Raw genomic sequence first — 57,499 nt, 5'->3', positions numbered from 1 at the left:
CGACCATTGCCGGGCTGCTGTCGGCGGTCGGAGTGGCGGGCATGAGCCGCATGATGGAGGCCAACGTGATCGCCACTTCCGGCCGGGCCGTGGAGGCCGCCGGCGATGTCGATGTGTTGCTGCTCGACAAGACCGGGACCATCACCCTGGGCAACCGCCACGCCTCGGCGTTCTTGCCGGCGCCGGGCATCAAGGAGTCGGAGCTGGCGGATATCGCACAGCTTGCGTCACTGGCCGACGAAACGCCTGAGGGGCGCAGCATCGTGGTCCTGGCCAAACAACGGTTCAACCTGCGCGAACGCGACATCACGGCGCTGCATGCACACTTCGTGCACTTTTCGGCGCAGACCCGCATGAGCGGCGTCAACATGGATGACCGGCAACTGCGCAAGGGGGCCGGTGAGGCGATCCTCAAGCATGTCCACAGCCTGGGCGGACACTTTCCGGAAGCGGTGCAAACCATCGTCGAACAAGTGGCTCAGCGGGGCAGCACGCCGCTGGTGGTCGCCGATGGGGCCAGGGTGCTGGGCGTCATCGAACTCAAGGACATCGTCAAGGGCGGCATCAAGGAACGCTTCGCCGAGCTGCGACGCATGGGGATCAAGACCGTGATGGTGACGGGGGACAACCGGATCACCGCTGCCGCCATCGCCGCCGAGGCCGGTGTCGATGATTTCCTGGCGGAAGCCACACCCGAACAAAAGCTGGAGCTGATCCGCAGCTATCAGGCCGAAGGCCGGCTGGTGGCCATGACCGGTGACGGCACCAACGACGCCCCGGCACTGGCGCAGGCGGATGTCGCCGTGGCGATGAACTCGGGAACTCAAGCGGCCAAGGAAGCCGGCAACATGGTCGACCTCGACAGCAACCCGACCAAGTTGATCGAGGTGGTGGAAACCGGCAAACAGATGCTGATGACCCGGGGTTCGCTGACCACCTTCTCGATTGCCAACGACATCGCCAAGTACTTCGCGATCGTGCCCGCAGCCTTTGTCAGCACCTACCCACAGCTCGCGGCACTGAACATCATGGGCCTGACGAGCCCGAATTCGGCGGTGCTGTCGGCGGTGATTTTCAACGCGCTGATTATCATTTTCCTGATTCCCCTGGCGCTCCGAGGCGTGAAGTACCGCCCGGTCGGTGCGGCCCTGCTGCTGCGCCGCAACCTGTTGATCTATGGGTTGGGTGGGGTAATCGTTCCATTCATTGGCATAAAAGTGATCGACATGGCGCTATCCGCTGTCGGTCTGACTTGAGGGAGTATGGCTATGTTATCTCTGCTGCGTCCGGCGTTGACCCTGCTGATTGCACTGTCACTGCTCACCGGCCTGGCCTATCCGCTGGTCACCACCGGAATCGCCAAGCTGGTCTTTCCCCATCAGGCCGCCGGCAGCCTGATCGAAAGAGACGGCAAAACCGTGGGCTCGCTGTTGATCGGTCAGGGCTTCAGCGATCCGAAGTATTTCTGGAGCCGCCCTTCCGCCACCAGCCCCATGGCCTACAACCCGCTGGCCTCGGGCGGCTCGAACCTCGGCCCGCTGAACCCGGCATTGGCGGATGCGCTCAAGGGCCGCATCGATGCGTTGCACGCTGCCGATCCGGGCAACACCGCCACGGTGCCCGCCGACCTGGTCTACAGTTCCGCCAGTGGCCTTGATCCGCATATCAGCATTGCCGCAGCGCTGTACCAGGCGGGCCGGGTTTCGCGGGTGCGCAATCTGCCCGTCGACAAGGTTCGCGAACTGATCAACCAACACGCCGAAGGCACGCTGCTCGGGTTCCTCGGCGAGCCTCGGGTCAACGTTCTGGAATTGAACCTGGCACTCGACGCCGCACATTGAGCGTTAACACACGGTGAGCTTGATGGCCGAAGAACGTCCTGATCCGGACCAGCTACTGGCACGGATTCGCGAAGAAGAAGCGCAGGCCAAACGCGGTCGGCTGAAGATTTTTTTCGGCGCCAGTGCCGGTGTCGGCAAGACCTACGCGATGCTTGCCGCCGCACAGACCGCGAAGCTGCAAAACATCGATGTGCTGATCGGCGTGATCGAGACCCACGGCCGCGCCGAGACCCTGGCCCTGACAGAGGGCCTTGAACACCTGCCGCTCAAGCAGGTCATCGACAAAAACCGGACGCTGACCGAATTCGACCTGGACGCCGCGCTCGCGCGTAAACCGGGCTTGATCCTGATCGACGAACTGGCTCACTCCAATATCGCAGGCTCCCGCCATCCAAAGCGCTGGCAAGACGTAGAAGAACTGCTCAGCGCCGGTATCGACGTCTGGTCGACGATGAACGTTCAGCACCTCGAAAGCCTGAACGATATTGTCGGCGGCATCACCGGGATTCGCGTCTGGGAGACCGTGCCCGATCATGTCTTCGACACCGCCGATGAAGTGGTCATCGTCGACTTGCCACCCGACGATCTGTTGCAGCGCTTGAAGGAAGGCAAGGTCTACATGGCGCAACAGGCCGAGCGCGCGGTGCAGAACTTCTTCCGCAAAGGCAACCTGATCGCCCTGCGCGAACTGGCGCTGCGCCGCACCGCCGACCGGGTCGACAGCGAGATGTTGCAGTATCGCCAAAGCGGCGCGGTGAAACCGGTGTGGGGCACCCGTGAGTCGTTGCTTGCCTGCGTTGGCCCGAATGATCAGGCCGAAAAAACCGTACGCTCGACGGCGCGCCTGGCCGCTCAGCTCAACGTGCCGTGGCACGCCGTGTATGTCGAAACCCCGGCCTTGCAGCGCCTGCCCGAGGTCAAGCGTCGTCGCGTGCTGGCAACCTTGAAACTGGCTCAGGACATGGGCGCGCAAATCTCGACCCTGGCTGGCCAGGACATTGCCGAAACGCTGGTCAAGTACGCACGGCAGCACAACCTTTCGAAGGTCGTGCTGGGCCGTGATGAACGTCCGCGCCAACGACTCTGGCGGCGGGTGCTTGCGGATCGGATTGGGGTGCTGGGCGCCGATCTTGACGTGATTCAAATCTCGCTGCCGGAGAGTCGCCGCCCACAAGCCGAGACGACCACCACCGCCAGCGACAGCCCGATCACCTGGCGCCCCTATCTCTGGAGCGTCGCGATCTGTGCGGTGACGACCCTGCTGGCCATGCCGCTGTTCCAGGTGCTGGAACAGGCCAACATCGTCATGCTGTTCCTGCTGGCGGTCGTCGCCGTAGCGGTACGCTTTGGGCGTGGCCCGGCCATCCTGGCGGCCTTTGTCTCAGTCGGCGCCTTCGACTTCTTCTTTGTGGCGCCGCGTTTTTCATTCGCCATCGCCGATATCCAGTATCTGGTGACCTTTAGCGTCATGCTCGTGGTCGCTCTGGTGATCGGGCAAATGACCGCCAGCCTGACCTATCAGGCACGGGTGGCGCAACGGCGCGAAGACCGCATGCGCGGGCTGTACGACATGTCACGCCTGTTATCCGCCGCGCTGCTGACCGAACAGGTTGCGCAAATCAGCGCGCAGTTCCTGACGGCCGAGTTTGGCGCCCGGTCGGCACTGCTGGTCGCAGACGACAACAATAAACTGCAGGCGCCGATGGTCACGGGAGACGCACCGCAAGTCGACGTTGCGATTGCCCAGTGGTCGTTCGATAAAACCGAACCGGCTGGATGCGGCACCGACACCCTGCCCTCCAGTTCCACGCTCTACCTGCCCTTGTCGGCGCCCATGCGGGTGCGCGGGGTCCTGGCCGTGCAGCCGCGCGACACGACCCGGCTGGCGGTGCCGGAACAGCGCCGCCTGCTCGACACCTGCGCGTCATTGCTGGCCATCTCGCTCGAACGGATTCACTACATCAACGTCGCTCAGGACACGACGGTTCAGATGGAATCCGAGCGGTTGCGCAACTCGCTGCTCTCGGCCATCTCCCATGATTTGCGCACCCCGCTGTCAGTCATGGTCGGGCTCGCCGAAGCGCTCAAGCTGACCAAGCCGCCCCTGACCGGCGAAGCTGCCGAGATCGCCACGGCGGTGGGTGAATCCGCGCTGCGCATGAATACACTGGTCAATAACCTGCTGGACATGGCTCGCCTCGAGTCCGGCAAGGTGGTGCTGAATCGTCAATGGCAGCCCATCGAAGATGTGGTGGGTAGCGCCCTGAGGGCTATCCAGCCGATTCTGGGAGGACGTTCGGTGCAGGTTGCACTCGAGGAGGACTTGCCACTGGTTCGCATCGATGCGGTGCTGATCGAGCGCATCCTCATCAACCTGATCGAAAACGCCATCAAGTACACCCCGCCCGGCACCCCGATCAGCCTGGGGGCCAGCGCCACGCCGGAGAGCATTGAGTTGTGGGTCGCCGATGAGGGGCCGGGATTGCCCCACGGTCACGAAGAGGCGATCTTCAACAAGTTCATGCGCGGCAAAAAGGAAAGTTCGATTCCCGGCGTCGGCCTGGGCCTGGCCATCTGCCGAGCGATTGCCCAAGCGCATGGCGGAACCATGCTCGGTGTTACCCGCCAGCAAGGCGGTGCGCGCTTCACCTTGCGTCTACCCCGTGAAGAGCCACCGAACATCGAAGCGCTTTCGCAGCAAACTGACGAGGACCCATCATGAGCGAACCGGTGCTGCGTGTTCTGCTGGTTGAAGACGAAAAGGACATTCGCCGTTTTGTACGGATGGCCCTGCAAGCCGATGGTCTGGAAGTGCATGAAGCCGAGACCTTCCAGCGCGGCCTGATCGACGCGGGAACGCGCCGGCCGGACCTGATCGTGCTGGATCTTGGCCTTCCCGACGGTGACGGCGTTGACCTCATCCGGGATCTGCGCACCTGGTCAGAGGTGCCGATCATTGTCCTGTCGGCCCGTGGCGCCGAATCCGACAAGATCCTGGCCCTGGACACCGGAGCCGACGATTACCTGGTAAAACCCTTCGGCACCGGAGAACTGCTCGCACGCGTGCGTGCCCTGTTACGCAGGCGCGTGAAAGATGCCGAAAACCGCGCGGTTCTGGCCTTCTCCGACATTCAAATTGATCTGGATCGACGCGTCGTGGAGCGCGCCGGTGCGCCTTTGCACCTGACGCCGCTGGAATACCGCTTGCTGGTTCATCTGTGCTCGCACCCGGACCGGGTCCTGACGCACCTGCAACTGCTCAAAGCCGTATGGGGCCCTTCGCACACCACCGATACACCGTACCTTCGGGTGTTCATGGGCGGCCTGCGCAAGAAAATCGAAGCAGACCCCTCGCAACCACGCCATCTCGTGACCGAAACCGGTGTGGGTTACCGCTTCATTCCTTGAACCCTGAGCGGCACGCGTTGAATTCGGATGCAGGCTTCATGCCCCTAGACCCCGTGACTACCGTTCGTCCAGGCTGAAGCGGGAGCACCCTTTCCTCGTCTACACCTTTAGACAGGAGACCTTTTACGCCCGATTGGATAGCGGGTATTTCATTCGATGGCATACGAAGCGCCATACGGAACGGCAGTACTTCAAGCTTCGGGTTTCATTTCTCAAGGAATAGAAAAATGAGCACTAGCAGCAAAGACTGGCATGCATGGCTGAACACGATGCCACCCAAACCGGATGACTTCCACGTGATAGGCGATGTTGAAGTTGCCAATCCGGGAGTCAAGGTCTACCTGACCATGCGCCCCCCGCAGGGCTTTAATCCGTCAATCCTCATGCTGGACCTGCACTTGGTCCAGCAGCCTGGAATCTGGCCACAACTGTTGTGCAATACACAGGCCAGATACGACCGGGTAATGCCTCCGAACTCGCCCCACTACACCGCGGTTGACATTTACCACGATGGCGAGCGATTGGCGTACATCGACTACATTCCCACCATCACCTGACCGGCTCATAACCGGGCACTAGAGGTCGCAACAAAGGCTGTGCCGGCAACGTTCGAAAAGCGCCACGTACACAAGGTCGGGAGGATCCGGAAAAACGCGGCGCTCTGTTCTTTTGATTACATCGGAGAGATGGTGGCAAGCGCACCGATCACGATGGTCAATGCGAGAAATCCACCCAGAAAAATCGCCATCTTCAGCATTTGGCCTCCAAAATTACCCGTCTGTGGTTGCAGGGTCATTGTGAGGCTCGGACTGGATTCATTACAGAAGCAGATAGCCCGGAAAAATACGGATCAGTTCAACACGCCGACATTCCCGTCACTACCTCCTTGCGAGTACCCCAACAGGGTAATAGGCACCTGCGGCCTGCCTCTCCCCGGCGGTGGCAACGAGGACCATAGCGGTGAGTTATTCCTGGCCGCCACCGAAGCGGTAGAAGAAGCCATCATCAATGCCTTGCTGGCCTCCGAGACCACCGAGGGCAATGGGCATGCGGTGCCGGGGCTGGACGCCGGCACCGATGCGTGCGAGTTACGTTTGAGTCAGCTCACTCACAGGCCGACAGAGCTCAGCCCCTTACGAAGACCCTCATCAGCTTGCTCGCACCACGCCTCAACACCTTGTGGAGCGGTGGTTTGCAAATCCTTGTATTGTCCTTCGCCCACTCTCACCTGGCCCTTTCTGCCATTGGCTTCGCTCTTGTCTCCATCACGCTTATCTATTTCCACTGGAACACCCGATACGTATGCAACCATCTTCTTGGCATTCTCGATGCTGTCAGACTTCAGAAAACCTTTATCGACACAGTAGCTAATGAGCCCCGATGAATTGCGACTGCCGTCGTACATACCCTTCATTGCAACTGGGTCCGGCCCCTCTGCATAGGCATAGCCAAAGGAACCCAACGCACTTGCCATTACAAAGACCACAATAGCTTTTTTCATATTCACTCCTTGAACACGTTTGACATCTCAGATGTATTGCCTATAAACCAGCCTTATTCGAACAACTTCACAATGGCATCCGAATACAGTTGGGGGACGTCTTTCGCCGATTCGAGCACATGCTGACGCACCGTTTGACCTTTCACGCTCGGCTCTTCCGCCACGTATTCTGCTGGGAAAGCGGGCGCATCCTGATTAGCACCAGCAGCCAGCAAGGCCTTGATGCAATCCGGATTGTGACTGATAGCATTTTCCAGCAAGGGTGTGCCAACAGGCCATGGTTGCTGCTGTGGCTGCAGTGCATCAACTGACGTTCCAGCTTTGTGCAACAGGGCGATACGTTGTGCCGCTTGCGGGTCTGGCTGGTCGTTCAGCGCATAGGCGCGCTTGCAGACAAAATGCAAAGGGGTGGAACCGACTTTGCTGACGCCATAAGGATCGGTACCTGCAGCGATCAGCAGTTTGATGACCTCAAGGCTAGAAGCCCCTCCATTCATGAGTGGCGAGAATCCCTGAGGGGTCACCAATTTGGCGTCAGCGCCAAACTGCAACAGTAATTTGACCAGTTCTGGCTGGGTGGATTTCTCGCTGTTGACGGCTGCAATGAGTGGAGTCTTGGTCCCACCTTGAGCAATCACATTCGTATTGGCCCCTGCCTTGAGCAAGCTCTGCAGAATCAGCAAATCATCTCCAGATGCCTGCGGGGTGTCGACATTACCCAGCACCGACAGCAGCACAGTTTCACCGTTTTCGCTGATGGCTTCGTTTACATCCACCGGGAATTCAAGCAGACGATCGACCAGATCGGGCCGTTTGTAATAAGCGGCATGCCACAAAACCTGAATATTGGGTTTCGCCCCCTTTTTGAGCAACGTGTTGACGGTATTCAGATCTTTGCCTTCTTTGGAATAAGCGTATGCCATCACCGCTTCGTCCAGTTTTTGGGTTAGATCTTCCCTCGGTGCGGCTTGCGCTATGGTTGAGCCGCCGAGGAGGACCAGTGTCAGAGCACAAACAGTCCGGCAACGGCTAAAAACAGGTTTGAATGGCAGCATACAAAATCTCAAATAGAAGCAACGGTTATAGGTAAGCTTTTGCGCTCATGTCGTAAAATTTGGGAACGATCAGGGTATTTCTGGCGATGCTTAAGTCATTGGATCTAACTAATCACAGCACTTTTTGGGTTACTGGCGATAAGAGCGGCGCCGCACGCGGTTTTCATACCGTCCAGTGCCACAGCAATTCCACCGACCGTGTAGGTGCTGCTGCCCTCGGCTATGGGGAAGACGCCTTTGCACAGTGGGCAGCTGACTTTGTGACCGACGCCGGCTATGGGTTTGCCGTTGAGGTCGGTCTGGGAGAAGGCTTCCAATACTGCGCCACCGTGAGTCGTGGAGTCGCCGAGGCGGATGATGTCTTTCATGGAATCTACTCCGAGGCACTGCTTCATAGGCTCATCGGAAGCGCGATGTCACCTGTAAGTCTTACGGTGGTTTTTAGTCATATACAAGCTTAGATGTGCTGTCAACGAAAGTGATTTCGCCAGAATCACCAACTATTGATTGGAATTCGTTGAAGAAAAAATCTAGATTGCTTGAAAAAACAATGAATGCGTCACGCCCATGCTCGCCAGATATAACCGGGGTCAGTATATAATGGCAGGTTTCTTGTAAGGCGTCGTATAGGTCCTTATTTATTATCGATAGGCTCTTGTCTTGTAAAAGACTGGCTAGTGTCGAAGCAGTAGGTTTGTCCGCGTGCCCATGTCGTGAAAGTATTTTATATTTCTTGACGTCATTTTCATATTTTATGTGTTCGTTACGCAGCTTCTCAAACCCGCCATTCTTATCTCGAAATAGGAGTCGAGGCATGTGGCCTGTATATTTTTCTTGTGGTGCCTGGATATTTAGCCTGCACAGGTCGACCAAATAGCATTTGGAGACAAGAGAGCTTATCGCAGAACAACCTTGGGGCGTTGTATCAAAACCAACAGCACCTTCTGGGCCGATGGCCATCAATAACGAAAACTGATCGTGCTCTTTTGCAGGCATTTCTCTTATGTAATCGTTGGATCTGTTTTTAAATTCATGAAATTCTGATTTATAACATAAAATTTTATAGTGCTTCATGCTAGCGTCCTGAACGTCCTGCTGGATAGGTAAATACTATTTTTTCTCCCTTTTTGTTCGTAGCATGAACATGCGGGCTCTCATGATGGTCCGGGTGACCATCTCCGATCATCTCAGGATGACCATCTGGGTGGTCAAACACCTCCGACTTCCTATCGTTACCCTCGCGACCGAGAGTAGTGACACCTCGTTTTTTCAGGCAGGCGTAATTCACTCCACGGCTATCATCATTTAGCCGACTAATTGGAATATCTTCTCCGCCCTTACTCACTCTCGGAACCTGAGCATGTTGTTGTGCTTTCTTCATTGCACTCCTACGGCTATTCGTAGCAATGACTGTATTCAAACCGAGCGGATCGATCCACTCTACCGGATTAGGTGCATATCGATAAAGGTTTAGCCCGCCCTCATAACGTATCGGGTCGTGGCTGATAAACCGCCCCACAGCCGGATCATAGTACCGATACCGGTTGTAATGCAGCCCCGTCTCATGGTCGTGATACTGCCCCTGGAACCGGATCGGGTTGGTCAGTCCATGCTGCTGCGCCAACGCCGAACGTTGCTCGCGCACTTCACCCCAAGCTTTGTACTGTGCACTCCAGATAATGTCGCCATTTTGGTCAGTCAGTTCCTGCGGCGTGCCAAGCTGGTCGCATTGATACCAGGCCAGCACATCGAACGGTTGCGCAGTCGGCGTGTGGTTCCACAACGGATCGTCGTCGAGGCTGTAGTCGCCGCTGTAGTCCGGCTGCCCCATCAGGTGAATCGGTTTATGTCTCAGGGCCTGAGCCACCGGGACGAAGGTGCCCGGTTCGAAGATGTAATGCACAGTGCGGCCGGCACTGCCATCGACCTGGGCCGGGCTGCTTTCCCAGGCCAGGTTGTCGCCATCCCAACCATAGAGGGTGAAGCCGCAGCCCAGCTCGCGTTGTCTGCGCGCATGTTCATTGCGATTCCATAGAGAACCGGCTTCCGGACGCTGTTTGTAGTGCGCGCTGGAGTTTTTATGCAGGCGGCGACCGAGTGGGTCATAGGTATAGTCCACCGACAGGCGAGCATCGTCGAAGTGCACCAGACGGTCGAACAGGTCCCATTGCATCTGGCAGTAACTGCCGTTGTGCCAACGTTTGACCTGATTGCCGCGCTCGTCATATTCGTAGTGCGTGCCCGCATACTCGCGCAGCAGGTTGTCGAGCAGTTTGCTGCGCGGCGAGTCCTGATCCAGCGGTCGGCGGATTTCTGCAGTCTTGTCGTCGAGCAGGTTGCCGGCCGGGTCGAAGGCGAAGGTTTCCACGCCGAGGCGGCTGGTGGCGCTGAGCAGGCGGCTGACGGGATCGTAACGGTAGGCCAAGGGACCACGGCGGCTATCGTTGATATCGGTCAGTTGACCAGCGGCATCGTAGGTGTACTCGCGCTTGAGCAGCGTGGACTTGTCGTCGCTACGTCCCAGCAATTGCTCTTGCAGACGTCCGGCCGGGTCCCACTTCTGGGTTTGCAGCAGGCGGTTGCCCTGATGGCGGGCGACTTCGCGGTGCAGATCATCACGCTCATAACCGATCAGCTCATGCTCATCCAGACGCAGGCCGAGCAAGTGACCGCTGCCGTAGGTCAGCCAACTGACGCGATGGCCGTCCGGGCGCACGGTGGCAACGCGTTGATTGAGCACGTCGTACTCGTGTTGCCAGACTGCTACCAGTGGTTTTTCCAGGCCCAGATAATGCTGATGCTCACGCAGCAGGTTGCCGGCCGGGTCATGAAACCATTGCAGACGGCTGTCGGCGTTGGTGGCGAGGATCAGGTTGCCGTTGCCATCGTAGGCGAAGGTTTCGCTTTGCGACTGCTCGCCCAGCGTGGCGCGGCGTTCGGTCAAGCGGCCCATGGGGTCGAAGCTTAAGGCGATGCTGCGTTCAGCGTTGACGGTGTTGGCCAGTCGACCGCTTTCGGGGTCGTACTGATAACGGGTGGTACGGCCATCGAAGCCGGTTTCTTCCAGCAGCCGACCCACCGGGTCGTAGAGAAAGTGTGCGCGTCGCTCGTTTTCGTTTTCCAGCGCGACCAATCGACCGAGGCGGTCCCAGCGGTAGCGCAGGGTTTGTTCGGCGGCATCGACCCGTTCGGCAATAAAGCCAGCCTCGGTGTAGCTCCAGGTGGTGCAGCGATCCAGGCCATCGACGTGGGCCAGCAAACGACCCTCGGCATCGCGTTCGAAACGTTCCTCGGTCTTGTCCGGGTGCTTGATCAGGGTCAGTTGCCCGGCCTTGTATTGGTACTCGGTGCTCTGTCCGGCCGCATCGGTGAAGCAGATCATCTGCCCGCGCTCGTTGTACTCCCAAGCGCTGGCCTTGCCGGAACAGTCGGTGTACTTCACCAACTGGCCGGCGTCGTTGTACTCGAGTTCTTTCGCGTTGCCGTTGGCGTCCTTGATCGCGGTCGGCAGACCGGCCGGGTTGTAGGCGTACTCGGTCTTGTTGCCCAGCGGGTCGATGGCTTCGACCAGATTGCCCGCCCGATCGTAATCCCGCTGCCACTGACCGCCTTCGGCGTCGCTGATCTTGATCAGTTGGTCCTGGTCGTCGTAGGCGTAGTGCATCACGCTGCCGTCGGCGCGGATATGCTCGAGCAGATTGCTGCGATCGTCGTAGCTGAAGCGGTCGGTACTGCCATCGGCATGAACCTGACGCACCACATTCTTGGCATCATCACGGAAGAACCACTCCGAACTCCCGTCGGCATGCCGGATGCGGTAGGTGTAGCCGAGGCTGTCGTAGTAGTGCCAGGTCTCGTTGCCGTGGGCGTCGGTGACGTAGGTCAGACGGATGTTTTCGTCCCACTCCAGGCGGGTGTCGAAACTGCCGTCATCGGCCCATTCACGCACCGCCTTGGCATCGGCGCCGTGGCCTTGCCATTGCAGGTTCATGCCGCGATCGGTGCGGTCGGTGTAGCGGGTGATCAGGTGATGCTGGTACTGATAACGCCAGGCGGCGCCGTTCTCGTCCTGGGCCTGGATTAAGTCACCGGCGCTGTCGTATTGGTAAGCACAGAGCTGACGCTGAGGTGCGCCGTCACGGATTTCCCAGAGTCCGATTAAGCGACCGTGGTCGTCAATCAGCGTGCCCAAGTGCAGGTGAACCTTGGTCACATCGTCCTGATAGGTGATCAGGTCCGACAGCACCGAATGGTCGCCGTGGTGGTGCTCGTAATGCAGCATGATCCCGGCACCATTGCGCAGCACAACGCCGGTCAGCAGGTAGCGCTGACCACGGCGCACATAGGTTTCCTTGCGCTCGAAGCCACGGCACAGCAGCAGTTGATCTTCGCTGGCGCGCACCACCGTGAGGTTTTCAATGGCGTCGTAATGGAACAAGCCAACCTTGGGCAGCGGGTAGTCGTGACTGCGCCCATCGGCGTCATGGAACAGCAGCGCATCATCGACCAGGTCGAATCTCGTCGTGAAGGCAGTGATCCAGCGCGCACCCAGTACGTCCTGATCATAAGCGTCCAGGCGTGAGCAGTAAGTGCGGGTCCACTCAATCGGGAACGCTCCCGGCAAACTGAAGTCGGTATGGCGCACAGATTCCGAGCCCAGAGCGAAGCTGATACTTTTCTCGGTCGCCGCACGGGCACAGTTCTTCATTTCATGGGGGTGGCCTGTCGAAGGCTCCTCGTGTGTATTGACCTCCGTCTTGCCTTCACCCGCCTTGCGTTTGGCCTGGCTGGTCGTGCCAGGTTTGACGTTGCCACCTTGGCCATGAGCATTGCGCAGACGCCAGGTCGCGACAGCGCCGGCCAGTACCATCAGCAATGCGCCGATGGAATTCTGAATCTGAGCGTCGCTCAGACGGTTGAGCTGAGTCCGCAACTCCGGGCCCATGGTTCGCAACGAAGCCGTGTGAGCCAGTGCCTCTTCCTTGGCCTTATCAGACAGCAGGTGTTCGGCGGCGCTGTTGGCGACGCCTTTACCGGCGGCCTTGTAGACATTGGCGACCGCGCCGAAGATGTTGCTGATCGCGGCCTTGGGGTCATGCAGCAACTGATCGCTGGCGGCGCTCGCCAGTTGTTCCGCCTCGTGCAGATTGCCCTTGGCGTCGAGCTTGCCATTGATCACTGTCTCCAGGCCCGTGGCGATCTCGTTGATCACGCTTTCACCGAGCTTGCCGGCGTCGTCGAGGATCTCCTTGAGCTTGGTCTGGGCCTGTTTTACGAAGTCATCGATGGTGCCAACGATATCGGCGTTCAGGTGTCCGACGACGATCTCGATCAGCGAATCGCCCAGCAACATCTTGCCGGCCTGCCTCAATTCCTGGCGCACCAGAAACAACGTCGGGCGCAGACTCATGCGTGCAGCAGCCATGCTCGGCGGCATGGGCAAGACGCCAATCAGGTTGATGCCCAGGCTGACCCAATCGAGCACTTCGCGCTTTTGGCTGGTGGACAAGGTAATGATGTCATTCAAGGCATCGACCAGCGCCATGATGTTGCCGACCACTGGCAGCGCACCGGCGACGTTCTTGATCCGGTCGAGAGTGACCACACCGCCGCTGGTGGACTGCAACCAGGCGTCAAATTGCGCGGCGCTGCGTCCGACATCCCCGACTTTGATGAGGTTCAGTGGAACGACCGCCACTTGAGGTTCACGTTTTTTTACAACAGCAATTTCAGTGGTCATGAAAGCATCTCACCCGCCCGCAGGCCCGGGGCTTTGAGGGAAGTCTTGGGAGCGGTCGCAGGCGGCAGACGCGGCAACTTGCCGCTCTTGCTCGCGGCACCGAGCAGCCGTGACGCCGTCGGCATCGCTGCACTCGCGAGCTGCGGCACTCCGGCCGATCCGGCCTGCAAAGCACCGCGCACCTGTTGCGCGGTCTGCACTGCACCGAGGCCGGTTTGCACCGCGCCCATGCCGCTCTGCGCCAGAGCCGGGGCGCTTTTCAGCAGCTCGGCGCTGCTGCCGGCACTCGGCAGGGCCTGGGCAACCATTGCCTGCACCTGCGACGGAATACTCTCGGCGCCTGGCTGTTCGCGTGGCCACTCGGGTTTGCCGATGTAGCTGCTGTCGCTCCAGGTGTCCGCCGGGTCCTTGCCGAACAGCACGCGCGCCGGCCCCGGTGCAGCACCGGAGACGCTGGCGAAACCCTTGGCATCAAGCTTGCCCTTGAGGCTTTTGCCCAAGGCATCGATCACTTCAAAGTCGCCGCCCTTGATGCCTTGACGCCCGGCGTACTGGTTGAACAGCTCGAGGTTGCCTTTGCCCGGCTTCGGCGGTTCGGGGAACGCACCGGACAGACTCTTCGCTCCGGTGTAGGCAAAGTTGGCTGCATGGGCGGTGTACGGGCCGGTGGTGGCGTGGGTGATGCCGCCGGCGTTGTAAGTGGTGGCGCTGCCGCCGCCCTGGATCACCAGTTCGGTTTTGGCGGTGATCGTGATGCGGTCGGCATTGGCGGTGATGTTGAGCTTGGCCAGCAGGTTGATGCTGTCCTTCAAGGCGCGCACGTCAATATCGCCGGACGCCGCGACCAAGCGCCAGCCCATGCTCTGCACGAACAGCCGCATGCCGCGACTGGCGCTGGCCAGCAGGCGTTTGCCGATCGACAGGCTGGTGTGACCAGTGCTGCTCAATGCCAAGTGTTCGCCGGTGGCGATGTGGCTGGAACGCGGGGTAGTTAGCGCGATGCCGGCCGGACTCGCCAGCACCAAGTGCGGCTCGGTGAATTCCGGAAACTCGTTGGCGCTCATGTTCGCCGGGCCACTACCGAGGATGCCCTGATGCTGGCTGTGCAGCGCCTTGGCCACGTCGTCCTGATCGCCCGGCTCCTGGGCTTGCAGTTCCTTGGCCTGCATCGCAAAGCCGTCCTGCTGATCGGCGGCGGTAGCCAGGCGTTCGGCGGTTTCCGGCAAGTCCTTGTGGTGCTTGGATTCGTTCGGGCGTGGCTCGGTGGTCACCAGCAAACCGGCGGATGGGTCAGATAGCCGAGGTTGATCGCACTGGCGCCGTGGTCACTGCGCAGGGCGATGCTGATCTCGCTGGTGGTGTCGTCGATCCGCAGTTCGTTGGCGCGACTGCCCTTGTATTCCTTGCTCTTGACCGTGGCCAGGGTCTTGAAGTCCGGCAGCTTGTACGGCGGCAGGTTCACTCCGTGGTACAGGCAACCGGTGATCAGCGGCTGATCGGGATCGCCTTCGAGGAAGGTGATCAGCACTTCCATACCGATGCGCGGCAGGTTGATCGAGCCGAAGTTCTGGCTGGCCCAGTTCGAGGCGACGCGAATCCAGCAACTGGTCTTGTCGTCGTGCTGGCCTTCGCGGTCCCAGAAGAACTGCACCTTCACCCGACCGTACTGGTCGCAGAAAATCTCTTCACCTTCGGGGCCGGTGACCACCGCGCTCTGGGTGCCGAGGACTTTCGGTTTCGGATGCTCCAGCGGCGGACGGTACGGCACGTTCCACGGGATCGCGCTGAACTGGTTGCGGTAACCCTGGTGGAAATCATCCTTGAGGTCGGTGACGTCGCTGGTCACCGACTCTTCCAGCACCTGCGGCTGCTTGCCTTCGTGGCGGATTTCGGTGAGCAGCCAGAGGTCGTTCCACGCCGGGTTGGCGTGGTCGGTCAGGGCCAGGAAATGCCCGCTGACCAGCAGCGGCTGATCGCTGCGACCGTCGGCCAGCCGATAGTCGCTGCGATGGCGCTCCAGGTTGCGATTGGCCAGGTGCTTGCCACGCTCGCGGTCGACGAAACGCCCTGGATAATCGTAATCCTCCAGGTCCGGTTGGGCAGCACTCTTGGCGTCGCTTTCGAGTTCGATGCGCGGCTTGGTGAAGTCGTAGTCACGGCGGGTGACGCGGCTGGTGCGGGTCGCCAGACGCAGCCCGAAGCGTTTGATCATCGGCGTGTCGGCGACCAGACCGGTGTCTTGCTGATAGGCCACCGGCGCAAGTTTCGGGAACACAGTCTGGTCGTCGCCGAACACCAACAGATGGCTTTTGGTGCTGTGCTGGAAGTGATAGTGAATCCCTTCTTCTTCGCACAGGCGCTGGACGAATTGCAGGTCGGATTCGTCGTACTGCACACAGTAAATCCGCTCGGGATACACCGCGGCCAGCTGGAACTTGTGATCGCTGGCCAGAATTCCGTGCTCTTCCAGCACCTGAGCGATGATCTGCGGCACGGTCATCTGCTGGAAGATCCGCTGATTCACCCGATGGGCCAGGTAGGCCAGTTGCGGGCGCAACGAAACTCGATAACGGGTCAGGCGTTTACCGGCCTCGCCCTGAGCGATGCTGTAGACCAGCCCGTGAATGCCACTGCCCGAAGGCGACAGCTGCAAGAACGCCAGTTTGTGCAGCAGGCTTTCGAGGTCGAGGAAGGACCGTTCGCTGACCAGCTCCAGTTCAAATTCAAACGGCGTGTTCAGGGCTTCGCGACCCTTGAAGGCCAGGACCTGAAAGTCCGCGCCCTCGAGGGTCAACGTGAAATGGGGCTGGTTGGCCGGTGAGAACATCCCTTGTTCCTCGCACAATACTGCGGCGTCCCTCGACATCCGAGTCGGGTATCAACGAACGCAAAAAATTCTTGAGTGATGCAAACAACATCGACCAGCAGCGCTGGCCGATGTTTTGTAACGGTCGGCCAGACTTAGCCAGCGACCGGGGAACGCCAGTCATCGGAACCCGAAGTACCGGATACTTCGTGGGTCCAGGTGATTTTGCGGTAGGTGAACTCTACGTCTTCCAGGTGAGTGAAGTGCGAGTTCGCCGGGTCTTGGCAGTTGTGCATGTAGTCTTTGATGTCGACGATGATCGCGTCTTCAAGCTTGGTGGTGAAGTAGTGCTCTTGGGTGCCGGCAGCCGAGGTGCGGTACCACTTGATTTCGATAGAAGTCAGACGCTCGCCGGAAGTCAGGGCCGCCAGCAGCAGTGGCGAGGACTTGTCGAAAACCTTGGTGATTTTTACTGGCTTGTGAACGCGCTGGCCGGTGGGTTGGCCGGACTGCGGGTCACGCGGGATGATCACTTCGTGGTTGAAACCCTGAACCATGACCTGGTCTTCGTGACCTTCCTGGTAGGTGTTGCCCACCGAATCAGCGGTGAAGGCACCGGCAGTGATCAGGCCTTGTTTGGTGCCGGTGATGGACATATACGCTGGTGTAGCCATGGATGCTCTCCTTGCTAAAAAGTCAGGACCGGCAGGCACAATTGCCTGTCAGGTGCCGACGGAGATATCAAAAGTCGTGCCAGCCATCATATGGCCATTATTTATCAAGGGCTTGAGCGGAGTTGCCCGTGCTCTTTTCCTGTTTTCATGTAGGAAGAGTCAGCAAAGTGCGCAAGAAGTTGCGCAGTACTGCGCAACTTCTTGCGCACTCGTCTGTAGGCCACAGACCACCTGGCCTGTAGCGATTTTATAGGTGATTTTTCGAGGTCGAGGTGCGCAACTTTTTGCGCACTCTGAATGAGCCACTCCTGACTCCATGACCGACGGCTGTTCTGGTGCCTCAGCAGCTACTGATGATCCTGGCATGTCCTGGGCGGGACCACACGTGATCCACTGCTGAAGCGACCGGCGCCTTAATATTTTTTCATCGTGTCATTGCCCATATTGTCCTTTTTTTCCATGCCATCGTTCTTCATCGCGCCACCTTTATCCATGGCGTCACTCTTCGCCTTGTCGCCCTTGGTCTTGTAGTGGTGCCTGGTCTTCGTGGCATGGCTTTTCATTTCGTCCTTTTTCATCGTGCCCTTGTCCATCTGATCCTTGGACATATCATTCATATTGGTTTCAGCCGCAAACACCGGGGCGGCCACCATCAGGAAAACGGCAGCCATCGCCGTAGCAATCAGCTTCTTCATGTCACTACTCCTGTGCAGTTCGCGTTAACGACAGCGGCAATGCGCCGCATTTCAGAACAGCCGATTGCTCAACTGCCACTGAACCAGTTGTAACCCTGATCCTCCCAATATCCACCGGGGTAATCGTTGGTCACGAAAATCTCCACCACATGTTTCGGGTTCTTGAAGCCCAGCTTTGTCGGCATGCGCAGTCGCAGGGGGTAGCCGTACTCCGGCGGCAGTACCTGATCGTCATAGCTCAGGGTCAGCAGCGTTTGCGCATGCAAGGCCGTCGGCATGTCGATGCTGGTGTAATAGTCGTCAGCGCATTTGAGTCCGACATATTTGGCACGGGTGTCGGCGCCCACACGTTGCAGAAAAGTCGAAAAGGTCACCCCACCCCATTTGCCGATGGCGCTCCAGCCCTCCACGCAAATCAGCCGTGTGACCTGAGTGGTGTGCGGCAACTGGTTCAATTCGGCCAGGGTCCAGCTGTGTTTGTCCTGGACCAGACCACCAACCGTGAGTGAGAACTCATCTTCCTCGATGTCCGGAATGCCGTTGCGGTCGTAATAGGCATTGAACGGAAACGGGCGCGTCATCATCGACTCGGGGTAGGTCGGTGCCAGTCTGCCCGGATCGAACAGCGCCGCCTGGACCTTGTCATTGAAGCGCGAGACCATTTTCAGCATGGACTCCACTGAGTTGCTGTCGTCCAGGCGACAACCTGTCAGCAAGGCAATCCCACCCAGCGTCCAGGCATGCCGAAGAAATTGTCTGCGTGCGGGTAAATCAAGTTCCTGCGCCACCGATTTGATGATGGCGGGGTCATCCATCCGGTCTTTACCAGTCGTTCTGTTCATGGGTTAGCGCCCCCGCAGCATGGCAATCAGGGTGCGTGGCACAAGCGCCACCATCACCAGATGCACCACGGTAAAAGCGACCAGCAACGCCATGCAGACAAAATGCACGATGCGCGCCGAGTCGTAACCGCCCATGAGTTCCCTTAGTAACGGAAACTGCACTGACTTCCAGATCACCAGGCCCGACAGCACGAGCACGATGAGATCGAGCACGGCAAACAGGTAGGCGAGCTTTTGCAGGGTGTTGTAGTGCCGCAAGTCTGCATGGGCGAGCTTGCCTCTGAGAGCCGCGAGGAAATCATGCAGGACTTCGCGGGGCCGTATGGGGAAGAACTTGTAGGCGATGCGCCCGGAAAAAATATTCAGCAGCAGGTAAACGATGCCGTTGATAAACAGTATCCACATCGCCGCAAAGTGCCAAAGCAGTGCACCTGCCAACCAACCACCCAAGGTGATACTGGCGGGAATCTGAAAGGAAAAAATCGGCGAGGCGTTATAGATGCGCCAGCCGCTCATCAGCAGGATGACCACTGCGATGACGTTGATCCAGTGGGTCAACCGAAGCCAGATCGGGTGAATAGTTTGCGAACTACTCATGATGCCTGCCCTGCCGGCAACGCGCCGGTAAAATCCCCCCGACCACCACGACGTGTGTTGGCTCAATCCCCCTCGGTTAACCGGCAACTCAAATGGAGTCGCAAACAACGCCGCCCTGGCGACGCATGTATCAAGCCTAGCATCGGCTTTTAGAAACCGTTTTACATTATTCGCCTGGGCACTTTGCGCAGATGAACACAGCCTGATCCCGCTGGGCCGCTCATCCAGCCGATTTGGCGCGAGCGCCCGCCCGCAGCAGAAAAAAAACCCAATTGCCCGCCCGCCAGGAATCCTGTTTCATGGTCGTCCGGTTCATTATGAAACGAATCCTCCGGCTCGCATCGGCCATGATGTTTGCATTCATGCCCGGTCGCCGGAGAAGATGAAAGCAGCACGATCGCTCTAGCACTGACTATCCTGATGCTACTGAGCCTGTCGGGCTCGATAACATCGTTCTCAGGGAATATCGAATGACCGCAAGACAAGTTATCAATGCTTCGGTGAGCCCAAAGGGCAGCCTGGAGACGCTGTCCCAACGCGAAGTTCAGCAACTGAGCGCCGCAGGATCAGGCAGCATCTACTCTCTCTTCCGCCAGTGCGCCCTGGCCATCCTCAATACCGGCGCTCATGTCGACAACGCCAAGACCATTCTGGAAGCCTATCGGGACTTCGAGATTCGCATTCATCAGCAAGATCGCGGTGTACGCCTGGAGCTGCTCAACGCGCCCGCAGACGCCTTCGTCGATGGCGAAATGATCGCCAGCACCCGCGAGATGCTGTTCAGCGCCCTGCGCGACATCGTTTATACCGAGAACGAGCTGGACAGCCAGCGCATCGACCTGAGCTCGTCTCAAGGCATCAGCGACTACGTTTTCCACCTGCTGCGCAACGCCCGCACCCTGCGTCCCGGCGTGGAGCCGAAGATCGTCGTGTGCTGGGGCGGTCACTCGATCAGCTCTGAGGAATATCAGTACACCAAGAAAGTCGGCCACGAACTCGGCCTGCGCAGTCTGGATGTGTGCACCGGCTGCGGGCCTGGGGTGATGAAAGGCCCGATGAAGGGCGCGACCATTTCCCACGCCAAGCAACGGATCACCCACGGCCGCTACCTGGGGCTGACGGAACCTGGAATCATCGCTGCCGAGGCGCCGAACCCAATCGTCAACGAGTTGGTGATCCTGCCGGACATCGAGAAGCGCCTGGAAGCCTTCGTCCGCGTCGGCCACGGGATCATCATTTTCCCGGGCGGTGCCGGTACTGCTGAAGAATTCCTCTACCTGCTCGGGATCCTGATGCACCCGGACAACCGCGACCTGCCCTTCCCGGTGATCCTGACCGGGCCGAAGAGCGCGGAGCCGTACTTGCAGCAGTTGCACGCGTTCGTTGGCGCCACGTTGGGCGAAGAAGCGCAGAGCCACTACGAGATCATCATCGACGATCCGGCCCAGGTGGCCCGACAAATGAATCAGGGGCTCAAGGCCGTCAAGCAGTTCCGCCGCGAGCGCAACGATGCGTTCCATTTCAACTGGCTGCTGAAGATCGACGAAGGCTTCCAGCGTCCGTTCGATCCAACCCATGAAAACATGGCCGGCTTGCAACTGCGCCGTGACCTGCCACCCCACGAACTGGCGGCGAACCTGCGCCGGGCGTTTTCCGGCATCGTTGCCGGCAACGTCAAGGACAAGGGCATCCGCCTGATCGAGAAACACGGTCCTTACAAAATCCATGGCGACGCGGCGATCATGCAACCCCTGGACAAACTGCTGAAAGCGTTTGTCGCGCAACACCGCATGAAACTGCCCGGTGGCGCAGAGTATGTGCCCTGCTATCAGGTCATCAGCTAACAATACCCTCGCGTCAGAAGGCTCGGAACCATTCGGTTCCGGGCCTTTCTTCTCCCTTCGCGATACGCTTTCGCCCAACACAGCCTGAGTGACTTCCTGTGCAGACCACCCGTTTGACCCTGATCTGTCACGCCCGGACAGCGGCCCAGAAACTGGCGCGCTTTGCCGAGGATGAATCAGTGGAAATGGACTGGCAGAACGCAAAAGGTTCATTGGCCAAGCGTTTCAAACGAGCGCCACGCCTGCTCAGCGCGCCGGAAGCCCGGACCCGAGAGACCGCCGCGCTGTTTGGTGCGGACATGGAAATTGTCCCGGCGCTGCGCGATTGCGATTTGGGTCGTTGGAAGGGGCTGCGGATCAATGACCTGCAACAAAACGAACCCGAGCTGCTGCACGCCTGGCTGAGCGACAACACCCGTGCTGCACATGGCGGTGAATCGGTGGCCCAACTCTGCGAGCGGATCGCTGCGTGGCTGGAGACCCTGGGCAGCCAACCCGGGCACCTCCTTGCCGTCACTCACCCGTTCGTGATTCGTGCTGCACTGATGCACGTGATGCAATGCCCGCTCGCGCTGTTCAACACGATTGACGTCGAGCCTCTGGCCGCCGTCGAATTACGCTACAACGGCCGTTGGCGACTGCGCCTGACGCCAGCCTGAACCCGTGACGTCAAAGGCTCTGCCAGCCGGCAACCTGCTGCGCACTGATGCTGATCCCGCCACACACGATAATCACCACATCATGGGCTCCGGCAATCGCCGGGTGATCCAGATACGCGACGGCCAGCGAGACACCGCACGCTGGCTCAACCAGTTGACGCAGGTCATCGGCATAGCGGACGACGCCCATGATGGCCTCGGCATCCGTCAGCACGACACATTCGTGCTGGAAGCGCTGGATATGCTCAACCGGCCATTGCGCCACTTGCAGCGCCCCGAGTGAGCTGGCAACGCTGTTGATTTCGGAGAGTTTGACCGGATGCCCGGCCTTGACCGCGGCGTCGAATGACGCTGCACCCTCTGTTTCGCAGGCGATGATCCGGCAATCCAGCCGGGCGTGGCGTTCCAGGCCGGTGAGGATCCCGGCCAGCAAACCACCGCCGCCGACCGACGCCACTATCGTGTCGACCTGAGGGCAGTCCTGCAGAATTTCATCGATCATCGTGCTGTGCCCTTCCCACAGCGTCGGATGGTCGAACGCCGGCACGTATTCGGTATCTGGCTCGTTGGCGAGTTCCAGCGCCAATTGATTGGCCTCGTCCCACACCTGACCGTGCACGATCACTTGCGCCCCGGTTTTGGCGATTCGCGCCCGGGTGCTTTCCGCAGTGGTGTGCGGCACGATGATGCTCGCCTCCAGCCCCAACGCCGCGGCGGCTACTGCCGTCGCATAACCGGCATTGCCGCCGGACGGACAGACCACTTTCTTCATGCCCTGCTCGGCCGCGCGGGTACAGAGCAACCCCATGCCGCGCAGCTTGAATGAACCGCTGGGTTGCAGGTTTTCCAGCTTGAGCCAGATGCGCCGGCTTGGCGTCGAGAGCCCCGGATGGAGTATCAAGGGTGTTCTGATATGCAGCATCACGGGCATCCTGATCAAAAAAACGGATAAATGGACAGCCGGTGCAGGAACAGACAAGGACGCATTCGAAGAATGCCCCAGGACCTGGCTAGACCGCTGAGTTTAGACGTCGGCGCCCGACGGGCTCGGCCAACACTATCAAACCTGGTGGCCGGACTGCTCGGCCCTTTTGCCCACGGTGCCGAATTCAACCGGCGCCTTGATGTAAAACAACGAGATGTCTTCGGCCTCGAGTCGCACAAACAACCGGGTGCACTCTTCTTCGGTAATCGCCAGACGAATCTCGGCCGGCTGATCGGCTATCTCGAAAAAGTGCGCGGAATGTAGTTTCCCGGAATGCCCGAAGCCTTCGATACCGGTTGCCAGAGTGGCCCCGTGCAGGCCCATTTCTTTCGCCAGATCAATAAGCCAGTCACCGAGCATTTTTCCGTGATAACGACGGTTCTGCTGAGTAAAGAAAATCACCAGAAAACCTTGCATGACGGATCTCCTCTTCAATGACCTCAATGATTCAACATAAACCTGCCTTGCCGAATAATGAAGTGCCCGGGATTTGTTGCAGAGGCGGGAAAGAAGATCAGCGGTCATACGCCTCATTCAGCAGGCTGCTATGCCTTCTCATGGGAGTTGTCGATCAAGTCAGCCGAGGGAGGCGCTGAAAACAGATGCGTGGCCAGGGTCGCGGCACCCACCTTGTGCGCGCAGAGAAAAACCGGTGCCAACCCCTGACAGGAGGTGGCAGATGCTCTACATCGTCAGTTGGTCAATCACTCCGGAACGTCGTAATAGCGCGATTGAACGTTTTCTCAAAACAGGCGGAGCCCCACCCGCAGGCGTCAAGATGCTGGGACGCTGGCATGCCGTAGGACGCATGACCGGTTTTGGTGTTGCAGAGGCCAGTGATGTCACACTGATACAGAAATGGGTGCTCGAATGGAGCGACCTGCTGGCCATGGAGATTCACCCTGCGTTGACGGATGAACAGGCCGCGCCGCTGCTGGCCGCGGCGCTTGGCAAGTAACAGTCAGTATTCTGGCAAGCGAAGCAAATCCTGTGTGGGAGCGAGCTTGCTCGCGATGACGGCTTTACATTCAGCACCCATGTTTACAGTCACACCGCTATCGCGAGCAAGCTCGCTCCCACATTGGATCTTTGCTGTTTCGAACCGAGGGCGTTTACTTCGCGCCGTAGATGTCGAAGTCGAAGTACTTTTTGTTGATCTTCGCGTACGTGCCGTTGGCGAGGATGGTCGCCAGGGCCTTGTTCAGGTCTTCGCGCAGTTCAACGTCACTCTTGCGCACGCCGATGCCGTCACCGACGCCGAAGAACTCCGGGTTGTCCAGGGTGCCGCCGGCAAACTCGTAGTCCTTGCCCGCCGGTTTATTCAGAAACCCGTAGCTGGCCTGAATCGAGCCCTGCAACGACGCATCGAGACGCCCGACCACGAGGTCGGCGTAGACCTGGTCCTGATTCTGGTAAGAAAGAATCTCTATCCCCTGCTTACCCCAAACGGCTTTCGCAAAGGCTTCCTGAGTCGAGCCCTGCTCCACGCCGATGCGTTTGCCTTTGAGCGACTCGACGGTCGGCTGCAGGTCCGATCCGCGCTTGATGACCAAGCGTGCCGGCGCGTTGGATACCTTGTCGCTAAACGCAATCTGCTCCTGACGCTTGGGGGTGACGGTCATCGATGACGCGATAGCGTCGAACTTGCGCGCCAGCAGCCCTGGAATCATCCCGTCCCAGCTGCTTTCAACCCAGACGCATTTAGCGTGCAACTCTGCACACAGCGCGTCGGCGATGTCGACGCCAAAACCGGTCAGCGTGCCATCCTGGCTTTTGTATTCCAGCGGTGGATACGTCGGGTCAATCCCCAGTCTCAACACTTTGCCGGACCAGTCGGCCGCACCGGCCACGCCGGATGCCGTCAAGAAAACCAGTGAAACCGCCGCGATCATCTTATTCATTGTTATTGTCCTCCAGGGGTTCGCCGAGTCGGGTTACCGACCGTTTTTTACAACCGTGATATTCGAAAACATTGATGTTCAAAAACCGTGCGCCTCAACGCAGAAAACCCTCGGCCAACTTCACCCAATAGCTCGCCCCGATTGGCAGGCAGGCATCATTGAAGTCGTAACCGGGATTGTGCAGCAAACAGCTGCCATCGCCCTGGCCATTACCGATCACCAGATAGCTGCCGGGGCATTTTTCGAGGATGAACGCGAAATCCTCACTGGCGGTGAAGGGCCGCAGGTCTTCGATCAGTTGCCCTTCGCCCAACCACTCCCGTGCGACCTGACGGGCGAACGCGGTTTGCTCCGGATCGTTGATCAGCACCGGGTGGCACCGGTAATAGTCGATTTCGGCCTGCGCGCCGAAACTCGCAGCCTGACCGTTGACCAGATCGGTAATCCTGCGTTCGAGCAACTGGCGGACCTCAGACGTCAACGCTCGTACGCTCAGGATCATTTCGGCGGACGCGGGAATCACATTCGAAACGTTCCCGGCATGAATCGAACCGACCGTGATGATTGCCGTTTCCTGCGGATTGACGTTGCGCGAGACGATGCTTTGCAGCGCGATCACGATCGACGCGCAGACCACCACCGGGTCGACTGCCTTGTGCGGCACCGCGCCATGACCACCGGTGCCGATGATTTTGATCGTGACGGTATCGGCGGAGGCCATGAACGGCCCGCTGTAAAACCCCAACTGCCCGGCGGGATAACCCGGGATGTTGTGCAGGGCGAAAATCGCATCACACGGGAAACGTTCGAACAGCCCGTCCTCAAGCATTTTCTTCGCACCGCCCAGCCCTTCTTCGGCCGGCTGGAACACCAGATTCAGAGTGCCGTTGAAATCCCGCGTTTGCGCCAGGTATTTGGCCGCCGCGAGCAAGGTTGCCGTATGACCGTCGTGGCCGCAGGCATGCATCACGCCGTCGATCCGGCTGGCATAAGGCAACCCGGTGGCTTCCTGAATCGGCAGCGCATCCATATCAGCCCGCAGCCCGAGGGATCGGCCCTCGCCATTTTTCAGGGTCCCGACCACGCCGGTCTTGCCCACGCCGGTGCTGACGTCATACCCCCACTCCATCAAACACTGTGCTACCAGCTCACTGGTGGTGAACTCTTCAAACCCAAGCTCGGGGTGCGCGTGAATACGCTGACGCAGGGCGATCATTTCATCCTGCAGCGCCGCGATTCCCGGCAGGAAATGGCCAGCCTCCATGGGTGTACTCCTCGATAAGATGATTCAGCTGCCGGCGATTCAACCTGGGCGCTGTCGAGTCGATCTTAGGGAACGGGCCGTAGGCTGGGGAGGCTCAGTTTGGTTATGATGACAACCAATAGTTGTCGCCAAGGTGAGCAGATGAAACTGCATCAATTACAAGCCCTGATTGCCAGCGCCGAGACCGGCAGCATCCGCGCCGCTGCGCGCTCGCTGGACATCTCCCAGGCCGCTGTGACCAAAGCCTTGCGCGAGCTGGAAACCGAACAACAGTTACCGCTGTTCGTCAGAACCCCCAGCGGCCTGAACTTCACCGAATTCGGCAAGGTGCTGCTGACGCACGCCCGGCTGGTGCTCAAGCAACTGGAACATGCACAGACCGAGCTTGATCACCTGCGCGGCAAGGCCCAGGGGCGACTTTGCGTCGGGGTCACGCCCTGGGTCGCGTTAACCTTCCTGCCCGAAGTGGTCTTGGCTTTTCGGGCACGCATGCCGGAGATTCATCTGGAGTTGTTCGAAAGCCTGATGGCGGTGGCCCAGCCGCTGCTGCGCGACGGCAGCATGGATTTCGCCATCGGCCAGCTTCACCCAGCACAAGCGACCGCGGAATTTGCCTGCGAAACCCTGCTCGAATACCAAACTTCGGTACTGGTTCGCCAAGGTCATCCGCGCCAGAACGCACGATCGATTCACGAGCTACTGGATCAGGACTGGACCCTGAACTACGCGCCAGACGGCCACGATGCGCTGATGCAGGAGCTGTTCTGGAGGCACAACGCACAGATCGATGAAAAACGCATCGTGCGCGCCCATTCACTGGCGATCCTGCAAATGATGCTGGAGCGGGCCGACATGTGTACCTGGGGCCCGACCATCCTGAGCACCGCCTCGCCCTTCCTCGGCCGATTGGTGTCCCTGAACCTGACCGAGCAGTTCGAACCGAGACAGCTGAGCATCGTCACCCGCCGCAACGGCTCGCTGAGCAATCCGGCGCTTTGCTTCACTGATTGCCTGCTACAGGTTATTCGGCGCCATGCGCGCTCGGCCAAAAAGGAAGACCGCCAGCTGTTTGATACGCTGCGGTTGTTGGTGTGAGGTGACGCAGCGCCGCGTCATTCAACCGCCATACGCTCCAGGCTATTGCTCAAATGCAGCAGCATGGCCGCTCTCGCCGCGTCGGGGTCTTGCCGGCGAATCGCATTGAAGATCGCTTCGTGCTCCAGATTGGCGGATTGACCCAGCTTCATCAGATCAGTGTCACCCCGCTCCTGCGCGTTGATCCGCGTACGCGGTATGACCGAGTTACCGAGGTGATAGATGATGTCGGTGAAGTACGCATTCCCGGTGGCTTCGGCAATCAGCCGATGAAAACGCACGTCGGGCTCAACACTGCTGTCGTTATTGGCCAACGAGTTCTGATAATCGTCCAGCGCCTGACGCATCCGGACGAGTTGATCTTCCGTTCGACGCTTCGCCGCCAGGGCCGCGGCTTGCGTCTCCAGCCCCATGCGAAGTTCGAGAATCCCCCGCACGCTGATGGCGGTGTCGCTGCTCAGGCGAAAACCCTGATGCGCGTCACGCTCCAGGGCAAACGTTCCCACGCCATGCCGGGTTTCAACCAGCCCCGAAGCCTGCAATTTGGAGATGGCCTCGCGAACCACCGTGCGACTGACGCCGTGCTCCCGAACAATCGTCGATTCGGAGGGCAGCTTTTCACCCGGTGCGATTTGCCCAAGCAGGATGCGTTGAGTCAGCTCGGCAACAATGTCGTGTGCCAGGCCAGGCGCACGCTTGCGGCCTGAACCGCTGGATTGGTTTTGCATGTGGTCCGACCCGTTCAAAGGAGGCTCCAGAATACTACTACCGTCAGTCTGCGGGCTGTCCCCGCCTCTTCCAAGTGCTGATTTTTCACCTCAACATGTCAGACAACATAGCTGTTTTAGCCGTTTTATTCGACTACCTCGTTTGCATGACAAACGAGATGCTCATCTTGAAAACTGAAACGCCGAGTCAAAATCGAGCCTTAACCGCCTAAAACACCTCAATAACATCCATTTAAATCTTACAAACCCAGTTTTTATAGCTATTTGGTCGCATGACTCGTATTGCGAGCGAAAAATCTCACTTGTATGATGACTGGCAACTTAAGTCGCAAAACAACACTGCAACACCACACCCGCATAACAATAATCAGTGGGAGTCATGAACCGTGAGCAACTCAAGCACCGCACCTGCCGTCTCGCCGGACAATCCTGTCCTGGCGCGTGCCATTTCGAAAGTGAAGAGCCATGTGCTTCCGCTCTTCGTCATCATGTTCATCGTCAATTACATCGACCGCGTCAACATCGGTTTCGTCCGTACCCACATGGAACACGACCTGGGCATCGGTGCTGCGGCTTACGGGTTCGGTGCAGGCTTGTTCTTCATTGGCTATGCGCTGTTCGAAGTGCCCTCCAACATACTGCTGCAAAAGGTCGGGGCGCGTTTCTGGCTGACCCGGATCATGTTCACCTGGGGCATTACCGCCACGCTGATGGCCTTCATCCAGAACGAAACCCACTTCTACATCTTGCGTTTTCTGCTGGGCGTGGCTGAAGCCGGTTTCTTCCCGGGCGTCATCTACTACTTCACTCGCTGGTTGCCCGGCGTCGAGCGCGGTAAAGCCATCGCGATATTCCTCAGCGGCTCGGCATTCGCCTCGCTGATCTCGGGCCCGTTGTCCGGCATGCTGCTGCAGATCAACGGGCTGGGCATGCATGGCTGGCAGTGGATGTACATCATCGAAGGCATGGCGTCGGTGCTGCTGTGCTTCTTTGTCTGGTTCTGGCTCGACTCCAAACCGCATGACGCCAAGTGGCTGAGCCGTGAAGAGCAGGATGCGCTGGTGGGCGAAATCGATCGCGAACAACGTGAGCGCGACGCTGCCCACACGGTCAAGCCGACCTTGGGCAAGTTGCTCAAGGACCGTCAGATCATGCTGTTTTGCGCGCTGTACTTCTGCATTCAGCTGACGATCTACGCCGCGACCTTCTGGCTGCCCAGCATCATCAAAAAGATGGGCGACCTGAGCGACATTCAGGTGGGTTTCTACAACTCGATTCCTTGGCTGATTTCGATTGTCGCCATGTATGCCTTCGCCGCACTGTCGGGCAAGTTCAAGTTCCAGCAGGCCTGGGTCGCTGCTGCGCTATTGATCGCCGCCGCGGGCATGTTCCTGTCCACCACGGGCGGGCCGATCTTCGCGTTTATCGCCATCTGCTTTGCGGCGATCGGTTTCAAGTCAGCCTCTTCGCTGTTCTGGCCGATCCCCCAGGGTTACCTCGATGCCCGAATCGCTGCCGCGGTCATCGCCTTGATCAACTCCATCGGCAACCTCGGCGGCTTCGTCGCGCCCACCACCTTCGGCTTTCTGGAACAAACCACCGGTTCTATTCAAGGTGGGCTGTATGGCCTGGCGGGCACCTCGATCATTGCCGCCCTGCTGGTGTTTTTCGCCAAGACCAAACCCACGGTAACGGACACAGCCAACACGGACATTCACCAACCCGTGCTCGGTAAATCGCACTGATCGGCGATTGGCTCGAACTGACAAGACAGGAACTGAACATGAACTCTGAACACCTGCACCACACCGTCAAAGCCCCGCTGATCACCAGCCTTCAGGTCATCCCTGTTGCCGGCCATGACAGCATGCTGATGAACCTCAGCGGCGCTCACGGCCCGTTCTTCACCCGCAACATCGTCATTCTCAAGGACAGCGCCGGCAATACCGGCGTCGGTGAAGTCCCCGGTGGCGAGCGCATTCGTGAAACGCTGGAAGACGCCCGCAGCCTGGTGGTCGGGCAACCGATCGGCAACTACCAAGGCATCCTCAACGCCATGCGCAGCGCTTTCGCCGCCCGCGACGCCGCCGGCCGGGGCCTGCAAACCTTTGACTTGCGCATCACCATCCATGCGGTGACCGCCATGGAGGCGGCCCTGCTGGACTTGCTCGGTCAGTTCCTCGAAGTTCCGGTGGCGGCCTTGCTCGGTGAAGGCCAGCAACGCGATGCAGTGAAAATGCTCGGTTATCTGTTTTACATTGGTGACCGTCAGCAGACCGATCTGGCGTACCGCAGCGAACCCGACGCCGATGACTGGTTCCGCTTGCGTCACGAACAGGCGATGACGCCTGAAGCCATCGTGCGCCTGGCCGAGGCCGCCAAGGCCAAATATGGTTTCAACGACTTCAAGCTCAAAGGCGGCGTGCTGCGCGGCGAGGAAGAAATCCAGGCCGTCACCGCCTTGGCCGAGCGTTTCCCGGATGCGCGCATCACCCTTGATCCGAACGGTGCCTGGTCGTTGAAGGAAGCCATTGCACTGTGCCGCGACCAGCATCATGTGCTGGCCTATGCCGAAGACCCGTGTGGCGCTGAAAACGGTTATTCCGGCCGCGAGGTGATGGCCGAATTTCGTCGAGCCACCGGCCTGCCGACGGCGACCAATATGATTGCCACCGACTGGCGCGAACTGGGCCATGCCATCCAGCTGCAATCGGTGGACATTCCATTGGCCGATCCGCACTTCTGGACCATGCAAGGCTCGGTGCGCGTGGCGCAGATGTGCCATGAGTGGGGGCTGACCTGGGGTTCTCACTCCAACAACCACTTCGACATTTCATTGGCGATGTTCACCCAGGTCGCGGCGGCTGCACCCGGCGAGATCACCGCAATCGACACCCACTGGATCTGGCAGGACGGGCAACGCCTGACCCGGGAGCCGCTGCAAATCGTCGACGGTCACATCAAGGTTCCAGCCAGGCCCGGCCTGGGCGTCGACATCGACATGGACGCCGTCGCCAAGGCTCACGAACTCTACAAAGGCATGGGTCTGGGCGCACGCAACGACAGCGTGGCGATGCAGTTCATGATTCCCGGCTGGACGTTCGATAACAAAAAGCCCTGCCTGGTGCGCTGAGTTTCGGCGGCTACGCAACGTGATGCCTTGAAGCAAGCGAGGACAGGTTCATTGCCCTGTCCTCGCCCTCTCGCGAATAGTTCTATCCCCTTCGCTCCCCTGCCTCCCCGCCTATTGGGATCAGAAACAACCCTGTCAAAAAATTTATCCCGCCGAGAACAGGCCGAAAGATTGACCTCTCTAGGATGAGCGCACGCCTGAAGTTCAGGCAGCATTCGAGGCTAAATAACCTATGACGCGCCCATTTTCGACCCCGGCAAACTACAGCATTGTGCTGGTTAACTATAAATCGCTTGAACTGACCAGGACCTGCCTGGAACTGCTGCGCGAGCATGTGCAGGCGGCTGGCGTGCCGGTGTTTGTGGTGGACAACTATTCGAACGATGCGAGCAGCGAATACCTGCGCACGCTCGACTGGATCAACCTGATCGAGCGTAAAAGCAACGCCCCTGAAGCCGGGAGTATGGCTCACGGCCGGGCCCTGGACCTTGCCCTGGAGCAGGTTGAAACCGAGTACCTGTTTTTGTTGCACACCGACACGTTTATTTATGACCCGACTGTATTCAGCCTGATGCTCAGCCAGTGCACTGGCCCGCAGGAAGTGGCGGCGGTCGGCTGCCTGGAACAGCTGAATCGTGGTGTGGCCCGATCGACCTGGCGCCTGATATCACGGTTTTTCAAGCACTACACCCGGCGCAGCTTGCTGGCTTTGGGGTTGAATGCCAGGGCACCGAAACCGTTCAGGGAAGTTCACTTGAAAAGCTTCTGTACTCTGTGGAATGCGCGCCTGATTAAACAGCACGGCCTGCGCTTTCAAATGGATGGACGCAATCCCGGTTACGAACTGCAAGATCGAATGGCTGCGCTGAACTATCAGATCGGCTTCATTTCGCCACGCACGATTTTCCGTTATCTGGACCATATTCAAAGCGGGACGGTTTCAGCGATGGGCGGTTATGCGCGCAGCCATCGACGGGTCAAGATGTACAACCAATTGACCGGACAGCGAGCATTCAAGGCTGATGCATTGCAGACAAATGGCTACGTGGGATCGTTTAAGCAAGCGCGGTCTCCCGCTGTTGTTTGATGCCTGCTTCCAAAAGATCGTCCGAACGCGGCCCGAGCCTTCGGCAGCTCCCACGGATATCACCCACCATCAATGAAGTGACACGCCCCAACCACTCAGGCCGGCCGGTAGGCCGCCGTGCTGTTGCCGTTGATCTTGATCCACCCGCCCCTTCGGGAGGCCGAGTGGAGGTGTTCATCAGGGGGTGGGCGCGCAGCGCCGTACGGCGCAGCCGGACACATCGAGAGGAGGTCGTCGCGCAGCAGACCGTAGGCGATGCCCCCTGATGGACACCGGAGTGAGGGAACGCCGAGCCTAAGCGAGGTGCCGGACGCTTGGGGCGAGACCTTTGGTTACTTTGGGGCGTTTGCCAAAGTGACACGCTGTAAGAGCGGAACCCTAAGCAGCCGTTACCGCAGGAATGGATATGTACACCTGCAAGAGATTGGCCGGCTGTCCGGCCGCCATCGCGAGCAGGCTCGCTCCCACAGTTGGACTGTGTACATCTGTAGGAGCTGCCGCAGGCTGCGATCTTTAGATCCCGCACCTACGGGACCAGAGGCCATTCGGCCAGCGCCCGATAGCGGCCTTTATGCGATTCGAACAGTGCAAAGTGCCCGGCACTCAGATGAAAGTCCGGGGGCGTTGCAGATTCCGGGACAGGCTCTCGAAAGTCGCGCATCAAGGTCAAATGAGGACGATATTCCCGGGGAGCGTCGGTAAACCCAAGCGCCAGCATCGCCTGTTGCAAGGCATACACCAGCTGACGCAATGGCAACGACGTCTGCGTTGGCGCGAGCAACAAAACACCGGCGCGGCGCCATGCATCCAGACGGTCGAGCGATACATTCAACGGCTCGCCTGGCGTTCGGACTTGCGCGGCAGCCGCGCAGATATCCGGAATCTGCGTCACGGCCACAGCCCCCAGAAACATCAGCGTCAGATGAAAGTTTTCTGCTGGCACCGGGCGTCCGCTAGTAAGCCTCAGAGCGCTTCGCCATTGGGCGATCGCTCGACGTTGTGCCGTGGCGCAGGGCAGCGCGAAAAACAATCGCTTGAAGGGCTCGCCCTGCTCACGCGGTCCAGTGTTCATGCCTTGTACCTCCCGACTGGAGGGCGAGTAACGCTCAGGACTTACCGCCCAGCGCAGCCGACAATGCGGCATCCCGCCCATAAATATCCGGGGCATAAAGCAACTGGCCTTGCCGGTCGGCTTGCACGGTCCAGTAACTGAGCAGGATCGGCACCGGCGTTGCAAGCCTGAATTCGTGGGTCAGCCCTGTCGCCAGCAACTCATTGGTCCGCAGACGCTCAGCCGGGCTCAACAAAAGATCGCGCAACTGCATCGCTTGCTCGACCCGCACGCAGCCTGAACTGAACGCCCGCGGCGCCTTTTGGAAAAGTGCCTGGTTGGGGGTGTCGTGCAGGTACACGGAGAACGGATTGGGGAAGCGGATCGCCATTTGCCCCAGCGGATTCTTCGGTCCCGCGTCCTGACGCAGGAGGATGTTGCCGGGGTTATCCCAGTCGATCTCGTCCACCGCCAACGGATGGCCGTCACTGTCCAGCACCTGCAGGTTCTGTTTACCGAGGAACGCCTGATCCCGGCGAATTTCCGGCAGCTTGTCTTCACGCATGATGGTCGGTGGCACTGTCCAGGTCGGGTTCAGGGTCAGGCGCGTGACCGACGACTTCAGCAGCGGGGTCTGCCGCTCGGCACGCCCCACCTGAGTGCGTGTCTTCCATACCGGCATACCGCCCTGATAGACGGTCAACGTCGCCGCGGCCACGTTGACCAGCAAGCTATTGGGCTCCAGATCCTGCGCCAGCCAGCGAAAACGTTCGAGGTTGATGCGCAACTGCTCGCGCCGCACCGCCGGGCTGACGTTCAACTCGCTCAAGGTGCCCTCCCCCAGCACGCCATCCGCTTGCAGCGAATGGCTCAGTTGGAAGTTTTTCACCGCGCTCACCAGCTCCTTGTTGTAGACCGTGCCGACACCCGCGGAAACACTGGCCAGATAGCCCTCGCTGAACAGGCGCTTCGCCAGCTCAGGAACTCGCGCATCCTGTGCGCCGGGTTGCAACAAGGGCCCACTGGCGAGCGCCTGCCAATGGGGCAACGGCTGCCGACGCTGCCGGGCATAGACACGGCGCAAGCTCTGGTATTGCTCAAGGCTTGGACGGGCCAGTTGAAAAGCCGTCGCCATGTCTTGCAGACCCGGCCCGGCAATGGCCAGCACCTCGGCGGGTCGGTCGTGCGGCAACGCCTGCGCATGCCACAGCGGCTCGAAACGCGATTGCAGCAAGCGGCCGTAACGCAGGTCCTGCAAGGCTTGCAGGTAACGCTGACTGATGCCGATGTCGGCACACACTGCATCCCCTTCGGCAGCGCCCGTGGGCAGGCGGTAACGGTTGGGGTTGAGGCCGTCATCGGCCAACTGCTGCAACTGTGCCTGCAAGGCCGGCAAGCGTCCATTGGCAGTCCAGATCGGGACATAGTTCTGCTGCTGATAAAAAGCCTGCAACAGCATTTGCGCTGGCGCGCTCAAGTGCGCGGCCAGGCGCGGGCAATCGACCGGTAATTGAGTCAGCGCCAATTTCAATGGGCTGTCGTGATCAGCCAGCTCGTTCTGGGCAGTCGCGACCAATGGCGCAGCTAGCAGGAAAAGGCTCAAGTAACATGCGTACTTTTTGATCAACTGCTTTACTCCACTCCATGGCCGTCAGGTAGACGGTCAACCTCTGCAGCAGGTGCATCAAGCACTAAGGCCAGCGTATGAACAGGCCTGCCGGGGGAAGCGACAGGAGTTCGGGAGCCAACAATAACAACAGGACTCTCAACCCATGCTGACCTTTGTCCGCCGACGCTGTCTGGCAGCTGTAATGCTGGGCGCGATGTGCAGTCCGGCATTCGCCGCCGACACCCACAATCAAGCGTTGTATAACAGCCTCGCGCACACCGCTCCGGAACTCAATCCCCAAGCGCTACTTAGCGCCCTGAACGCCATGCAATGCGCCGTCAACAGTGGCGCCAGACAAGCCGAGCGCCTGGCCGTGATCGACTATTCGCAACCATCCACGGCTCGTCGTCTTTGGATCTTCGATTTGCGCAAAAAGTCCCTGGTGCTGCGCGATCTGGTCGCTCATGGGCAAAAATCCGGGGAAAATTTCGCCACACAGTTCTCCAATCGCGTCGGCAGCTATCAGTCCAGTCTGGGCCTGTTCCGCACCCAGGAAAGCTATCAGGGCAGCCATGGTTACTCGCTGCGCATGGACGGCCTGGAACCGGGCTTCAATGACCGCGCACGTGATCGCGACATCGTGATCCACGCAGCCGACTACGTGAATCCCTTATGGAGTGAACGCCAGGGCCGCATCGGTCGCAGCCTGGGTTGCCCGGCAGTGCGCCCGCAAGTGGCGCGCCAGGTGATCGATAAACTCAAGGACGGCCAGTTCATGTTTTCCTGGTATCCCGACCAGCGCTGGCTGAAATCCTCGGCCTACCTTAACTGTCGGCCACATCTGGTGACCGACATCCTCACTGCGCACAATGACTGACTCGCGGACTCAGCCTTTGGCCGCCATCGCAGTGACTTCCACGCGCATGCCTTCGACTGCCAGGGCGGCTACGCCAACGGCGGCGCGCACTGGCCAGGGCTTGGCGAAAAAGCGTCGGTAGACCTCGTTGAAGGCGGCGCGGTCGGCCATGTCGGTCAGGTAGATGGTCAAATGTATGACCCGGTCCATCGAACTGCCGGCCCGTTCCAGCGCGACCTTGAGTGCCTGCAACGTGCACTCGCTCTGCTCGGTGATGCCACCCAGTTCCAGGCTGCCGTCAGCGCGAGTGGGGATCTGCGTGGAGACCAGCAGGCCGCCGAAACCTGCAACGTCGGAGGAGATGGAATCCAGGTCCGGGTCGGGGATGAAAGTCAGGTCGTGGTTTGCCATGGGGGATCTCTTGCTTGAGGTGGTAAAGGGGCGGTCATGTAGGCCGCGGCCAGTTTACAGCCCCATCGTCCGGGAGCAATCAATGGACGCAACCCTGTCTTCTTGGCGACAGCTTCGACGGCCAGGCGGGTTATCGGGCACTGTTGCCTAAAGCTTGTAGGTCACATACCGACCGCGCCCGGTTTTTTTGGCTTGATACATAACGCGATCTGCGGCCAGCAGGAGCATATCCGCAGAGCTTTCCCCATTCCCCAGTGCAATACCAATCGAAACACCCACGATGCAGACCGTACCGGAAATGAAAAACGGCGCTCCCAGTGCATCAATGCATTTAGTCGCGACGGTGCTCACGATCTCTTCGGCATCGTCCCCAAGGTCACTCAGCAGAACAACAAACTCGTCACCACCGATGCGCGCCAAGGTATCGGTCTCCCGGACAACCCGGCGAAAGCGCCTCGCCACCTGCCGCAACACCTCGTCACCCGCCTCGTGACCAAGGGTGTCGTTGATATGCTTGAAGCCGTCGAGGTCCATGAACAACAGGCCCACACTCGCCTCTTTGCGTTGTGCCAGTGCCAACACGTGGCGAAGCCGGCCCGAGAGATGATGTCTATTGGGTAGACCCGTCAACGTATCGTGATGAGCAATTTTTTTAAGCTGGGCCTGTTTGTCATCCAGCTTGATCAACAAACGATTGAAGGCCGAGATCAAGTGACCGACTTCATCATTGCGAGTGACTGGCAAGGGAGCCAGTGGCAGTTCATCACGCGTCATGCGGTCAGCCTGCGCGGCGGCATGAAACAGATGACGAAAGACAAAGTACAGGCCAATGGACGAGAACACAGCGAAAATCAAAATAGATATAAACGCCCCCCTGATCAAAAAATGCTGTGTTCGCTCTACAGTTGCAAAAGCCTCGCTGCTCGGCAAACGGGCAACGACGAACCAGCCGGTACTTGGAACCGACGCCATTGCAGAGACCTCCTCGACCCCTTCGGCGTTGCGCGTTACCCCCGCACCGCGAAATCCGGCCATGGCCCGATCATGAAGCGCATTGACGCCGAGAGGCGGCGTTGGCTTGAGCGTCATATCAAGCGCCGAGGATTCGACAAACAATCGACTTTCCGGGAAAACCAGCTGGAATCCGCCAGTTGTCTCCCCCATGTGGCTCTGGAGCAAGGAATCCAGAAACCCTGGTGCTGCGAGTGCCGTGACGCCCACGAGAACGGCTTGAACCCCACCGTGTTCATCCTTGATGGGGGCGGACATCGGCAGCAGCGGTTTTTGGGTTGCATGATCCACCACAGGGCGCCCGATAACTGAACGTCCTGCCCCTCCGGCGTGAATGTCATCACGCTCTGCGTAAGGGGTATTGAGCGGCGGCGTCAGGTCGGGATAGTTCGCGAGTAAATCCCCATTGGTGTTCACGATGAACACATCTGTCGAGAACAACGTCTGGTAGGCGTAATGCTCTTTCAGCCAGGCACGCAGTCGCTCGGGTTGCTTGAGGAATTCAACAGGAATGGAGGCGGCAAGGAGCTCAAGCAAACGCTGACGCTGAATGATTTTGTCGTCGATATCGTGAGCGACATAAGTCGCCAATGCCAATTGCTGGCCTTCCACGACCGCGCTCAAATCCTCACGCAGAAAGTCGGTTAGCACGTAATAGCGCACCACCGCCCCAAACACGACAATACACAGCGCCAATACCAACAGCCGAGTGACAACGCTGTTGAAGATTCGGGTGAAATTCAAGGGCATATGATTGTTATTTGGCATGGCCGGAGTGTAGCCGAGGGCGTAGCGCTTTTGGGTGTTTTCCCTTCACGGCGCGGCAAATCCATCGGCAGGTATCCGGGCTCGGCATTGCTTCGACCACAGGCTACTGCTCGGGAGCAACCACGCGAAACTTGATGTTGATCTCGTTGGAGATAACCCCGTAATCGGCCCATTCGCCCTCACCGATCCTGAAGTCGCCGCGTTTGAGAATGAACTCGCCATCGAATACGCCGATGGCGCTCTGCGGTTTCAAGGTGATTTGTGCACCGACCTCGCGGGTAATGCCCTTGAGCGTGAGCTTGCCAGTGACCTCGTAGCGATTGTTGCCGAGTGCCTTCACGCTGCTCGATACAAACTTCGCCTCCGGATAAGCCGCCGTGTTGAACCAGGCGGGCTTTTTCAACTCGCTGTTGGCATCGCTGTTCCCGGCATCGATGCTGTCGAGCTGGATGGTCAGTGCGGCGTGGGCCGCCGAGGGGTTCGCCGAGTTGAAATCGAGGGTGGCCTCGAACTTGCCGAACGTGCCATACACCCTCGCCCCCATCTGGTTATAGGTGAAGCTGATCTGGCTCGCGCTTGCATTTACTTTCTTGTATTCGACCGCCTGAGCACCCGCCGTGGTAGCGAATGCAAGGACTGCAGCCATGATGACGGTGCGTGAAAATCGATGGGTCATGGGATTATCCGGTCAGTGGCCTGCTTCATGGCTTGAGATGCCGTGGGCCAGGCGGGCGCTTTGACGGCAGTATGCGCGTCAGCACGTCGTCGCGATCAATGAAATGGTGCTTGAGCGCCGCGCACGTATGGACGATCACCAGCGCCAGCAACGTGTAGTTGAGGACCTTGTGCACATCGATCAGACGGTCGCCGAGCGCGGCGTCCTTGGGCAGCAGATCCGGCAGTGGCACGACACCAAACCACGACGTCTGGAAGCCTTTTGCCGAGCTCATCAGCCAGCCGCTGAGCGGAATCGCAAGCATCAGTGCGTACATCACCCCATGCGAAATCTGCGACGCGAACCTCATCACAGGCGGCACGGTCGTCGGTAACGGCGGGACGGGATGGCCCAGGCGCCAGCCGAGCCGTAGCAGCACCAGAAAAAACAAGGTCACCCCGGCCCACTTGTGCCATGAGTACAGTTTCAGTTTGGTCGGCGAAAGCGCAAGCTCGGGCATGTAGTAGCCGAGCGCGAAGGTGCCGATCAGCCCGAGGGCTATCAGCCAGTGCAGGCAAATCGCCGTGCGGGTGTAACGATCGTTCATGAGCGCTCCGTGTCGACTGACGACGTGACCGGGTGAAAACCTCGCTGCCTGACTGCGGTACATTGTTGATCTGTACCGGTGCTTGCGCAAATGCTTTGACGGCGGCCAATGCGCTCCCCCGCTATGCAGCGCAGTACCCTTTGTCTCTTTGTATTTGTAATCCCGGGATCGGCAACCATAGTTAAGCGTCGAATATTGCTCACGGCCCGACAGCGCTGCCCGCTCTTGCTCCCCTTGCTGTTTTCCTGAGGATCGCAACAGGCTGAAGGCAAATAAAACGGTTGGCGAAAGCAGGACGCCGCCCAACTTCCACTGCACCCACTTGAGTCAATCAGCGGAGTCGTCATGAAAATACTGATGGTACTGACATCACACGACCAACTCGGTAACACCGGCGAAAAGACCGGGTTCTGGCTGGAAGAGTTTGCCGCCCCTTATTACGTGTTCAAGGATGCCGGGGCCACACTCACGCTCGCCTCACCCAAGGGCGGGCAACCACCGCTCGACCCGAAGAGCGATGCCCCGGACTCCCAGACCGAAGCGACCCGACGCTTCAGGAATGATCCAGTCGCCCAAAAGGCACTGGCCAATACCCTGAAACTGACGCAGATCAAGGCCGGCGACTATGACGCGGTGTTTTACCCGGGCGGTCATGGCCCCCTGTGGGATTTGGCCGAAGATCGTGACTCCATCAACCTGATCGAGACCCTGTATGCCGCCGGTAAACCGGTGGCCGCTGTTTGTCACGCCCCCGCAGTGTTCCGGCATACCCAGGTTCAGGGCCAGCCACTGGTCAAGGGCAAGGCCGTGACCGGTTTCACCAATACGGAGGAAGCCGCCGTAGGGCTGACCGACGTGGTGCCCTTCCTGGTAGAGGACATGCTTAAGCACAACGGCGGGCGGTATTCGAAGAAAGACGATTGGCAATCGTATACAGTGACCGATGGCAACCTGATTACCGGCCAGAACCCCGCGTCCTCAGAAGCGGCGGCCACGGCCACGTTGCAACGCCTGGGCAGCTGACATCCTATTCAGCCACCTGTCGCCGCCTTGCGGCGCCAGGGCCTGACGTCTTGCGTAAGCGCTCTGCGGTGTAGAGCCCCAATCATCGCAATTGTGGTTAAAATGCCGCCCCTTCAAACTGCCGGCCCCGCCCGATGAACCCTGACGCCCTCGCCACCCTCCGCCAGCATTTACTGACGGCTCTGACCGCTGTACCCGAAGAAACCCGCCGCGTATTCCATGGCCGGGGCCGATGCTGGCCGGGGCTGGAACAACTGACCGTCGACTGGATGCAGGGCGTGGTGCTGGTCTCGCTGTTCAAGGAGCCTGACCCGGCGCAACTGGAGGCATTGAAGCAGTTGCTGATGGAGATTGCGCAATCGCCTGCATGGGAAAAATCCGGCGCGCATACGCTGCTGCTGCAACACCGCTACCTGCCGCAAAGCACCACCGAATGGCTGTTGGGGGAAACGATCGAGGAATGGACGATCACCGAGGGCGGCCTGCGTTATCGCATCGACCTGGGCAAAAAACAGAACAGCGGCCTGTTTCTCGACATGCGCTACGGCCGCAATTGGGTGCGCGCCAATGCCCATGGCAAACGCGTCTTGAACCTGTTCGCCTATACCTGCGGGTTTTCAGTGGCCGCCATCGAGGGTGGCGCGGAGCATGTGGTCAACCTGGACATGTCCCGCGGCGCCCTGAGCCGCGGACGCGACAATCACCGACTGAATGGACACGACCTGAGCAAGGTGAGCTTTCTGGGCCATGACCTGTTCAAGTCCTGGGGCAAGGTCATCAACAGCGGCCCTTACGACCTGGTGATCATCGACCCACCGTCGTTCCAGAAAGGCAGCTTCCTGCTGACCAAGGACTACCAGCGCGTGCTGCGCCGCCTGCCGGAACTGCTCAGCAGCAATGGCGTGGTACTGGCCTGCATGAATGACCCGGCCTTCGGCCCGGACTTTCTCATCGACGGCGTCACCCGCGAAGCCCCGAGCCTGCGCTTCGAACAACGCCTGGAAAACCCACCGGAATTTCCCGATGTCGATGCTGAAAGCGGCCTGAAGGCGCTGGTGTTCAGGGCAGGCTGATTAGCCGTATTGGAATGGTTTGCTCAGCAGTCGGCCTCCTGAAAAACCAGATTCAGGTAGGAAGCAGACACCGGAGCGCAGCACCTTCAGTAACTTCCTGCATTGGGCTCGGACGGTTCTCAAACACAAAGTGGACCAGGCCGATATTCATCGTGTGCTTAAACGATTGAAATACTGAGCGAGAATCCCTATCGGTGCTCAGACCGCGTCATAGCCTTTGAAACCATTCATCAAGGCGACGTTGACCGAAAGGACTACGCTCAACCACAATGCTGGAGGTAGCGCCAATGTAGCTACAAACCAACAATGAGGTCATTACCATGGGTGCATTGCTGAAAACCACTGACGTGCGTTGCCGCATTGATGAGGATCTGAAGGTCCGTGCCACTGAAGTCTTAAACGCTTGCGGGTTGAGCATCAGTGATGCCATGCGTCTTTTTCTACGTCAGGTCGTCGCGACTCAGGGGCTTCCATTTGAGGTACGCGTCCCTTCGGAAAAAACAGCTCGCGCCATGATGGAAGCGCGAGGCATACGCCAACAGTTCGACTCGATAGACGACATGCTGAGGGACACTGATGGCGAAACCGGAGAAAAAGCAAAAGCGCGCTGAACTGCCAAAGCAGTGTGCTCAAACATCGGAATTCAAGAAGTCCTGGGAGCGTTACAAGCGAGCCGGACGCCGTGATATGAATGAAGTCCGGCAGGTCATGGTCATGTTATTTCTGGGGGAGCAACTTCCGGCCGAGTACCTGGATCATGCTTTGACGGGTGATTGGAGTGGTTTTCGGGAGTGTCATATCGGTGGTGACTTCTTGATGATCTACGAGCACTCACATTCTGACTTGATTACATTTGTCGATCTCGGAAGTCATTCTGAACTCTTCAAGTAGGGCTCTGAACGCTAAATTCCAGCGTCCGAGCCTCTTACATCTCAGCAGTAAACGACAGTACCCGTTAGAACGCGAAGTAGCGTGAACTGCAGCCTACCCAAGCCGCTCCTGCACAAAAGCCTTCACTTTGGCCGTCATCTGGTCGAGATGCCGGTCGCGCTGTTTCTCGGCATCGAGCATCGCCCTCTTCCCGTGCTTTTGCAGCAGATACGTATGGATCTGCCGCACTTCTGTCGAGCGGTAGATCGGTGCTGTATCCAGCACGCCCATCAAGCCGCCCGTGCTGTGATCACGAGTATTCATCAGCACCTGCGGCCCGCGCGCACCCAGCACCTGAAACCCCATCGCTTCGAAACAGGCAACCTTGCCGACCGCGCACGTCAGCTCGGCATGCGGGTATCGGCTGACCATCTCCTGGACCATCGCACGGGCGACGCCCTGACGCCGATGACTGGTTTGCACCGCCATGTAGGCCACGCCGCACGCCTCGGGATCGTCCTTGACCGGCAGGTACAGCAAAAAGCCGATGACCTTCGAAGGGTCCTCTTCGTCCATCGCGACGATCAATTCGACGGCAATCCCCTTGGACCCGCCGAGCGCTTGCAGATAGAGATGAACCTCGTAGCCGATCGCATATTGATAGACGTTGAACAGGAGGTTGCTCGGCGCAATCGCCACCGTGCTGATACCGGTCAGATAGTCGACGACCATCTGCAGAATCTGGTCATTGATAGGCTCGGAGCACGGGGTTTCAAAGTGAGTGATCGTGAACATCGAACTCATGCCTCCTTCGCCTTCACTGCCGCCAGCCACTCAGGGTTCAACTGATTCTGCTCAGTCTCGATCCCCAGCGCTTCCATACTCGCTTTGTGCTGGTCGATCTCGCGGGTCATTTGGCTGAGGCTGCTGGTGTTGCCATCCAGTTGGTGCATTTGCGTGAGCCCCAGGTGATAAAAGCGCAGCAGCTTGATTGCACTCGGGTTACCGGCCTGCACCGCATCGGTGACGCGATGCATGACGTTGGTGACGCTCATCAGGCTACGTTTGAGTTGCCAGCCGTAAACCGCCGCCGCCATCCACGGCTGCGACCAGCCTTTGATTTTCATCAGCGCGGCGCTAACGATGACGGCGGCAATGACACCGCCCAGGTTGAAGCGAAAGTTATCGCCACCGGGTTCGCCGAACAGCATGACGGCCAGGCCGGACAGCGTCATCGCCAGCAGGATGAAGGTCACGGCGATGATCACGGTGCTGCGGCGCGTCTGCTGTCGATAGGTTTCAGGGTTCCACGGCTTGATCTCGAACATCACGGCAGGGCTCTTTTGCTAAGTTGAAGACAGGATGCGCGGCATTATCGCCCGTAGAGCCCGATACAGACACACTAAATGAACAGGACACCTCACCATGCGCGCGCGTCTGACGAAATTCGACCGTTTACTGGACCGGGGCTTCAACAAGGAAGTCTTCGACAACCTCAGAAACCTGCTGATGTGCGCCCTGCTGCTGGCCGCTGGCACCGACGCACTTCACTCGCAGCCTTCACTGTTTTTCCACCTGTTTAGCTACTGGGTCGCGGGCTGGGGCCTGATCGGACTGGCGGTGGCATTGATGCTGCTGAACATGTGCGACGGCCTACGAAAACTCGCCAGAACCCGCTACCACCTGAGCCTGCAAATAGTGCTCTGCCTGCTCTATGTGGTAATGGCGTTCAGGATTGTAGAGATTGTCTGGAGCTTCAGAGCGACCTGAGTCAATGGAAACGCAGACGGCTGTTAAATAGAATGCTCAGGTTGAAAGCCCAGACACTGTCGCGTACTACAGTGCCACGAGAAACCCTATGAACACCCATTTTGAGAGAGCAGCATGATCGAGGTCACCGAGGTTCCCATTGCCCAACTACGGGCGGCGCTCGAATCGGGCCAGACCACGGCGGTTGAACTGGTGCAGGCCTATCTCGCCCGAATCGATGCCTACGACGGCCCTGACACGCCCACTGCCCTTAACGCGGTGGTGGTGCGCAACTCCGAGGCGCTGAACGAGGCGCGGGCATCCGACGCCCGTCGCGCCAAAGGCGAAACACTGGGGCCGCTCGATGGCATTCCCTACACGGCCAAGGACAGTTATCTGGTCAAGGGGCTGACCGCCGCTTCCGGCAGTCCCGCCTTCGCCAACCTGATTGCCTATCGCGATGCGTTCACCATTGAACGGCTGCGCGCGGCCGGCGCCATCTGCCTGGGCAAGACCAACATGCCGCCGATGGCCAACGGCGGCATGCAGCGCGGGGTCTACGGCCGTGCAGAAAGCCCGTACAACGCTGACTACCTCACCGCCCCTTTCGCCTCCGGCTCATCAAACGGCGCCGGTACCGCCACCGCCGCCAGTTTCGCAGCCTTCGGCCTCGCGGAAGAAACCTGGTCGAGCGGACGCGGCCCTGCCTCCAACAATGGCCTGTGCGCCTACACGCCGTCACGCGGGGTGATCTCGGTGCGCGGCAACTGGCCGTTGACGCCGACGATGGACGTGGTCGTGCCGTTTGCCAGAACCATGGCCGACCTGCTCGAAGTGCTCGACGTGGTCGTGGCAGAAGATCCCGACACACGCGGCGACCTGTGGCGGATGCAACCCTGGGTGCCGATCCCGAGCGTCGCCTCGGTGCGTCCCGCGTCCTATGTGGCGCTTGCCGCAAATCCCGATGCACTCGCCGGAAAACGCTTCGGCATTCCGCGGATGTACATCAACGCCGATCCCGAAGCCGGCACCTCTGAAGCACCGGGAATCGGTGGCCCGACCGGGCAACGAATCAACACCCGCGCCTCGGTGATCGGGCTCTGGGAACAAGCTCGCCAGGCACTCGAAGCCGCTGGCGCCGAAGTGATCGACGTCGACTTCCCGCTGGTCTCCCATTGCGAAGGCGATCGCCCCGGTGCGCCGACCGTGTTCAATCGCGGCATCGTCTCCAAAGAGTTCCTCCACCATGAGCTGTGGGACCTGACCGCGTGGGCGTTCGATGACTTCCTGCAAGCCAACGGCGATCCGACATTGAATCGCCTGGTCGACGTCAACGGACCGCTGATCTTCCCCCACGACCCCGGCACCCTGCCCAACCGCGAAGGCGACCTTGCCGCCGGCATGGACGAATACGTGCGGATGGCCGAGCGCGGCCTGACGCCGTGGGACCAGATCGCCACAGTGCCCGACGGCCTGCGGGGACTAGAACAGACCCGCAAAATCGACCTCGAAGACTGGATGGACCAACTCGGCCTCGATTCCGTGCTGTTCCCGACCGTCGCCGACGTCGGCCCGGCGAATGCCGATGTCGACCCAACGTCGGCGGACATCGCCTGGAGCAACGGCATCTGGGTCGCCAACGGCAACCTCGCCATCCGACACCTCGGCGTGCCGACGGTCACTGTACCAATGGGCGTGATGCCGGACATCGGCATGCCGGTCGGGCTGACCTTTGCCGGCCGTGCGTATGATGATTCGACGTTGCTGCGCTTGGCTTCGGCGTTTGAGGCGACGGGGACGAAACGGATGATTCCGCCGCGGACTCCGGCGTTGCGGAAGTAGAACGGATCACTGCGCATAAAAAATCCGATGCCCGTTCAGGCATCGGATTTTGATTGAATTCGATCAGGACGCCGGGGGTGCCCGGCGAGCTGTTTAATCAGTGCGTCATGGCTTCACACTGGTTGCGCAGGTCGCTGTTGCTGATCATGCTACAGCTACTAAGACCCTTTTTGGCGAGGCACAAAGTACGCTGATCACTGTCAGTCATATCGCACCCGCCACCGCCCGTTTCCCCCATACAGGCACTGCGAATATTTGAGTTGCTGATGCCGCCGCAGTTACCGCTATTACTATTCTGCCTGGCGAGACACAGACTACGCTGGTCACTGTCGGACATACTGCAACTGCCACCGTTTAACTCCGCATTGCAGACACTGCGCAATTCGGAATCGTTGATCATCCCGCAGGTACTGCTGCCCATCCTGGCCATGCAAAAAGCACGTTGGTCATTGTCACTGATGCCGGAGCAATCAGCAAAGGCGTACCCACTCAGCATCAACAACACTGCAATGATGATTCTCATCACACTCTTCCATGGTTTGCCAGGAAACAGCCTGGCACTGCTTGATCCCAGATGATTGAGCGTCGCGACACGCCATCAAATTGACATCAATTTATAGAAAAGTTCCGGGCTGGAATACAAAGTCACAGGGACACGGCCATCCCGATTTCTACTCACCGGAAATGCCGGGACAGCCCACGACTTCAAAAACCGTTGAAATCGTGGGCTGCCCCCAAATCCACTCTTACAGGGCGGGTATCAAGGTCGGCGAGGCGATCAACTTCTCTATCTGCGAGGCGATGTCCTTCGCACCAAAACACCGGAATTTAACACTGCCAGCGTCGGTATCCAGACGGACGATCTTCGTGATAAACCCACCTTCAATGCTGACCTTTCGGACCAATGCCAGCGGGAGTTCAATATCCAGGGTTCCATCCTGAACGGCGCGGTTCAGAGCATTGGCGCTCAAGCGAACCACATGTTGAGTAACCACAAGCCCCCCGCCAACCCACAGCCCTCCATATGCTTCCTTGAAGGCCTCCAGCACGTCGGCCAACGCATCCACATCGCCACTCTCGGCCACGGTGTATAAATCGCTCACGGTGTTGTAATCCACCTCGGCATCGGCCACCAGAAAATTGACCAGCTTCCACTTCAAAACCTTTTCAACCATCCTGGCATCTCCATAATTTGAGCAGCAGTCCAAAAACTCATACGCCTGTTATGCCCGGGGCAGCCGCCGAGCCATGAGACACGGGAGCTGAACGCCAATAAATTTCAGCCACTCGGTCAGGTAGTTCGAGGGTTTACCGGGAAAACAGCTTTTCCATGATCGGATTCGAGGCCGGAATACTGGGACAGACCACGATTTCAAAAACCGTTGAATTCGTGGTCTGTCCCCAAATCCAAGCATGTAGTGGATGACAGGCGGATGCAACGTTGCGTCCGCCTTCTGCTAAATTTGCCACCCCAATGGCACAACAAGGAATGTTCGCACATGAAATTCGGCTACATGATCATCTACGTCCCAGACGTTGCAGCCTCACTCCAGTTCTTCTCATCCGCCTTCGGGATTGCCACTCGCTTCCTCCACGAATCCGCCACCTACGGCGAACTCGAAACCGGCGAAACCACCCTGGCATTCGCCGCCGACGAACTCGCGGCGATGAACTTCAGCACCGGCCACATCTCGGCCCACGCCTCCCCCAAACCATTGGGCATCGAAGTGGGCCTGGTGACCGACGACGTCCCCGCCGCCCATGCCAAAGCGCTACACGCAGGCGCCACTGAAATAGCCGCCCCCCTCATCAAACCCTGGGGGCAAACCGTGTCGTACGTTCGCTGCCCGGACGGGACATTGGTGGAGCTTTGCACGCCAGTGCAGGCGTGAGCGATAGCTGGGGCCTAAATTCCGAGTTGGCTCGCTACGAACGCAGTCTGCCAATCGCCCGCCGATACTTTTCAATTCGCTCCAGATCTTCCCAGGACGGCTGTGCAATTCTGGACAGGTCACTGTTCTCTTCAAGGTCAGCCAGCTTGACCACCCGGCCTATCGGGTTCTGCGCCGCTCGTTCGACGAACAGTTCGTAGGGCTCTCCCGGCAGCTTGGTGACAGACTCAATGGCCGCCAGCACCGTTTCGCTGAAGCCTTCTTTACGCAGATCATCGAAGCTGATGCCAGAGTCCTCGACCACGTCATGCAGAACCGCCACGATCCGCTCTTCCAGGGTGCTGACCCTCAGCATCACTTTCAGCGGGTGCAGGATGTACGGCGAACCGCCCTTGTCGACCTGCCCCTCGTGAGCGGCAGCAGCGATGGCGATGGCACGTTCCAGTGTTTGAGTCATCTCGGTTTTCCTTGGCTTCAAAGCCGTAGCGGTTGCTCACATTGATGCCGAGCTTGAGCCAACCCGCGACGGACTTCCACTCCCCCACGCTCGGAGCTGCCGAAGGCTCGGGCCGCGTTCGGACGATCTTTTGATTTTCAGCTCCGAAACTCTCGTAGGAATCCACCCACCGTGGCGAGGGAGCTTGCTCCCGCTGGGTTGCGAAGCAGCCCCAAGCCCTACCTCCCAATTTCCTCAGACACTCCGCAACGCCCTGTTTACGGCAAATACGCCGCCGAACATGGACAAACCACATCGGCAGAATGACTGCGCAGCGTCCTACACCCCGGTTGCGGCGCCAAAAGCCGACGCTTATATTCGTCCCGTCGCTGACATTGTTGGCGACAGGGTTTCGCAGCCCTAAGAAGAGCACCAGTACCGTCAGACACGACACAGCCGGTTTCCGACTGTGAATTGGTTATGACGGTTTTGATTTATCTTTTTAGGATTAAAATCATGACGACTCAAAACCCGCCCCGCCGCTTCACCCCCATGTCCCAATTCGCCACCGACTGCCCAGTCCTGCACATCGACAGCGACGTCCCGCTACGCGAACTCCATAACTGCGTCAGCGAACGCCTCAACGCCGTCCTCAAATACCTCAACCTCATGGCCTGCACCAGCCTCCCCGACTACGCCGAGAACGACATCAACACTGTCGCCAATATTGCTCGGATTATGGTTCAGGATGTGGCTGATGTGTTTGGGGTGATTGAGCAGCGTGGGTTTGATTCGCCCAAGGGGCAGTAACCCGCATTTAGTCGCAAAAAAACCGCATTGCTGCGGTTTTTTTTGCCTGCTTACATTCCGTTTTATCCTGCGGGTAGCCATAACGAGCCTCATTAAGTGGTGATAACGTATTTTATCGTTAGTTTTTAGCAGCTAGAGCTCCATGCAGTTCATGAGTTTATTGTGGTGATTTTGTTGCACTGAATTATGGTTCTCTGTATGGCTACTCAATTGCACCTGACATACCGAGAGTCTGGTTTCAGGGCTGCTTCGCAGCCCAACGTGGATAAATCCTCTCACCACAAAAAAGCGAAGCGGTGCTCAGCCCAGGGCAATCACCCAGCCTTCTTCCCCGCATCCTTCAACTCTTCCAGACGCTTATCGATCAACTGGCACTTATCCGGCATGTCCTTACTGGCAGTCTCCAGATCCATGGCCTGCAACTCGTCGTTGATTTCCTTGGCCTTGGCCGGGTTCTGCTCGGTGAGTTTGGTCACTTCCTGGGCCAGTTGTTCCCGCTTGGCAGTGGCTTCCTCGGGGGGGCAGGCCCCGGCGGGCAGGGCGCAAGTGAGGGTGGCGGCGAGGGTGAGTTTCAGCAGGGTTTTCATGGCAAGGCCTCATATTCCTTGTTGGGCTGGTAATGGGTTGAGGCGAGTGCTGGGTGGAAAGTTCATTGGCCGTCCTCCTGTCTGCCGCTTGGCAGGCATTCCCTCGCTGTGCAGGCCCAACCATGGGTTGATATCTTTTTCAGAATTTTCCTAGCTGATATTAAACCGTCGTCTACCATGGAAAATGCGACTGGTAGCCCTGTGCCTGCAACACTGGGTCGCTCTTCACACAGGATGTAAGTGCTTCATTAGCTGGGAGGCTAACAATATGTCTATCGCAATGCAGTCAATGACTTCCACATCATCCAGTGCGGCTCGCACTTGAGCAATAAAACAACTACGCCTGTCAGGACGTATCCACGGCCTGTGGTAACTATTAATTCAAAAGAGTGAAACCTATGAGCCTTAGAACGGTACTCAGTCGACTGATGTTGTGTCTGTGTGGTTTATTCGCGGTCTCATCGGCTTATGCGGAAAATGTGATCATTGCCACTCCCCAAAGAGGTGTGGGGATCGAAGTGGACGTATTCGACAGTCCTGATGCCATCAATGGAAAACCGTCTGCAACCAGCAGTGTGCCATCCACTTCGGTTGGGTTGTTTACACCCGCAGTGCAATCGTTCAAAGGCAAGATGTATATGTTCTGGGTCAGCGATAGTGATACCGCTCATATCTATTTTTCCACTTCGGCGGAGGGAAATAATTGGTCTCCTCCACAGTCCATCCCCGTCGCCAATATCTTGGGTAATGTTTCAGTAACGGTGTTCAAGCAAAAGCTGATACTGACCTTTACCGACCAGGCTCAAATAAATAGCATCAGTTCCGAAGATGGCATGACTTGGTCCAACGCTAGCCCTGTCACGGCCTCCAGTGATACCGCCTATAACAGTCCTGTGGTGTACAACGGACAATTGTTTGTCTTCTACTGCGAGGAGGACGACGACACTGTTTACTACGTGACCTCGGACGATGGTCTTCAGTGGAGCCAGCCAAATCTCGGGTTCAAGGCAAACGCTTACAGGGTCCTGAGCATAGTGCCGGTGGTTTATAACGGTGAGCTGTTGCTTTACTACTCTTATGATGTTGGCCATTTGGCCGTGCGTGCTTACGACCGCAGTGCTCATTGGGGCGATGAGCAAACGCTGTCGGGAATCGCCAATGAGCTTCTCCTGAGCCGTGCAACAATGATCGGCAACCGCATTTTTATCAGCAGTGGCACTAATACGTTTGCTTCAACCGACGGAGTCAACTGGAGCCCCTATTTTTCCAAGACGTTCCCCGGGGATTTGACGGGCGCGCCGGGACTGGGCGTTTCCTATGCCATTACCACGAGCGATCTGACAGCAAACAACCCACAACTGCCTGCGGACCTGGCAACGGGTCTTAGCCATACCGACTATGCAACGTTCGCCTGGCGAAGTTTTTTCGCACTGAACAATACGGCCAAGACCCCGTTGCCGGCTAACCGTGGCGTCGGCAATCCCGGCAGCAGCTTTGCCGATTCGGGCAAGGTGCCGCAATCGCCCAATCCCTTGTTGTGGCAAACCTTCGCCCATCGCAGCGAGTTGTTTCCGGCGGTAGCGCCAAACCCCGCTGGCGGTCCTACGCGTCCATTCACTTCTGAACCGCAATACACCTATTTCAAGTTTCTCAGCGGTGTGCCTTTGGCGCCAGGGGCCAGTTATGCCTATTACAACAATCTGGACGAGGCGACCCAGATAGGCCAGAACGCGATATTTTTTCCGGTCAACCCTCCGCAAGCGGCAAAAGCAGGGAGTAACTATGCGCCTTCTAACGACAGTCAGATCCTGTTCGAAGCCAAGGCGAACCCCGTCGTCTACGAGTATGCGAAAGGCTTGAGCAGCTTCCCGGATCATATAGTGCTGCCCGACGGCGCAGTGGAGGTCAAGGCTGCGTGGCGCAAGCTGGCAGACATTCCGGTCCAGAATCGCGGGCGCTACCATACGGCGACGGTGGTGACCTATCAGGGCAAAGACGATGCGCCGGTGGCGCACAATGAAGACTACGCGTTGGTAGCCCTGCATATCATCCATAAGACGCCCAATTACCCGACCTTCATATTCGCCACGTTCGAGCAAGAGGATGCCCTGACGCTGCCCGATGGCAAGTCGCCGACGGGTCTTTACTACGTTGCCAACTACGACACGATTGACTATCCCGGTTTCGATAAAAACAATCCCCCAACGGCCACCTTCTCTGACGGCAACAAAACCTATATGGCTTCCTTGCCAAAGGCGGGCGCAGTCGCCAATTCGAACCTTAGTCCGCCCGTCTACTCCGGCAGTAACGGGATTCCTGAGGGGCAGGCCGGCCCGATCCGTGTGGTGCAACCGCTGACCATTTATTCCGAAGTCGCAGCGGTGAACAATCAGGTCAAGCAGCTGATGGACGGCAGTAGCGAATTCAACAATTCGGTCTGGAAGCACTATCGGCTTAAAGGGGTGCAGGCTATCCCGTCGAGTACTCAAACCGACCCGGATTATTACCTGGCCAATATCGTGGTCGAAAGCAGCCAGCCGGGGATTCAGCTGTTTCGCGGGAGCAACGTATTCCCCATTCCGAATAACAACACCCTGACCAATGCGCGCAACCAAACCAACATCATGGTGCCGGATTATGACCACAGCACTCAAAGCCTGACCATGGGCGGCTGTATGGGATGTCACGGCATCGCCCAGAGCTCGCTCAAACAAGGTTTCAGTTTCCTGTTTGATGCGATCAATCCCATGCTCGGGCAGAGCATCACCGGCTTCGCGAACCCGGAGACTGTAGGTTTGCCGGCCCCTCGCACCATGAAAGAACGGGCCCTGAAATATTCTTTCGGTCCTCAGAATAAGATTGCAATCGAGAAGGCGAACAAGTAGTAGCCAAATACCTCGAAGGCTAAAGGTCGCCAGTGGGGACAACCCTACTTCCTGAGGCAGAAGCAAAGCTCTTTCGATAAAAAACCGGACCTTGGGTTTTTTCGTTTCTGTCGCCGAATTTACAGCAATCCTTCAAAGCCTCCATTCCCCGTGACAATGTTCGCTGGTGTGCAGGGTGTCCCGTCCTGAATAAGGTTTACACCTTCGGTTTACACCTTCTGATCTATTTTCAGGAGGGCGTAATGGTAAATAGCAGGTTCGTCACCCACGAAACCGCATCGCCGGTAAAATTCGGCAGCGTTCAACGTAGCGTCCAGATTGACTTCTTTCAGGCCTAAGTTCCGTGCTAAGCATTCCAGGTGGCTCAGGATTTTCAAGCCGATGCATTGCTGCATAATGGATAAAAGGTGACGGATCTATTTTTCAAATAAATCCATCACCTGTTAATTACCCGGTACAACGACCTTCCGCATCAGCCAGAAGCAGACACCACCAGCCGGCCCTCTCTCAGCTCCAACCGCCTATCACGTGTCATCTGCTCGATTCTTTCTTTCAATGGCGCTGTCACCTTGGCCGTGGCGCGGCCAAAACCGAGCAGTCTCAAGGCGCCAGAGATCGCGTCGTCATGACTCATGGAAAACCCCGAAATGATGATTTCTATCAGGGCCTGGTCGAGTTCTTCCGGCGCGACCCACTCCAGTTTGCGCTCAGCAGACTCCCAATGCGCTCGGCTGCGAATGACAACGGGGCGATTCTCGACGAGGTGAAGAAATTCGCCACGGCGCAAGAAGTGCCTCTGCTTTATGCCCATGCCAATGGCGTTCTCCACCGCGGCGGTGATTCTTGAGCCTTGCCGTGTCACCCCGAAAGCCTCCATTAGCCGCCGAGTGACCTCTACTGAATGCACCGGTGATTCGACATCGACCACTGAACGGATCAGGCGCAGCAGGTGTTCCGGCTGGTGTTGATGTAGTTCCACTTGGGTGCTGACTGCAGAGAGCCGCGCCTTTTCATAAGGTTGGCTGGCGATCGGCTCGACTTCGGCAATGGTTTCGTCACGGATAATTTCATGCTGGGGCTCGATCAGAGCTTCTGTGACCGAGACGCTACGACGGTTGGCTATATGTTCGCGGGCAGCCTCGATTGCCGCTACTGTGCGTGTGATTTCTTGCTTAGGATTGCGGAACCAATCGGTACTCCAGATACGATGGAAGTTCCAGCCCAAGCCCTCAAGCACACCTTGGCGCAAGCGATCGCGATCACGCGCAGAGCGCGAGCTGTGATAGGCCGCTCCATCGCATTCAACGGCCAGCACGTATCGGCCCGGAAACTCGGGGTCTCTCACGGCGAGGTCAATGAAGTAACCAGCAGTGCCAACTTGCGGCTCTACCTGATAGTCGAGATCGCGTAAGGCGCGGATAACCTCATCCTCGAAGGGCGAGTCTGTGGACTTGCCAGTTTCTTCGGCGACTTCCAGCTCGCCCGTTTCCGCGTACTTAAGGAAGTTTTTCAAGGCCCGTACACCGTGCTTGGCACTGGCATCGATTTCCAGTTCATCGCCTCGGAAGTTACAGAACACGCGCATCGCCAATTTGGCCCGCGTTATCAGGACGTTGAGTCGGCGATGCCCGCCATCTTTATTGAGCGGGCCAAAATCACGGGCGATACGACCGGATTCATTGCGGCCATAACCGATACTGATGAAGATCACGTCGCGCTCGTCACCCTGAATGTTTTCAAGGTTTTTGACGAAGAACCGCTCGCTGCCCTGTGTGGTGAAAAATGCTTCGGCCTGAGGTGTCTTGCGCCGCAGCAGTTCAACCTCAACATAGATCAGATCACGCTGCGGGACGCTGAACGCGGCCACCCCCAAGGACAGTTCCGGTGTCTCCAACGCGTGTTTCATCACTGCTAGGGCGACTGCTTTGGCCTCGTCCTTATTGGTCCGTGTGCGACCACGGTCATACAGTGCCTGCGGTAGGTAATCGAAGCTCACGCCCTTGGCATGTGGGTGCTGGCCCGCGGAAGGGAATACCACCAGCTTGCTGTCGTAGAACTCAACGTTTGAGACGGCGATGAGTGATTCGTGTCGGCTGCGGTAGTGCCAACGCAGGTAGCGTTCCTGGCTGCCCGCCGCCTTGAATAGACTGAGGATGCTTTCGATGTCGGCGGTGGCTTCGTTGTCGTCATCAGCGGCGATGTCGCGGCTGAACAAATCGCTAGGCGGCATCTGCCGGGTATCACCAACCACTACTACTTGCTTGCCACGTAAAATCGCGCCAAACGCATCGACAGCCTTGACCTGAGAAGCCTCGTCGAATACCACCACGTCGAACGCCAGCTTACCTGGGGGCAGGAAGTTGGCGATGGACATGGGGCTCATCATGAACACCGGCTTGATTTGCTGAATCGCCCGCCCGGCCTTGTCGATCAGTTGGCGGATCGGAATGTGCCGGCGCTTCTTGTTCAGTTCTGCGCGCAAAATCGCCATTTCACCCGGCTGGTTCACATTAGGCATGTGCTCCCACACCTGCCGCGCCAAAAACGTTTGCGCATGGTTCAACGATGCGGCATCGAGGGTTTTGAACTTGGCGATCTGATGCTCGTGTTTGATGCGGTCAAATTGCTGTAGTGCTGGTTTTTCGGCGTAGACCTTCTGTACCAGCCCCGAATACCAGGAGAAGTCGAGGATCGCCGGTAGCTGATCGGGCGTGTCGCTGCGCAAGGCAATATTCAACAACTCCTCCAGTTGGGCCTGATGCACTTCGCCCGACAGCACATTGAAGCGGGCCATTTGGTAGAGCGCGCCCAGGCTGGCCTGCCACAGTTGCAAGCGCGCGCCCAAAGCCGGCAGATCTAAACTACGCAGTGTTTGTGCGGTGTCATCCTGCATGCCGATGACTTCCAGGCCAGCGAGCAATGCCTGATCGAGGCCAGCAAGATGCTCCTCGATGTCACTGACCGTCTCCCCAAGCCCGCTGGCGTCCGTGTGTCCGGCAAGGAACGCAATAATCCCCTGCGGTACATTGCCGTTGCCGAGGTCTTCGTAGAGTTGCACAACCCAGGCACTTACGCGCTCAAGCACCGCCCAATCGGACTGCTGACGTTGCCATTGAGCACCGAAGAGAGCGCTGCCCAGTCCCTCATGTTGGTGGTAAACCTTCAGACTTTGTTGATAGGCAAGGACCGAATCGACCAGAGTGAGTTGCTCGGCGTTACTGCCGGGCAGAGCGCCCTGTATAAGCCCTTGCAAGCGAGCTTTGGCCGCACGATAGCGCCCCGAAAATACTTTCCACCACTTGTCTCCGTAAGCCAGCAGATTCTGCCGAACATCCAACAGGTCCTGCTCCCATGCGGCCTCGATCAGCTGGGTCCCGTGGTTGGCCTTACATGTGCTCATGCGCTGACCGGCATCGAGCAATTCACGAATTGCATCGCGGCGCAGTTGCCAGTCCCCTGTACTTAGCTCTACACCTTGCAAACGAGGCGCTTCGGCCGCCCGCCTTGCAGCGCGGCATATGACAGCAACGTCCGCGAGAGTGGCGGGCTGAGTCAGCATCAGTCGAATCGATAGCGCCTTGGCTGCAGCGTCCAGAGCGGCTAAATGCGCACTTGCTTGTTGCAACGCATCGTTCGCATTGTTCTGTTCAATGGGAGAGAAATAAGTTCGCTTGCTTCCCCAGAACGGGTTTTGGTCTGGGCGGCCCATTTCCTTAAGATGAAGTGTCAACTCTTCAACCAACTGGCGGCGTTTTAGCTGGTCGATCTGGGTCCATGACACCATTGGCGCGAAAGCAATCGTCGGCAACACGCCGTAACTGCGCTTGAGTTTGAGGTAACGGCCCAACACTTCGACAAAACCCATGCCGCTGGCACCCACTGGCGCACTCACCGCTTCACAGTACCGGTTTAAGTTGCCTTGCAATTCCGCCAGATTGACCAAATCATCTTCACCCACCTTGGTCAGCGGGCGACCCTGTTCAAGCGTGCGACCCAGCTCTTTGATCACCGATTGTTTGGTCGACTTGTGGCTGTGCAGCTCCAGCACCGCATCACCCAAGTGACACTCGTCGAGCCGACGTTTAACCACTTCGAGAGCAGCCATTTTTTCGGCCACGAATAACACGGTTTTTTTCTGGGCAATCAATTCCGCGATGATGTTAGTGATGGTCTGCGACTTACCAGTGCCCGGAGGCCCTTGGATAACCAGGTTGGCGCCCTCGCGCACTTCGAGGATAGCTTCGGTCTGGCTGCTGTCCGCATCTTTGACGAATCGGACTTCCCCAGGCTTGAGCACCGAGTCGATGTTCACATCCTCGGCATAAGACGGCCGCTGGTCACCGAAGCCAGACCCCAGAAGCCGGTTGATTACCGGGTGGGCATCGGGTTGATGGTCTTGCGGCCAACTCTTCGGGTCCAGGTCCTTGAACATCAGGAACTTGCCAAAGGAGAAGAACCCAAGCGCTGCCTCGTTTGTTGAAACCTTCCAGCGGGGTTGTTTGCCTACCAGATCCGTCACTTCAGCATAAAAACTGTCGAGGCTACCCTCTGTAGCATCGAAGCGATCCTCACTGAACTCACAGGCCGCGAGGTCGAGACCAAAATCGGTCTTGAGCTTGGCGATCAACGACAAGTTAGGCATCAACTCGTCGCCGGAATACTTCAGTTTGAAGGCGTCCTTTGCGCCGCTGCGTTCAAGGGTTACCGGCAACAACATCAAAGGAGCCTTGCGAAGGGTCTCTGAGCTGTCCGCTTCGTACCAATGAAGGAAGCCCAGCGCCAGAAACAGGGTGTTTACCCCTTGCTCCTCGACAAAGGTTCGCGCCTCACTGTGAATCCTCAACAGCTGCAGGAAAAGGCGCTCCTCATCCAGTGCCGTCTGCAAGCGCGTATCCGTATGCCGCCGCGCTCGACCCGACTCATCCACCTCATCGTCGACAGCACTCAATTCGCCCAAGCCATCGAGTTCAAGCAACAGCAATTCATCAGTCGCTACGTCCTGAGCGTCCTCTCCTTCGGGCTGCGCGACCTTCGCCAACGCAGCCGACTTCTGGCGGGCCATCGGCGAAAAACTCATGGCTTTCTCCTGCCGATAAAGCAGGTGGAACACCGACTCAGACAGTTCATCCACCACCGCCAACGTCTTCGCTGACGCGCGGAAGTTCAGCATGGTGTTGCGAAGGCCGATATCGAGCAGTTCCTTGCGGCTACCCTGCAGCTTTTGACTAATCCCTGAACTCATGAAGACTCTCTTGAAACGTGGCCGAGGCTGGAAACGTTGGGAAACAGATTACCGTCAGTTAACGGCAGATGCTTGGATCATGAACGACGATCATCGCTATCACAACGAACTAACGTTGCCTGTAGAATTATTTTTCGTTAGGTCCGCAGGCACTGAAAAGTAAGCCTTCACGCAATCAACCCATGCCAACTTCACAAAAGCCCTTTCACCATAGGTGCGGATTCCACGGCCATCCGGCCACCTATTCCATGAGCATCCGGCCACTGA

General features: G+C 58.4%; 50 protein-coding genes and 2 pseudogenes (1 of these 52 cut by a window edge). 23 read left to right on the top strand and 29 right to left on the bottom strand.

All coding sequences use genetic code 11. The features are described from left to right. The 5 genes from kdpB to BK658_RS29000 all read left to right on the top strand — a co-directional run. A protein-coding gene (gene kdpB / locus BK658_RS29020; protein ID WP_123585308.1) for a potassium-transporting ATPase subunit KdpB crosses the window boundary here: on the top strand, window positions 1-1,256 show its 3' portion. 823 nt of this gene lie to the left of the window's left edge; 1,256 of the gene's 2,079 nt are visible here — the last part of the coding sequence; its start codon lies off the left edge, out of view; it ends in the stop codon at window positions 1,254-1,256. A gap of 12 nt (window positions 1,257-1,268) precedes the next feature. After that, a complete protein-coding gene (gene kdpC, locus BK658_RS29015; protein WP_123585307.1) occupies window positions 1,269-1,841 on the top strand; it encodes a potassium-transporting ATPase subunit KdpC in 573 nt (190 codons plus the stop codon). Between the two features lie 22 nt (window positions 1,842-1,863). Next, on the top strand, window positions 1,864-4,563 hold the full coding sequence (gene kdpD / locus BK658_RS29010; RefSeq protein ID WP_123585306.1) for a two-component system sensor histidine kinase KdpD: 2,700 nt from the start codon (window positions 1,864-1,866) through the stop codon (window positions 4,561-4,563). After that, window positions 4,560-5,249 (top strand): two-component system response regulator KdpE, encoded by a 690-nt coding sequence (kdpE, locus tag BK658_RS29005; RefSeq protein WP_123585305.1) that lies wholly within the window; start codon window positions 4,560-4,562, stop codon window positions 5,247-5,249. The genes kdpD and kdpE overlap by 4 nt, the downstream gene beginning before the upstream one ends. A 227-nt stretch (window positions 5,250-5,476) precedes the next feature. Next, window positions 5,477-5,806 (top strand): hypothetical protein, encoded by a 330-nt coding sequence (locus BK658_RS29000; RefSeq protein WP_123585304.1) that lies wholly within the window; start codon window positions 5,477-5,479, stop codon window positions 5,804-5,806. A gap of 116 nt (window positions 5,807-5,922) precedes the next feature. Here BK658_RS29000 and BK658_RS30545 read toward each other — a convergent pair whose 3' ends face one another. After that, complete coding sequence (locus BK658_RS30545) at window positions 5,923-6,045, bottom strand: hypothetical protein (protein WP_259740166.1); 123 nt, start codon at window positions 6,043-6,045, stop codon at window positions 5,923-5,925. Between the two features lie 82 nt (window positions 6,046-6,127). Here BK658_RS30545 and BK658_RS30540 point away from each other — a divergent pair. Further along, window positions 6,128-6,325: pseudogene (locus BK658_RS30540) on the top strand (P1 family peptidase); the annotation flags it as partial. 32 nt (window positions 6,326-6,357) lie between these two features. Here BK658_RS30540 and BK658_RS28990 read toward each other — a convergent pair. The 10 genes and pseudogenes from BK658_RS28990 to BK658_RS28945 all read right to left on the bottom strand — a co-directional run bounded on the left by BK658_RS28990 (window position 6,358) and on the right by BK658_RS28945 (window position 19,159). Beyond that, window positions 6,358-6,750 (bottom strand): hypothetical protein, encoded by a 393-nt coding sequence (locus BK658_RS28990; protein WP_123585303.1) that lies wholly within the window; start codon window positions 6,748-6,750, stop codon window positions 6,358-6,360. A 53-nt stretch (window positions 6,751-6,803) separates the two neighbouring features. Further along, window positions 6,804-7,805: an ankyrin repeat domain-containing protein gene (locus BK658_RS28985; RefSeq protein WP_123585302.1), complete on the bottom strand. Its 1,002-nt coding sequence runs from the start codon at window positions 7,803-7,805 to the stop codon at window positions 6,804-6,806. Window positions 7,806-7,909: 104 nt separating this feature from the next. Next, window positions 7,910-8,173: a PAAR domain-containing protein gene (locus BK658_RS28980; protein WP_123585325.1), complete on the bottom strand. Its 264-nt coding sequence runs from the start codon at window positions 8,171-8,173 to the stop codon at window positions 7,910-7,912. Window positions 8,174-8,246: 73 nt separating this feature from the next. Beyond that, a complete protein-coding gene (locus tag BK658_RS28975; RefSeq protein ID WP_123585301.1) occupies window positions 8,247-8,879 on the bottom strand; it encodes a hypothetical protein in 633 nt (210 codons plus the stop codon). Between the two features lies 1 nt (window position 8,880). Further along, window positions 8,881-13,545 carry an RHS repeat-associated core domain-containing protein gene (locus BK658_RS28970; protein ID WP_123585300.1) on the bottom strand — a complete coding sequence of 1,555 codons (4,665 nt, stop codon included), beginning with the start codon at window positions 13,543-13,545 and terminating at the stop codon, window positions 8,881-8,883. After that, a pseudogene (gene tssI / locus BK658_RS30910) lies at window positions 13,542-16,372 on the bottom strand (type VI secretion system tip protein TssI/VgrG). Before tssI ends, BK658_RS28970 begins: the two are co-directional and overlap by 4 nt. 134 nt (window positions 16,373-16,506) lie before the next feature. After that, window positions 16,507-17,025 carry an Hcp family type VI secretion system effector gene (locus BK658_RS28960; RefSeq protein WP_123581954.1) on the bottom strand — a complete coding sequence of 173 codons (519 nt, stop codon included), beginning with the start codon at window positions 17,023-17,025 and terminating at the stop codon, window positions 16,507-16,509. A 413-nt stretch (window positions 17,026-17,438) separates the two neighbouring features. Further along, the gene (locus tag BK658_RS30105; RefSeq protein WP_185019919.1) at window positions 17,439-17,720 is read right to left on the bottom strand and encodes a hypothetical protein; all 282 of its coding nucleotides are present in this window, start codon (window positions 17,718-17,720) and stop codon (window positions 17,439-17,441) included. Window positions 17,721-17,788: 68 nt separating this feature from the next. Then, complete coding sequence (locus tag BK658_RS28950; RefSeq protein WP_259740163.1) at window positions 17,789-18,562, bottom strand: molybdopterin-dependent oxidoreductase; 774 nt, start codon at window positions 18,560-18,562, stop codon at window positions 17,789-17,791. A gap of 3 nt (window positions 18,563-18,565) precedes the next feature. Beyond that, complete coding sequence (locus BK658_RS28945; protein WP_123585298.1) at window positions 18,566-19,159, bottom strand: cytochrome b/b6 domain-containing protein; 594 nt, start codon at window positions 19,157-19,159, stop codon at window positions 18,566-18,568. A gap of 470 nt (window positions 19,160-19,629) precedes the next feature. On the opposite strand from BK658_RS28945, the gene ppnN reads away from it, so the two are divergent. After that, window positions 19,630-21,003 carry a nucleotide 5'-monophosphate nucleosidase PpnN gene (gene ppnN / locus BK658_RS28940; RefSeq protein ID WP_123585297.1) on the top strand — a complete coding sequence of 458 codons (1,374 nt, stop codon included), beginning with the start codon at window positions 19,630-19,632 and terminating at the stop codon, window positions 21,001-21,003. A 98-nt stretch (window positions 21,004-21,101) separates the two neighbouring features. Continuing rightward, the gene (locus tag BK658_RS28935) at window positions 21,102-21,662 is read left to right on the top strand and encodes a histidine phosphatase family protein (RefSeq protein WP_123585296.1); all 561 of its coding nucleotides are present in this window, start codon (window positions 21,102-21,104) and stop codon (window positions 21,660-21,662) included. Between the two features lie 10 nt (window positions 21,663-21,672). Here BK658_RS28935 and BK658_RS28930 read toward each other — a convergent pair whose 3' ends face one another. Both BK658_RS28930 and BK658_RS28925 read right to left on the bottom strand, forming a co-directional pair. Continuing rightward, window positions 21,673-22,584, bottom strand: coding sequence for a pyridoxal-phosphate dependent enzyme (locus tag BK658_RS28930; RefSeq protein ID WP_123585295.1), 912 nt, complete (start codon window positions 22,582-22,584; stop codon window positions 21,673-21,675). 138 nt (window positions 22,585-22,722) lie between these two features. Continuing rightward, window positions 22,723-23,064, bottom strand: a complete 342-nt coding sequence (locus tag BK658_RS28925; RefSeq protein WP_123585294.1) for a DUF190 domain-containing protein — start codon at window positions 23,062-23,064, stop codon at window positions 22,723-22,725. 262 nt (window positions 23,065-23,326) lie between these two features. On the opposite strand from BK658_RS28925, the gene BK658_RS28920 reads away from it, so the two are divergent. Next, entirely contained in the window at window positions 23,327-23,605 is a 279-nt protein-coding gene (locus BK658_RS28920) for a DUF3303 domain-containing protein (RefSeq protein ID WP_103316019.1), read from the top strand. Between the two features lie 154 nt (window positions 23,606-23,759). On the opposite strand, the gene BK658_RS28915 is transcribed toward BK658_RS28920, so the two are convergent. Both BK658_RS28915 and BK658_RS28910 read right to left on the bottom strand, forming a co-directional pair. Then, on the bottom strand, window positions 23,760-24,548 hold the full coding sequence (locus tag BK658_RS28915; RefSeq protein ID WP_123585293.1) for an ABC transporter substrate-binding protein: 789 nt from the start codon (window positions 24,546-24,548) through the stop codon (window positions 23,760-23,762). 94 nt (window positions 24,549-24,642) lie between these two features. Further along, the gene (locus BK658_RS28910; protein ID WP_123585292.1) at window positions 24,643-25,812 is read right to left on the bottom strand and encodes a M20 aminoacylase family protein; all 1,170 of its coding nucleotides are present in this window, start codon (window positions 25,810-25,812) and stop codon (window positions 24,643-24,645) included. Window positions 25,813-25,917: 105 nt separating this feature from the next. Between BK658_RS28910 and BK658_RS28905 the strand changes: the two genes are divergently transcribed. Further along, window positions 25,918-26,907: a LysR substrate-binding domain-containing protein gene (locus tag BK658_RS28905; protein WP_185019918.1), complete on the top strand. Its 990-nt coding sequence runs from the start codon at window positions 25,918-25,920 to the stop codon at window positions 26,905-26,907. 17 nt (window positions 26,908-26,924) lie between these two features. On the opposite strand, the gene BK658_RS28900 is transcribed toward BK658_RS28905, so the two are convergent. Continuing rightward, a complete protein-coding gene (locus tag BK658_RS28900) occupies window positions 26,925-27,635 on the bottom strand; it encodes a FadR/GntR family transcriptional regulator (RefSeq protein WP_123585290.1) in 711 nt (236 codons plus the stop codon). Between the two features lie 386 nt (window positions 27,636-28,021). Between BK658_RS28900 and BK658_RS28895 the strand changes: the two genes are divergently transcribed. The 3 genes from BK658_RS28895 (at window position 28,022) to BK658_RS28885 (ending at window position 31,855) form a co-directional block, all read left to right on the top strand. Next, entirely contained in the window at window positions 28,022-29,380 is a 1,359-nt protein-coding gene (locus BK658_RS28895; RefSeq protein WP_123585289.1) for an MFS transporter, read from the top strand. A 38-nt stretch (window positions 29,381-29,418) separates the two neighbouring features. Next, complete coding sequence (gene gudD, locus BK658_RS28890; protein WP_123585288.1) at window positions 29,419-30,768, top strand: glucarate dehydratase; 1,350 nt, start codon at window positions 29,419-29,421, stop codon at window positions 30,766-30,768. A gap of 232 nt (window positions 30,769-31,000) precedes the next feature. Beyond that, window positions 31,001-31,855 carry a glycosyltransferase family 2 protein gene (locus BK658_RS28885; protein ID WP_123585287.1) on the top strand — a complete coding sequence of 285 codons (855 nt, stop codon included), beginning with the start codon at window positions 31,001-31,003 and terminating at the stop codon, window positions 31,853-31,855. 526 nt (window positions 31,856-32,381) lie between these two features. Here BK658_RS28885 and thpR read toward each other — a convergent pair. Both thpR and BK658_RS28875 read right to left on the bottom strand, forming a co-directional pair. Continuing rightward, entirely contained in the window at window positions 32,382-32,927 is a 546-nt protein-coding gene (thpR, locus tag BK658_RS28880; RefSeq protein WP_123585286.1) for an RNA 2',3'-cyclic phosphodiesterase, read from the bottom strand. A 34-nt stretch (window positions 32,928-32,961) separates the two neighbouring features. After that, a complete protein-coding gene (locus BK658_RS28875; protein ID WP_123585285.1) occupies window positions 32,962-34,533 on the bottom strand; it encodes a L,D-transpeptidase family protein in 1,572 nt (523 codons plus the stop codon). Between the two features lie 145 nt (window positions 34,534-34,678). Between BK658_RS28875 and BK658_RS28870 the strand changes: the two genes are divergently transcribed. Then, on the top strand, window positions 34,679-35,392 hold the full coding sequence (locus BK658_RS28870) for a murein L,D-transpeptidase catalytic domain family protein (RefSeq protein WP_123585284.1): 714 nt from the start codon (window positions 34,679-34,681) through the stop codon (window positions 35,390-35,392). A 9-nt stretch (window positions 35,393-35,401) separates the two neighbouring features. Here the strand turns inward: BK658_RS28870 and BK658_RS28865 are convergent, their stop codons facing one another. The 4 genes from BK658_RS28865 to BK658_RS28850 all read right to left on the bottom strand — a co-directional run bounded on the left by BK658_RS28865 (window position 35,402) and on the right by BK658_RS28850 (window position 38,823). Next, on the bottom strand, window positions 35,402-35,782 hold the full coding sequence (locus BK658_RS28865; RefSeq protein ID WP_123585283.1) for a RidA family protein: 381 nt from the start codon (window positions 35,780-35,782) through the stop codon (window positions 35,402-35,404). A 147-nt stretch (window positions 35,783-35,929) separates the two neighbouring features. Then, a complete protein-coding gene (locus BK658_RS28860) occupies window positions 35,930-37,543 on the bottom strand; it encodes a sensor domain-containing diguanylate cyclase (RefSeq protein ID WP_259740162.1) in 1,614 nt (537 codons plus the stop codon). A gap of 121 nt (window positions 37,544-37,664) precedes the next feature. Then, window positions 37,665-38,237: a YceI family protein gene (locus tag BK658_RS28855; protein WP_123585281.1), complete on the bottom strand. Its 573-nt coding sequence runs from the start codon at window positions 38,235-38,237 to the stop codon at window positions 37,665-37,667. A gap of 25 nt (window positions 38,238-38,262) precedes the next feature. Next, the gene (locus BK658_RS28850; protein ID WP_123585280.1) at window positions 38,263-38,823 is read right to left on the bottom strand and encodes a cytochrome b; all 561 of its coding nucleotides are present in this window, start codon (window positions 38,821-38,823) and stop codon (window positions 38,263-38,265) included. A gap of 345 nt (window positions 38,824-39,168) precedes the next feature. On the opposite strand from BK658_RS28850, the gene BK658_RS28845 reads away from it, so the two are divergent. The 4 genes from BK658_RS28845 to BK658_RS28830 all read left to right on the top strand — a co-directional run bounded on the left by BK658_RS28845 (window position 39,169) and on the right by BK658_RS28830 (window position 41,810). Further along, window positions 39,169-39,846 (top strand): type 1 glutamine amidotransferase domain-containing protein, encoded by a 678-nt coding sequence (locus tag BK658_RS28845; RefSeq protein ID WP_123585279.1) that lies wholly within the window; start codon window positions 39,169-39,171, stop codon window positions 39,844-39,846. 134 nt (window positions 39,847-39,980) lie between these two features. Then, a complete protein-coding gene (locus tag BK658_RS28840) occupies window positions 39,981-40,919 on the top strand; it encodes a class I SAM-dependent methyltransferase (protein WP_123585278.1) in 939 nt (312 codons plus the stop codon). A 320-nt stretch (window positions 40,920-41,239) separates the two neighbouring features. Next, the gene (locus BK658_RS28835) at window positions 41,240-41,530 is read left to right on the top strand and encodes a type II toxin-antitoxin system RelB/DinJ family antitoxin (RefSeq protein ID WP_054598088.1); all 291 of its coding nucleotides are present in this window, start codon (window positions 41,240-41,242) and stop codon (window positions 41,528-41,530) included. Then, window positions 41,496-41,810, top strand: a complete 315-nt coding sequence (locus BK658_RS28830) for a type II toxin-antitoxin system YafQ family toxin (RefSeq protein WP_123585277.1) — start codon at window positions 41,496-41,498, stop codon at window positions 41,808-41,810. Before BK658_RS28835 ends, BK658_RS28830 begins: the two co-directional genes overlap by 35 nt. A gap of 93 nt (window positions 41,811-41,903) precedes the next feature. Here BK658_RS28830 and BK658_RS28825 read toward each other — a convergent pair whose 3' ends face one another. Beyond that, complete coding sequence (locus BK658_RS28825; protein ID WP_123585324.1) at window positions 41,904-42,584, bottom strand: GNAT family N-acetyltransferase; 681 nt, start codon at window positions 42,582-42,584, stop codon at window positions 41,904-41,906. 5 nt (window positions 42,585-42,589) lie between these two features. Then, window positions 42,590-43,117, bottom strand: a complete 528-nt coding sequence (locus BK658_RS28820; RefSeq protein WP_123585276.1) for a DUF3087 domain-containing protein — start codon at window positions 43,115-43,117, stop codon at window positions 42,590-42,592. Between the two features lie 97 nt (window positions 43,118-43,214). Here BK658_RS28820 and BK658_RS28815 point away from each other — a divergent pair, with 97 nt between their 5' ends. Next, window positions 43,215-43,559 (top strand): hypothetical protein, encoded by a 345-nt coding sequence (locus BK658_RS28815; RefSeq protein WP_123585275.1) that lies wholly within the window; start codon window positions 43,215-43,217, stop codon window positions 43,557-43,559. A 114-nt stretch (window positions 43,560-43,673) separates the two neighbouring features. Next, window positions 43,674-45,380 (top strand): amidase, encoded by a 1,707-nt coding sequence (locus BK658_RS28810; RefSeq protein ID WP_123585274.1) that lies wholly within the window; start codon window positions 43,674-43,676, stop codon window positions 45,378-45,380. A 97-nt stretch (window positions 45,381-45,477) separates the two neighbouring features. Here the strand turns inward: BK658_RS28810 and BK658_RS28805 are convergent, their stop codons facing one another. After that, complete coding sequence (locus BK658_RS28805) at window positions 45,478-45,903, bottom strand: hypothetical protein (RefSeq protein WP_123585273.1); 426 nt, start codon at window positions 45,901-45,903, stop codon at window positions 45,478-45,480. 223 nt (window positions 45,904-46,126) lie between these two features. Next, window positions 46,127-46,555, bottom strand: a complete 429-nt coding sequence (locus BK658_RS28800; protein WP_123585272.1) for a hypothetical protein — start codon at window positions 46,553-46,555, stop codon at window positions 46,127-46,129. A gap of 324 nt (window positions 46,556-46,879) precedes the next feature. Here BK658_RS28800 and BK658_RS28795 point away from each other — a divergent pair, with 324 nt between their 5' ends. Beyond that, window positions 46,880-47,272 carry a VOC family protein gene (locus BK658_RS28795; protein ID WP_123585271.1) on the top strand — a complete coding sequence of 131 codons (393 nt, stop codon included), beginning with the start codon at window positions 46,880-46,882 and terminating at the stop codon, window positions 47,270-47,272. Between the two features lie 34 nt (window positions 47,273-47,306). Here the strand turns inward: BK658_RS28795 and BK658_RS28790 are convergent, their stop codons facing one another. Then, entirely contained in the window at window positions 47,307-47,729 is a 423-nt protein-coding gene (locus BK658_RS28790; protein WP_123585270.1) for an HD domain-containing protein, read from the bottom strand. Window positions 47,730-48,224: 495 nt separating this feature from the next. On the opposite strand from BK658_RS28790, the gene BK658_RS28785 reads away from it, so the two are divergent. Next, window positions 48,225-48,518 (top strand): fructose-bisphosphate aldolase, encoded by a 294-nt coding sequence (locus BK658_RS28785; protein ID WP_123585323.1) that lies wholly within the window; start codon window positions 48,225-48,227, stop codon window positions 48,516-48,518. A gap of 314 nt (window positions 48,519-48,832) precedes the next feature. On the opposite strand, the gene BK658_RS28780 is transcribed toward BK658_RS28785, so the two are convergent. Further along, a complete protein-coding gene (locus BK658_RS28780; protein ID WP_123585269.1) occupies window positions 48,833-49,105 on the bottom strand; it encodes a hypothetical protein in 273 nt (90 codons plus the stop codon). A 398-nt stretch (window positions 49,106-49,503) separates the two neighbouring features. Here BK658_RS28780 and BK658_RS28775 point away from each other — a divergent pair, with 398 nt between their 5' ends. Then, on the top strand, window positions 49,504-51,990 hold the full coding sequence (locus tag BK658_RS28775) for a PQQ-binding-like beta-propeller repeat protein (protein ID WP_123585268.1): 2,487 nt from the start codon (window positions 49,504-49,506) through the stop codon (window positions 51,988-51,990). A gap of 472 nt (window positions 51,991-52,462) precedes the next feature. On the opposite strand, the gene BK658_RS28765 is transcribed toward BK658_RS28775, so the two are convergent. Next, window positions 52,463-57,232, bottom strand: coding sequence for a DUF3320 domain-containing protein (locus BK658_RS28765; protein ID WP_123585267.1), 4,770 nt, complete (start codon window positions 57,230-57,232; stop codon window positions 52,463-52,465). Between the last annotated feature and the right edge of the window lie 267 nt (window positions 57,233-57,499).

The organism is Pseudomonas brassicacearum, assembly GCF_003732175.1.
Classification (GTDB): domain Bacteria; phylum Pseudomonadota; class Gammaproteobacteria; order Pseudomonadales; family Pseudomonadaceae; genus Aquipseudomonas; species Aquipseudomonas brassicacearum_G.
This window is presented reverse-complemented; position numbering and strand designations above follow the sequence as displayed.

What these genes read in the sequence shown, in the direction of transcription:
- BK658_RS28860 (WP_259740162.1), bottom strand. Translation starts at nt 37,543, where the DNA reads ATGCCCTTGAATTTCACCCGAATCTTCAACAGCGTTGTCACTCGGCTG.
- BK658_RS28845 (WP_123585279.1), top strand. Translation starts at nt 39,169, where the DNA reads ATGAAAATACTGATGGTACTGACATCACACGACCAACTCGGTAACACC.
- BK658_RS28800 (WP_123585272.1), bottom strand. Translation starts at nt 46,555, where the DNA reads ATGGTTGAAAAGGTTTTGAAGTGGAAGCTGGTCAATTTTCTGGTGGCC.
- BK658_RS28805 (WP_123585273.1), bottom strand. Translation starts at nt 45,903, where the DNA reads ATGAGAATCATCATTGCAGTGTTGTTGATGCTGAGTGGGTACGCCTTT.
- BK658_RS28975 (WP_123585301.1), bottom strand. Translation starts at nt 8,879, where the DNA reads ATGAAGCACTATAAAATTTTATGTTATAAATCAGAATTTCATGAATTT.
- BK658_RS28885 (WP_123585287.1), top strand. Translation starts at nt 31,001, where the DNA reads ATGACGCGCCCATTTTCGACCCCGGCAAACTACAGCATTGTGCTGGTT.
- BK658_RS28780 (WP_123585269.1), bottom strand. Translation starts at nt 49,105, where the DNA reads ATGAAAACCCTGCTGAAACTCACCCTCGCCGCCACCCTCACTTGCGCC.
- BK658_RS28925 (WP_123585294.1), bottom strand. Translation starts at nt 23,064, where the DNA reads ATGCAAGGTTTTCTGGTGATTTTCTTTACTCAGCAGAACCGTCGTTAT.
- BK658_RS28960 (WP_123581954.1), bottom strand. Translation starts at nt 17,025, where the DNA reads ATGGCTACACCAGCGTATATGTCCATCACCGGCACCAAACAAGGCCTG.
- BK658_RS28820 (WP_123585276.1), bottom strand. Translation starts at nt 43,117, where the DNA reads ATGTTCGAGATCAAGCCGTGGAACCCTGAAACCTATCGACAGCAGACG.
- BK658_RS28870 (WP_123585284.1), top strand. Translation starts at nt 34,679, where the DNA reads ATGCTGACCTTTGTCCGCCGACGCTGTCTGGCAGCTGTAATGCTGGGC.
- BK658_RS28980 (WP_123585325.1), bottom strand. Translation starts at nt 8,173, where the DNA reads ATGAAAGACATCATCCGCCTCGGCGACTCCACGACTCACGGTGGCGCA.
- BK658_RS28840 (WP_123585278.1), top strand. Translation starts at nt 39,981, where the DNA reads ATGAACCCTGACGCCCTCGCCACCCTCCGCCAGCATTTACTGACGGCT.
- BK658_RS28810 (WP_123585274.1), top strand. Translation starts at nt 43,674, where the DNA reads ATGATCGAGGTCACCGAGGTTCCCATTGCCCAACTACGGGCGGCGCTC.
- kdpD (WP_123585306.1), top strand. Translation starts at nt 1,864, where the DNA reads ATGGCCGAAGAACGTCCTGATCCGGACCAGCTACTGGCACGGATTCGC.
- BK658_RS28910 (WP_123585292.1), bottom strand. Translation starts at nt 25,812, where the DNA reads ATGGAGGCTGGCCATTTCCTGCCGGGAATCGCGGCGCTGCAGGATGAA.
- BK658_RS28905 (WP_185019918.1), top strand. Translation starts at nt 25,918, where the DNA reads ATGATGACAACCAATAGTTGTCGCCAAGGTGAGCAGATGAAACTGCAT.
- gudD (WP_123585288.1), top strand. Translation starts at nt 29,419, where the DNA reads ATGAACTCTGAACACCTGCACCACACCGTCAAAGCCCCGCTGATCACC.
- BK658_RS28915 (WP_123585293.1), bottom strand. Translation starts at nt 24,548, where the DNA reads ATGAATAAGATGATCGCGGCGGTTTCACTGGTTTTCTTGACGGCATCC.
- BK658_RS28835 (WP_054598088.1), top strand. Translation starts at nt 41,240, where the DNA reads ATGGGTGCATTGCTGAAAACCACTGACGTGCGTTGCCGCATTGATGAG.
- BK658_RS28900 (WP_123585290.1), bottom strand. Translation starts at nt 27,635, where the DNA reads ATGCAAAACCAATCCAGCGGTTCAGGCCGCAAGCGTGCGCCTGGCCTG.
- kdpC (WP_123585307.1), top strand. Translation starts at nt 1,269, where the DNA reads ATGTTATCTCTGCTGCGTCCGGCGTTGACCCTGCTGATTGCACTGTCA.
- BK658_RS28785 (WP_123585323.1), top strand. Translation starts at nt 48,225, where the DNA reads ATGACGACTCAAAACCCGCCCCGCCGCTTCACCCCCATGTCCCAATTC.
- BK658_RS28990 (WP_123585303.1), bottom strand. Translation starts at nt 6,750, where the DNA reads ATGAAAAAAGCTATTGTGGTCTTTGTAATGGCAAGTGCGTTGGGTTCC.
- BK658_RS28795 (WP_123585271.1), top strand. Translation starts at nt 46,880, where the DNA reads ATGAAATTCGGCTACATGATCATCTACGTCCCAGACGTTGCAGCCTCA.
- BK658_RS28825 (WP_123585324.1), bottom strand. Translation starts at nt 42,584, where the DNA reads ATGTTCACGATCACTCACTTTGAAACCCCGTGCTCCGAGCCTATCAAT.
- BK658_RS28950 (WP_259740163.1), bottom strand. Translation starts at nt 18,562, where the DNA reads ATGAACAGAACGACTGGTAAAGACCGGATGGATGACCCCGCCATCATC.
- BK658_RS28855 (WP_123585281.1), bottom strand. Translation starts at nt 38,237, where the DNA reads ATGACCCATCGATTTTCACGCACCGTCATCATGGCTGCAGTCCTTGCA.
- BK658_RS28985 (WP_123585302.1), bottom strand. Translation starts at nt 7,805, where the DNA reads ATGCTGCCATTCAAACCTGTTTTTAGCCGTTGCCGGACTGTTTGTGCT.
- BK658_RS28865 (WP_123585283.1), bottom strand. Translation starts at nt 35,782, where the DNA reads ATGGCAAACCACGACCTGACTTTCATCCCCGACCCGGACCTGGATTCC.
- BK658_RS28930 (WP_123585295.1), bottom strand. Translation starts at nt 22,584, where the DNA reads ATGCTGCATATCAGAACACCCTTGATACTCCATCCGGGGCTCTCGACG.
- BK658_RS28765 (WP_123585267.1), bottom strand. Translation starts at nt 57,232, where the DNA reads ATGAGTTCAGGGATTAGTCAAAAGCTGCAGGGTAGCCGCAAGGAACTG.
- BK658_RS28850 (WP_123585280.1), bottom strand. Translation starts at nt 38,823, where the DNA reads ATGAACGATCGTTACACCCGCACGGCGATTTGCCTGCACTGGCTGATA.
- BK658_RS28775 (WP_123585268.1), top strand. Translation starts at nt 49,504, where the DNA reads ATGAGCCTTAGAACGGTACTCAGTCGACTGATGTTGTGTCTGTGTGGT.
- ppnN (WP_123585297.1), top strand. Translation starts at nt 19,630, where the DNA reads ATGACCGCAAGACAAGTTATCAATGCTTCGGTGAGCCCAAAGGGCAGC.
- BK658_RS28815 (WP_123585275.1), top strand. Translation starts at nt 43,215, where the DNA reads ATGCGCGCGCGTCTGACGAAATTCGACCGTTTACTGGACCGGGGCTTC.
- BK658_RS28790 (WP_123585270.1), bottom strand. Translation starts at nt 47,729, where the DNA reads ATGACTCAAACACTGGAACGTGCCATCGCCATCGCTGCTGCCGCTCAC.
- BK658_RS30545 (WP_259740166.1), bottom strand. Translation starts at nt 6,045, where the DNA reads ATGACCCTGCAACCACAGACGGGTAATTTTGGAGGCCAAATGCTGAAG.
- BK658_RS29000 (WP_123585304.1), top strand. Translation starts at nt 5,477, where the DNA reads ATGAGCACTAGCAGCAAAGACTGGCATGCATGGCTGAACACGATGCCA.
- BK658_RS28920 (WP_103316019.1), top strand. Translation starts at nt 23,327, where the DNA reads ATGCTCTACATCGTCAGTTGGTCAATCACTCCGGAACGTCGTAATAGC.
- BK658_RS30105 (WP_185019919.1), bottom strand. Translation starts at nt 17,720, where the DNA reads ATGAAGAAGCTGATTGCTACGGCGATGGCTGCCGTTTTCCTGATGGTG.
- kdpE (WP_123585305.1), top strand. Translation starts at nt 4,560, where the DNA reads ATGAGCGAACCGGTGCTGCGTGTTCTGCTGGTTGAAGACGAAAAGGAC.
- BK658_RS28830 (WP_123585277.1), top strand. Translation starts at nt 41,496, where the DNA reads ATGGCGAAACCGGAGAAAAAGCAAAAGCGCGCTGAACTGCCAAAGCAG.
- BK658_RS28970 (WP_123585300.1), bottom strand. Translation starts at nt 13,545, where the DNA reads ATGACCACTGAAATTGCTGTTGTAAAAAAACGTGAACCTCAAGTGGCG.
- thpR (WP_123585286.1), bottom strand. Translation starts at nt 32,927, where the DNA reads ATGAACACTGGACCGCGTGAGCAGGGCGAGCCCTTCAAGCGATTGTTT.
- BK658_RS28945 (WP_123585298.1), bottom strand. Translation starts at nt 19,159, where the DNA reads ATGAGTAGTTCGCAAACTATTCACCCGATCTGGCTTCGGTTGACCCAC.